The sequence below is a fragment of the Streptomyces sp. NPDC026522 genome (assembly GCF_055567555.1).
Genome location: NZ_JBVHQF010000001.1, coordinates 604,464 through 662,134 on the forward strand (window position 1 = coordinate 604,464; position 57,671 = coordinate 662,134).

Consider the following 57,671-nt stretch of genomic DNA (forward strand, 5'->3'; position numbering starts at 1 on the left):
TGTTCCACTCCCTCTTCGACGAGAGCGAACGCGACGTCTACGTGGCCCAGTTGCTGCTCGACCTCGCCGGACCCCTCGACGCCGGACGGTTGCGGGACGCCGCCGACGGCGTCCTCGCCCGGCACGCCAACCTCCGCGCCGGCTTCCTGCGCCGCGCCTCCGGCGAACCCGCCCAGGTGGTCCAGCGCGACGTCCGCGCCCCCTGGGGGGAGGAGGACCTCTCCGCCCTCGACGGCCCCGCCCTGGGCCGCGCCCTCGACACCCTCCTCGCCGAGGACCGCGCCCGCCGCTTCGACCTCGCCCGGCCCCCGCTGCTGCGCTTCACCCTCATCCGCACCGGTCCGCAGAGCCACCGGCTGCTGCTCACCTACCACCACATCCTGATGGACGGCTGGTCCTGGCCCGTCCTGGTCCGCGAACTCCTCGCAGCCCACGACGCCGGCCCCGACGCGCCCGCCCCCGCCCCCGTCACCCCCTACTCCGCCTTCCTGCGCTGGCTGGCCACCCGCGACACCACGGCCGCCCGGGACGCCTGGAGCCGCTCCCTGGCCGGTCTCGCCGGCGGCAGCCGGACGGCCCCGGCGTCCGTGCCCCCCGGCTCGGTCCTCCCCGACCGGGTGGAGACCGAGCTCACGCAGACCGTCACCGACCGGCTCACCGAACTGGCCCGCGCCCACCGGCTGACCCCCGGCACCGTGCTCCAGGGCGCGTGGGCCCTGCTCCTCGGCCAGCAGATCCGCTCCGAGGACGTGGTGTTCGGCGCCATCGTCAGCGGCCGCTCCCCGGAGCTGCCCGGCGTCGCCGACATCGTGGGGCTGTGCATCAACACCGTCCCGGTGCGGGTCCGCATCGACCGCGCCGAGCCCCTCGCCGAGTTCTTCGGACGGCTCCAGGAGGAGCAGGCCGCGCTGATCGAGCACCACCACCTCGGCCTCGTGGAGGTCCAGCGCCTCGCCGGGGCGGGGGAACTCTTCGACTCCTGCGTGGCCTTCCAGAACTACCCCGTCGACGCCGACGGACTGGCCGCCCTCTCCGGCGGCGACCTGCGCGTCGTCGGCGTCGACCCCCACGACGCCGCCCACTACCCGCTCACCCTGACCGCCGTCCCCGGCACCCGGCTGCGCCTCCAGATCGACTACCGCCCGGACGTCTTCGGCACGGCGCAGGCCCGCGCCATGCTCGACCGGCTGGTCCGCCTCCTGGAGGCCGTCGTAGAGGACCCGTACCTCCCCGTCGGCGCACTGGACCTGCTCTCCGCCGCCGAACGCCACCGGGTGCTGGTGGAGTGGAACGACACCGCCCGCGACGAGGACTACGCCGAAGTGGTCGAGCGGGTAAGGGCGCAGGCGGAACTGGACCCGACGGCGACGGCCGTCACCGACGACCACGGCCGGGAGATCGGCTACGGCGGGCTCGTCGCCCGCACCGACACGCTCAGCCTGCGGCTGCTCGACGCCGGCGTGGGCGCCGGCGACCTCGTCGCGGTCCTCAGCGAGCCCACCGCCGCCGTCCCCGTCGCCCTGCTCGGCATCCTGGGTGCGGGCGCCGCCTACGTACCGCTGGACCCCGAGGGCCCCGTCGCCCGCACCGCCGACCTGCTCGGCGCGGGCGGGATCGGCTGGCTGCTGGCCGCACCCGCCCAGCGGGAACGGGCCCGGGAGATCGCCGACGCGTGCGCGGGAGCCGTCCGCGTCCTGGTGCTGGCCGACCCGGACGACGCCCCGGCCCCGGCAGCGCGCGCCCCCCTCGCAGGCGGCCCCGACGCGCTCGCGTACGTCTGCTTCACCTCTGGCTCCACCGGCAAGCCCAAGGGCGCCATGGTGCACCGGCGGGGCATGAACAACCACCTCCTCAGCAAGCTGGACGACCTCGAACTGACGCCCGATGACCGGGTGGTGATGAACGCCCCGCTGACCTTCGACATCTCCGTCTGGCAGATGCTCGCCCCGCTGATCACCGGCGGCCGGGTGCACCTCGTCAGCCGGGACACGGCCCGCGACCCGGCCGTACTGTTCGCCGAGGCCGCCCGCCGGGACATCACCGTGCTGGAGACGGTGCCCTCCTTCGTCCGCGCCGCCGTCGACCTCTGGGACACCGGCGCGGTCCCGCCCGAACTCCCCGGCCTGCGCTGGTTCATCGTCAACGGCGAGGTGCTGCCGCCGGAACTGTGCGAACGCTGGTACGCCCGCCATCCGGACGCGGCGATCATCAACGCCTACGGCCTCACCGAGTGCTCCGACGACAACACCCACGCGTTCATCGGCCACGACGTGGGCGCGCTGCTCGAACACGGACGGCTGCCCGTCGGCCGGCCGCTGCGCAACAACCGGCTGTACATCCTCGACCCGGGACTCGCCCCGGTGCCGCCGGGGGTCCCCGGCGAACTGTTCATCGCGGGGACGGGCGTGGGCCCCGGCTACCTGGGCGACCCCCGTCGCACCAGCGAGCGCTACGTACCCGACCCGTTCGCGGCCGAGCCGGGCAGCCGGATGTACCGCACCGGCGACCTGGCCCGGCTCCGGGCGGACGGCCAGCTCGACTTCCTGGGCCGCCAGGACCACCAGGTCAAGATCCGCGGCAACCGCATCGAGCTGGGGGAGGTGGAGACGGCGCTGCGCAGCGTGCCGGGCGTCACCGAGGCGGTGGTCGCCGTCGACCGCGACCACGCCGGGCAGCAGCGGCTGATCGCCTACTACACCGGCTCGCCGACTCCCGAGGAGGTGCGTTCCGCCCTCGGGCTGGCCCTGCCGAACTACATGGTCCCCGCCATGTTCCTGGCCTTGGCCGCCTTCCCGCTCACCACCAACGGCAAGCTCGACCGCAAGGCCCTGCCGGACCCGGCCACCGTGGTGCGTCCGGCCGGCCGCGCCCCCGCGACCCCGGCCGAGCAGACGGTCTGCGCGATCTTCACCGAGGTGCTGGGCCTGCCCGGCGCCGGCCCGGACGACGACTTCTTCGCGCACGGCGGGCACTCCTTGCTCGCCACCCGGCTCATGGGCCGCATCCGCAGCGAGTGCGGCGCCGAGCTGACCATCCGGGACCTGTTCGAGACCCCCACCCCCGCCGGACTGGCCGTCCGGATCGCCGCCGCCGCGGCCGCCCCGGCCGGAACCGCCCGCCCCGCCCGTCCCGTACTGCGCCCGCGCGCCCGGGACCACGCCTGACCGGCCGCCCACCCCGCCCGACCACCCCAGCCGCCCGGCCGCGAGCCACCCGTACCGACCTGGAGACACCATGACCCCGACCGAGCTCCCCGTACCGCTGCGCATCGCGCGGCAGGCGGCCCTGACCCCCGACGCGATCGCGGCACACGGGCCGGAGGGCGAGCTGACGTACCGTCTGCTCGACCGCCGGGCCCGCGCCCTGGCCCGAGAGCTGCGGGCCGCCGGCGCGGGCCCGGAGGACACCGTGCTGCTCGGTGTGCGCCGCGGCCTGCACTGGGCGGTCGGCGTCCTCGGCATCTGGTACGCGGGCGCCGCACTGCTCCCGGTGGACCTGGGCGCCCCGGACGAGCGGCTCCGTACGCTGACCCGCGCCGCCGGCACCCGGTACGCGGTCGCCGCCGGCCACCTCGCGGCGGCCGTCCTGCAACGGCGCTGCGGACGCGAGTTGTTCTGGGCGGACACGAACGAAGGGGCGCTGGAGGAAGGAGAGCGGACGGCGCTGCCGGAGCCGGTGCGGTGCGATCCCGGCTCGCTCGCCTACGTGCTGTTCACCTCGGGCTCGACCGGGCAGCCCAAACCCGTGGCGGTGGCCCACGGGGGCCTCGCCGCCCAGAGTGCGGTCCTGGCGGAGCGTTACGCCCTGACCGCGGCGGACCGGGTGCTGCAGTTCGCGGCGCCCGCCTTCGACGTGGCACTGGAGGAGGCGCTGCCCACCTGGTGCACGGGAGGCACGGCCGTCTTCGTCGAGGACAACGTCCTCTCGCCCGCCGAACTGGAGCCGTTCCTGGCCGAGCGCGGGGTGAGCGTGGTGAACCTGCCCACCCCGTACTGGGCCCAGTGGGCGAAGGACGTGGAGCGCCGGCCCCGGCAACTGCCCGCGGCGCTGCGCCGGGTGGTCATCGGCAGCGACGCCGGACGCACCGCCGACCTCAAGCGCTGGGCGGCCGCGGGCGGCCCGCCCGTGGTCAGCTGCTACGGGCTGACCGAGTCCACGATCACCGCCACCTCCTTCGAGGCCGGCCCGGCGCGGCTGGCGGCCTGCACCGGCGACGAGGTCATCCCGCTCGGCACCCCCCTCCCCGGCGTACGGGCGTACGTCCTGGACGAGGCGCTGACCGAGGCCCCGGCCGGCGCGGCGGGCGAGCTGTACCTCGCGGGTGACTGCCTGGCCCGCGGCTACCACGGCAGGCCGGCGCTGACCTCGGAACGCTTCGTCGCCGACCCGTTCGGTGCGCGGCCGGGCGAGCGCATGTACCGGACCGGCGACCGGGTGCGGTGCACGGCCGACGGCACGCTGGAGTTCCTCGGCCGCGCGGACGATCAGGTCAAGATCCGCGGCGTCCGGGTGGAGCTCAAGGAGGTCGAGGCAGCCGTCGCCGCCCACCCCGACGTGCTCGACGTGGTCGCCCGCGCGGTGCGTGACCGGGGCGAACCCCAGCTCGCGGCCTATGTGACGGCCGTGCCGGGCAGCGCGTTGGACGCGCAGGGGCTGCGCGGCCACCTCGCCCGCCGGGTGCCGGGCCATCTGGTCCCGGCCCATGTGGTGCTCCTGGCGGAACTGCCCCGCACGCCCGGTGGCAAGCTCGATCCGCGGGCCCTGCCCGCGCTGCCCGCCCCGGCCGCCGCGTCGCGCTGACGCGGATCCCCGAACCCCTCCGGAAAAGGAACCCCCAGGTGACCGTCCCCGCCGCGGAACCAGCGTCCGCGTCCATATCCCCGTCCATGTCCCCGTCCGGCCCCACGGCCGGGCCGTCCGCCCTCGAACGCCGGCGGCGGCGCGACTTCCGGCTGTTCATGTCCTCGCACATCTGCAACGAGCTCGGCAACAGCATCACCTACGTCGCCCTGCCCCTGATGGCGGTCCTGACCCTGCACGCCTCGGCGATGGAGGTCGGCCTGCTGGCCGCGGCCGAACAGGCGGCCTTCCTGCTGCTCGGGCTGCCCGCGGGCGCGTGGGTCGACCGGATGCGCCGGCGCGGCGTGATGATCGCCGCCGACCTCGCCCGGACCGTGCTGCTGACCGCCCTGCCGCTCGCGTACGCACTGGACCTGCACTCCATGCCGCTGCTGTACGCGGTGGCCCTGCTACTGGGTTGCGCCCGGCTGTTCGGCGACGTGGCCGACCAGAGCTATCTGCCCTCCCTGGTCGGCGAGTCCACCCTGATCAGCGGCAACTCCAAGCTGGAGACGGTGCGTTCGGCCGCCGAGTTCAGCGGGCCCGGCGTCGCGGGCTTCCTCGTCCAGCTGTTCGGCCCGGTCGGCACCCTCGCCGGGCAGGCCGTCACCTCGCTGGCCTCCGCCGTCCTCCTGGGCCGGATCTCGGCGCGGGAGGAGCGACCCGCCCCGGCCGGGCGGGGCCACCTGCTGCGCGACATCCGCGAGGGCCTCGGCTACGTACTTGGGCACCGCGTCCTGCGGCTCATCGCCCTCAGCACGGCTTCGGTGAACCTCTTCCTGAGCGGGATCTTCGCGGTGGAGGTCCTCTTCCTGACCCGGACCGTGGGGCTGGGGCCCGCGGCGGTCGGCTGGGTGCTCACCACGGCCACGGTCGGCTCGCTGCTCGCCGCCCTCGCCACGGAGCGCCTGACGCGCGCCGTCGGAGCGGCCCGGCTGACCTGGCTGTCGCTGCTGGTCACGATGCCGTTCGGGCTCCTCCTGCCGCTGGCCGGGCACGACTGGCGCATCGCGCTGTTCGTGCTGGGATCGCTGGTCCTGTCGGCCGGAGTCACCGTGTACAACATCTGCCAGGTGGCCTACCGGCAGACCGTGTGCCCGCCGCACCTGCTCGGGCGCATGACGGCCACCATGCGCTTCCTGGTGTGGGGGGTCCTGCCGGTCAGCGGTGTGCTCGCCGGCGTCCTCGGCGAGTTGCTCGGTGTCCGTACCGCGCTGTGGCTGTTCGCCGCGGCGCTGTCGGCGGCCCCCCTCGTCCTGGTGTGCTCACCGCTGCGGCGGATGCGCGAGTTCGACGGGCAGCCCCCCGTACCGGCCGCGGCTCAGTAGCCGAAGCCGTAGCCGAGCTGGAACGCCAGGTGGGTGAGCTGGGTGCGGTTGACGGCCCCGGTCTTGCTGCGCAGCCGGCGCAGGTAGGTGTCGACGGTGTGCGGGCTGAGCCCCATCCGGCGGGCGATGATCCGGTACGTGTCCCCCTGCGCGAGGTAGGCGAGGACCTCCTGCTCGCGCGGGGTGAGGGCGACGGTGTTCACGGCGGTGTCGGGCACGGCGGTCTCCGGTGGTGTGGTGTGGTGTGGTGTGGTGTCGTGTGGGGTGGTGCGGGGCGGGCAGTGGGCACGGCGCGAGGCGGGCCCGCCGTCCGGCCGGGAAGCGCCGTACCGGTGGACCGGGGTGAATACCCGTCATCCGGCCGGCTGGTTGCCGACCTTGCCGGGACGGGGCCGGCGGGGCCGCCGCGTTCCGTAGGAACAGACTTTCGTCTTGTCTATCCTGGGGCCAGGGGACGGGCACCTCACCAACATGCCTGGCAGCAAAGCGACCCGGGGTAAAACGTGCAAAATGGTGCAAGTGTGGATTCCGACCTGGTGCCCGATCTGGAGGACGCCGACCTGGACGTCTACGGATGGGTACTCGAACACCGGAGCCTCGAAGTGGACGCCATCGCCTCCGCGACCGGCCGCGACCCGGAGGAGGTCCGCCGCAGTACGCAGCGGCTGCGCCGGGCCCACCTGCTCCACCTGGCGGCCGACGACACCTCGGTGGCCTTCGCCGTCGCGCCGGACACCGCCGCGTCGCAGCTCGTCGCGCCGCTGGAGGTGCAGATCCGCGAGCGCGAGCGGATGATCAGCGGGATCCGCGCGGAACTCGGCCGCTTCGAACCGCACTACCTCCGGCGGCGTTCGACGGGCGAGTCCCTTGAGGTCCTGGAGAACCTCCAGGACGTCCGCGGCGCCCTCAACCGGGCCTCGGACGCCTGTGTCAAGGAGATGCTGACCTCGCAGCCGGGTGGCGGCAGCCGGGTACCGGAAGCCATGCAGGAAGCGCTGCGTCGTGACGAAGCCATGCTCAAACGCGGCATATCCATCCGCAGCCTCTACCACCACACCGCGCGGTTCAACGGCCCCAGCCAGGCCTACGTCGCCGCGGCCTCGGCCCTGGGCGCGGAGTACCGCACCGCGCACGAGCTGTTCGGCCGCCTGATCGTCTTCGACCGGGAACTGGCCTTCATCCCGGCCCAGGACGGCAGTTGGGGGGCGGTGGTCATCCGCGAACCGTCCACCGTGGCCTACCTCTGCTCCATCTTCGAGCAGACCTGGGACCTTGCCACGCCGTTCTCCAACGCGGCGGGTCAGGGGCTGGAGGAAGTGGCCCGCGAGATCCACGAGACGATCATCAAGCTCCTCGGCGCGGGACTGAAGGACGAGGCCATCGCCAGGCGGCTCGGCATGTCCTTGCGTACGGCGCGCCGGCACATCGCCGACATCATGGAGGAACTGGGCGCCGGCAGCCGCTTCCAGGCGGGGGTCGCCGCGGCCATGCGCGGACTGCTCGGCGCCGACCCCGGCCTCGCCGCCGCCGAAGTGCCCGAGGAGTGAACCCCGGCCCGCGCTGGAGTTCCAGTCGCGTGAATCCGGGAACGTGCTTACGTGTCTGGTGCCCGCGCGGCCCCGTGCCGGATGCTTCCCCGATGAGAGCCGTGGGCTGACGGTCCGTCGCCCGCGCGCCGTGCCGGGCGGCGGCCCACGCCGAACGGCGGCCGATCGGCGCGAGTCAAGGGGACGGGTACATGGACATGCCGGACGACGGATCCACGGGGCGCTGGGCGGAGCCCCGCCCCGTGGACGAACCGGCGGCGCTGCACCTGCGCGAGCTCGGCCTCTTCCTGTCGGTCCACCTCGGACGCGCCCCCGGCATCCTGTGGCCCGAGTACGACCATCCCGCCCTCGTCGAAGGGCCCGGGGCCGGTGCGCCTGAGTCGATGACCGCCCAACTGGGCCTGCTGGCCGCCGGACTGGGCGGCCTGACCGGGCTGTCGGCCCGCACCGTCGCCGTGGACACCGGGGACGGTGGCCGGGGCGCCGCCCACGGGGGCCGGCCGGGCGCCGACGGCGGCGACCACCTGCTGGTCCACCAGATCGCGGGCGCCGCGACCTGGCGGCTGTCCCGCACCCGGACCACGGCGGCCACCGAGCCGGGCCCCACGTCGTTCGCGTGCCGCCTGCGCCCCGGTGAGGTGCTGTACGTACCGGCGTACTGGTCGCGCCGGGCCGAGTTCACCGGGGGCGCCCGCTACGCACTCACCCGGCTCCGCGAGCCGGCGGGCTGAGACGCCCCGTCGGCCGGCGCCCGATGGCGGCGCGCACAACGGACAAGGGAGGGGCCGCCTCGACGAGGCGGCCCCTCCCTTGTCCGTGCCCCCGCTGGTCAGGCGGGGTGCGGGTCAGCCGCCCCAGGAGCTGTCGGTGGGGTTCTTGCCCCGTTCCGTCCCCGGGTTGGCGGTGCCCCGCACGATCACGACGCGCGGTGCGGGGGCGTGCGTCTCCGCCGTGGCGGCCGGGGCGTCCTGGCCGGTGTCGGCCGAAGCCGCGCCGGCCGGCCCGAGCAGGGCGGCAGCCGTCACGGTGACGGCGAGAAGGTAGCGCTTCAGCATTGGGTTCCCCCCAGGAAGGTGGTCTGGTGGTGACGCGGTCCCCCTCGTGGGGGAACCGAGCCGGTCGTCGTCCTTGCGGAACCAACTCTGCCGTCCCGCAAGGCCGCTCAGGTTGCACTAGAGCGTTCATCAAGCTGCCTGGCGTTAAGGTGAGGGGCGGCAAAACACCTCGAAACGGTCTGAACCTCTCAGCGGTTCGATTCAATGGCTCGCTGCCGGTACGGGTACCGGAGCGGCGCTTTCGGCCGGCGCCCGTTCGGGCCCGGCCGGAACCGGTGGGTCCAGCTGGCGCCACACCCGGAGCACCAGCGGCGCCAGCGTGACGCCCAGGTAGACCGCCCCGGTCGCCACCAGCGACCAGGTCAGCCCCCAGCGGTCCAGCAGCACACCCGCACCGAGCATGCCGAGCGGGGTGGCCGCCAGGGCGCAGGCGACGAGCAGCCCGAACACCCGCCCGCGCACGTCCTGCGGAACCCGCTGGTACGCCACCGACATCATCAGCGGCCCGACCACCCCCGACCCGATCCCGGAGACGGCCAGCAGCGCCAGCAGCGCCGCGGGCGCCGGCTCGGCCGCCAGGGCGGCGCACCGCACCGCACCCACCAGCACGAAGGCGGCCACGAACAGGGCCCGGCGCGGGGCTCGGTGACCGATCCAGCCGAAGAGGGCCGCGCCGAGCAGGGCGCCCGCCCCGATCGCCGTCACCATCGCCCCGAACAGGGAGCTGCTGTGCAGCACGCGCGTGCCGTACGCCGGGTAGAGCACCCCGTTCAGCGCTCCGTCGAGCGCGTTGGTGACCAGCAGGACGGTCGTCATGGCCCGCAGCAGCCGGTCGCCGCGCAACTGGGTCCAGCCCGTGCGCAGGTCCCGGAGGTACGAGGCCGCCCCCGTGCCCCCGGTACCGGCCGCGGCCCCTGCCGGCACCAGCAGGGCCACGAGCAGGGCGCAGAGCAGCATCGCCGCCACGTCCGCGCACAGGGTCCGTACCGGTCCGGCCGTGGCGATGAGCAGCCCCGCCAGCGGGGCGCCGGTCATCATGCCGACCCGGCGGGCCCCCTCCACGGCGCTGGTGGCCCGCTCCGCCGTGACCCGGGCGCTCTCCATCGCCCCGGTCAGCAGGAGCTGCTTGCCGGTGTCGGCGGGGCCGCGCGCCGCGCCCACGACGAAGACCAGGCAGATCAGGGCGGGCAGCGGCAGCGCGTCCCGGGCGTGCAGCAGCGGCACCAGGGCCAGGGCCGCGGCCGTCAGCACGTCGGCGCCGGTGCTGACGGCCCGCGCGGGCAGCCGGTCCACGACGGGGCCGGCGAGCACGGCCGAGCACAGCAGCCCCAGCATCTCGGCCGCGGCCACCAGGCCGGTACGGGCGCCGCTGCCGGTGCTGTGCAGGACGAACCAGGGCACGGCGATCAGGGTCATCGCGATGCCGAGGGAGGAGATGCCGGAGACGGCCACCAGGGTGAGCAGGGGCAGCAGCCGCCGCGGCGGCTGCGCGGACCCGGCCGGGGGCAGGGATGGCGTGGGCGGATTCATGGCGGTTCTTCGGTCCTTCCTTCGCGCGCCGCGGCGCCCGGCCCCCCGGGTGGCGGGGAGCCGGGCGCCGCGGTGTCCGCCGGTCGGCGGATCAGTGGGACGACGGATCGGTGGATCGGTGGATCCGTAGATCGGTTCGGCGCCGGTCAGCCGGCGGAGGCCAGGCGCACGCTGCGCGGGCGCATGTCGGTCCACACCCGGTCGATGTGCGCCAGGCACTCGTCCTTGCTGCCCTGGAAGCCCTGGGCGTGCCAGCCGAGCGGGACGGGCCGGTCGGCGTCCCAGAGCGAGTACTGCTCCTCGTCGTTGGCCACCACGAGGAACTGCTGGGTCGTCGTCGAGTCGTTCATGGCTGTTTCTCCTTGTGTGCGGGATCGGTGTGCGGGATCGGTGTGCGGGGTCGGGTGTGGGGGATCAGGCGGGCAGGGCCGCTGCGATGGCCCGGGCCACCGAGGCGGCGTGCGGCGGGTCCATCACGGTGTGGTGGTTGCCCGGGACCACGGCGTGGCGCAGGGCTCCGCCGGTGCGCGGCCGCCAGGGCTCCGGGTCCACCAGCGGGGTGGCGAGTTCGCCGTGCACCTCGGCCACCGTCCACAGGTGGACGGCCGTGGTCAGGACGGCTTCGGTGCGGTACGCCGCCGACGCGGCGCCGTTGGCCTCCGCGACCCGCAGCAGGCGCCGCAGCGCCTCCGGGGCCGAGCCGCGCGGGAGGCTGCCGTCCTCGCGGCCGCGCCGGACCAGTGCGTCGAGGAGGGCGTCCTCGTCCAGCCCGCGCGCTTCGCCGGCGTCGAGCCCGGCGGCGATCCCGTACCGGAGCAGGTCCGGATCTCCCGCGGTGGCGTCCGCCCGGGGCACCGGCCCGGGAGCGGCCGTGTCGACGAGCCCGAGGAAGGCCACCGTCTCCCCGGCGGCTTCGAGCCGGGCCGCCATCTCGAAGGCGACCGTACCGCCGAAGGACCAGCCGGCCAGCAGGTACGGGCCGTGGGGCTGCTCTTCGCGTACGGCGGCGAGGTAGCGCTCGGCCATCTCCGCCACCCGCTCCAGCGGTGCGTCCGCGGTGTTGTAGCCGACGGACTCCAGCCCCAGGACCCGCCGGTCGCCGGCCGGGGCCGCGGCCAGGCCGCGCACCAGGTCCCGGTAGCAGACGACGTCACCGCCGCGCGGGTGCACCAGGATCAGCGGCGGCCGCGCCGGGTCCCCCTCGGCGAGCGGGACCAGCAGCCGGGCGGCCGCCGCACCCGCCTCCGGGAGCGCCTCGCAGAGCAGCTCCACGGTGCGCCGGCGGAACACCAGGTTCAGCGGCAGCTCCACCCCGAACTCCCGCTGTACGGCGCCCATCAGCTGGAACGCCTTGAGGGAGTGGCCGCCCAGGTCGAAGAAGTCGTCGCGGACGCCGACCGGCGCCACGCCCAGGACCTCCTCCCACAGCCGGGCCATCCGCAGTTCCGCCGCGTCGCGCGGGGCCACCCGCGGTGCCCGGCCGGCCAGGTCCGCGCCGGCCGACGGGGCGGGCAGGGCCCGCCGGTCGAGCTTGCCGTTGGGGGTGAGCGGCAGCCGCTCCAGCGTGCTCAGCACCCGCGGGACCATGTACTCGGGCAGGTCCTCGCGCAGGAAGTCGCCCAGCGCCCGCAGCTCGCCTTCGGCATCCCGCCAGGTCACGTATCCGGCGAGGACCGCGTCGACGCCGTCGCCGTGAACCGCCACGGCCGCCGCCAGTACCTGCGGGTGGCGGGCGAGCGCGGCCTCGATCTCGCCGAGCTCGATGCGGTGGCCGCGCACCTTGACCTGGCCGTCGGCCCGGCCCCGGTACTCCAGGGCGCCGTCCGGGAGCCGGCGCACCAAGTCCCCCGTGCGGTACAGCCGGCCGCCCGGCGTGTACGGGTCGGGGACGAAGCGGTCGGCGGTCAGCCCGGGCCGGCCGTGGTAGCCGCGGGCCACCCCGTCGCCCCCGATGAACAGTTCGCCGAACACGCCGACCGGCACCGGCCGCAGCCGCTCGTCCAGCACGTACAGCCGGGTGTTGGCGAGCGCCGAGCCGATCGGCACCGACCCTTCGGCCGCCGGGCCCGACAGCCGGTGGGCGGTGGACCAGACGGTCGTCTCGGTGGGCCCGTACACGTTCCACACGGTGCCCAGCGCCGCGCGCATCCGCTCGGCGAGGGCCGTCGGCAGCGCTTCGCCGCCGCACAGCGCCCGCACTCCGGGTGCGGTCCAGCCCGTCTCCATCAGCTGGTGCCAGGTGGCCGGGGTGGCCTGCACCACGGTGGGGGCGCACGCGTCCAGTTCCCTGGCGAGCAGGACTCCGTCCCGCGCCGTCTCCCGGTCCACGACCCGTACGGCGGCGCCGGCGGTGAGTGGCACCAGCAGCTCCAGGACGGCGATGTCGAAGGAGGCGGTGGTGACCGCGGCCACCGTGTCCGCCGGGGCGAGCGCCAGCCGGCGCGTCATGTCCCGGGTGAAGTTCGCCAGGGCGCGGTGCGGCACCATGACGCCCTTGGGGCGGCCGGTCGAACCCGAGGTGTAGATGGCGTAGGCGAGGTGCTCCGGCTGGAGCGCCACCGGCGCGGCAGGACCGGCCGGGCCGTCGGCCGCGAGCAGCGCTTCCAGGTCGACCACCCGCACCCCCTCGGGCGCCCGCAGCCGGGCGGCGGCGTCGCCGGAGACCACCAGCACCCGGGCACCGCTGTCGGACAGCATGTACTCGACCCGGTCGGCCGGGTACTCCGGGTCCACCGGCACGTACAGCCCGCCCGAGCGCAGTACGCCCAGCAGCGCCGCCGGCAGCAGCACCGAGCGCTCCACGCAGACCGCTACCGCGGTGTCCGGGCCCACCCCGAGCCGGGCCAGTTCCCCGGCCAGCCGCCCGGCGGTCCGCCACAGCCCGGCGTAGTCCAGGCTCCGCCGGCCGTCCTCGACCGCGACCGCGGCGGGCGTGCGCGCGGCCTGCTCGCCCACGCGTTCGTGCAGCGGCCGGTCCGCCCCCGCCTCGGCGGTGTCGTTCCAGCCGTGCAGGACCCGCTGCTCCTCGGCCGCGCCGAGCAGGGGCAGCGAGCCGACCGGTGCGTCCGGCGCGTCCGCCGCGGCGGCGAGCAGCTCCAGCAGGGCGGCCGTCATCCGGGCGACGGTCTCCCGGTCGTACAGGTCGGTGGCGAACACCGCCTCCCCGTGCAACTGCCCGTCCTCCTCGGAGAGGTACAGGGACAGGTCGAACTTCGAGGCGCCGCTCGCCAGGGCGACCGGCTCGGCCGCCAGGCCCGGCAGCGCCGGCGGCGCCGCGGCCTCCTCGTTCAGCACCAGCATCACCTGGAAGAGGGGGTTGCGGCTGAGATCGCGCTGCGGGTGGACCTCCTCCACCAGCCGCTCGAAGGGAACGTCCTGATGGGCGTACGCGCCCAGGCAGGTCTCCCGGGCCCGGCCGATCAGCGTCGCGAATCCGGGATCCCCGGACAGGTCGGTGCGCAGCACCAGGCTGTTCACGAAGAAGCCGACGAGCGGCTCCAGTTCGCTGCGGTCGCGGCCCGCGATGGGTGAGCCCACCGCCACGTCCTGGGCGCCCGACCAGCGGCCGAGCAGTGCCTGGAAGCCGGCCAGCAGCACCATGAAGAGGGTGGCGTCGTGCTGCCGGCCCAGCGCGCGCAGCCGCTCCAGCAGCGGCGCGGGCACGGTGAAGGGCAGCTGGTCGCCGCGGCCGGAGGGAGTGGCCGGCCGCACCCGGTCGGTGGGCAGGTCCAGCGGGGTCAGTCCGGCCAGCCGCCCGCGCCAGTAGCCGAGCTGCTGGGCCAGCAGGTCGCCGGTCAGCCGCTGCCGCTGCCAGGCGGCGAACGCGCCGTAGGACACGGCCAGTTCCGGGAGCGGTTCGGCGCCGTCCTCGGTGCGTGCCCGGTAGGCGGCGAAGAACTCCTGCCAGAACACCGCGACCGACCAGCCGTCGAAGGCGATGTGGTGGGCGACGATCACCAGCAGGTGCTCGCGCTCCGCGAGCCGGACGAGCCGGGCCCGCAGCAGCGGTGCGGTGGCCAGGTCGAAGGGCATGGCGGCGTCGGCCGCAGCCAGTTCGAGCGCGCGCTCCCCGGCCGTCGGCGCCGGGTCCGCCCCGGCCGCCGGGGCGGAATCCGCCGTGGTCAGGTCGGTGAACTCCGGGGAGAACACCTCCACCGGCTCCACGACGAGCCGGGCCTCCGCCACCCCGCCACCGCCGGCTTCGATCCGCGAGCGCAGCACCTCCTGGCGGGCGACGACGTCCCGCAGGGCGCCGAGGGCCGCGGCGGTGTCGAGCGTCCCGCTCAGCCGCATCGCCCCCGGCATGTTGTAGTCGGGCCGGCCGGGCTGCAGCCGGTCCAGGAGCCACAGCCGCTGCTGTCCGAACGAGAGCGGGCCGGGTCCGGCGGGCAGCGCCGCGATCGCGGGCTCGCCGCCGTCCCCGAGGCCGGCCAGGGCCCGCGCCAGGTCCCCGGCGACGGGGTGGCGGAACAGCAGCTGTACGGGGATCTCCAGACCCAGCAGGGTCCGCAGCCGCGAGATGACCCGGGTGGCCCGCAGCGAGTGCCCGCCGCGTTCGAAGAAGTGGTCGCGCAGGCCCACTGGGCCGTCGCCGAGCACCTCCTGCCACACCTCGGCGACCGTCCGCTCCAGCGCGGTGCGCGGGGCGAGGTAGGCCCGGGCCGGCCCGCCCGCGCCCGGCTCCGGCGCCGGCAGCGCCTTGCGGTCGACCTTCCCGTTGGGCGTGAGCGGAAGGGCGTCGAGCGCGACGAGCACCGAGGGCACCAGCGCGGCCGGCAGCACCCCGCGCACCGCGTCGAGCACGGCCGCCGGATCACCGGCCGTTCCCGGCTCGAACACCACGTACGCGACGAGCGCCTGGTCCGCGCCCTCGCCGTGGGCGGCGGCGACGGCGCGGGCCACGTCCGGGTGGCGCAGCAGGGCCGCCTCCACCTCGCCCAGCTCGATCCGGTGGCCCCGGATCTTGACCTGGTTGTCCCGGCGGCCGTGGAACTCCAGCACCCCGTCGGCGCGCAGCCGCGCCAGGTCGCCCGTCCGGTACATGCGGGCGCCGGGCGGACCGTAGGGGTCCGGCGGGTAGGCCTCGGCGGTGCGGCCCGGGTCGCCCAGGTAGCCGCGGGCGACCCCGCGGCCGGCGATGAACAGTTCGCCGACCGCACCGCGCGGCAGCGGTTCGAGGTGCTCGCCGAGGACCAGCACCCGGGCGCCGGGCAGCGGGCGGCCGATGGGGATGCGGCCGCTGTCGATGTCGGCGTCCGTCACCACGTGATAGGTGGTGGTGTTGGTGCATTCGGTCGGGCCGTACTGGTTGACCAGCCGCAGCCGTTCCGCCGGACCCAGCGCGCGGGCCGCGCGGGCCAGTTGGGGGGTGAGCGCCTCGCCCGTGGTCATCACCAGCCGCAGCTCGGGGCAGGGCTCCGGGACGGCCTCGACCAGCGGGGCCAGCATCGAGGGCACGATCGACAGCAGCGCCGAGACCCGCTCGGTGCGCAGCAGCCGGGCGAGGGCGTCCGGGTCCGCGGCCTCGTCCTGCGAGGCCAGTACGACGCGCCCGCCGGTGGTCAGCGGGGCGAAGAGGTCACGGACCGAGGGGTCGAAGGTGAGCGCGGTGCGGGCGAGCACGGTGTCCCCGGCGCCGATCCCGAAGGTGGCGGTCAGCGCCGCCAGGTAGCCGGTGATCGCGGCGTGCGGGACGGCGACGCCCTTGGGCCTGCCGGTGGATCCGGAGGTGTACAGCAGGTAGGCCAGGTGGTCCGGTCCGGCGACGGCGGGCAGGTCCGCGGCGTCCGGGTCGTCCGGGCCGGGGGCGCCGGCCTGCGTCGGCGGGACCTCGTCCAGCTCCAGTACGGGTACGGAGTCCGGCAGCGGGGGCGTCGCCCCGTCGGGCAGTCCGCCGGTCAGGACCAGGCGGGCCCCGCTGTCCTCCAGTACCGTACGGATCCGCTCGGCCGGGTGGCCCGGGTCGAGCGGGACGTAGGCGCCGCCCGCCTTGAGCACGGCCAGCACGGCGACGACCGTGCGGGTGTCGCGGCCGGTGAGCACCGCGACCGTGGTCTCCGGGCCGATGCCGAGGTCCCGCAGCCGGCGGGCCAGCCGGTTGGCCGCCGCGTTCAGCTCGGCGTAACCGGTGGAGCGTCCCGCGCAGGTCACGGCGGTCGCCAACGGCCGCAGCCGGGCCTGCTCCTCCACCAGGGAGTGCAGGGTCGCCGCCGGGGCGGTGGCCTGCGGGGCGGCGGCGGAGTCCTCGCCGAGCAGGGCCGCCCGCTCGCCCACCGACAGCACTTCGAGCCGGGACAGCGGCGCGTCCGGCCGGTCGGCGGCCGAGCGCAGCAGGCGCAGGTAGTGGGCGCCGAAGCGCTCGGCGGTGCCGCGGTCGAAGAGGTCGGTGGCGTAGCTCAGGGTGCCGGTCAGGCCGCCGGGGTGCTCGGTCATGGCCAAGCTGAGGTCGAACTTGGCGGTCCCGTTGCCGGTTTCGACGGTCTCCACCCGCACCCCCTCCAGCGGCAGCGCGTCCGGCTGCTCCGGGTGGAGCTGGAAGAGCACGTCGAACAGCGGGTTGCGGCTGAGGTCGCGCTCCGGCCGGAGCTCCTCCACCAGCCGGTCGAAGGGGACGTCCTGGTGCTCGTACGCCTGGAGCGCGGTCTCCCGGACCCGGCCCAGCAGCGTGCCGAAGGCGGGATCGCCGGACAGGTCGGTGCGCAGGACCAGGGTGTTGACGAAGAAGCCGATCAACGGCTCCAGTTCGGTGCGGTCGCGGCCCGCGATGGGTGAGCCCACCGCGATGTCGTACTGCCCGGTGTAGCGGGCCAGCAGCGACTGGAAGCCGGCCAGCAGCACCATGAACAGGGTGGCTCCGTGCTCCCGGGCCACGCCGCCCAGCCGGGCGGCGAGTTCGGCCGGCACCTCGAAGGTGACCGTGTCGCCGGCACCGGAGCGGGCGGCGGGGCGCGGCCGGTCGGTGGGCAGTTCCAGCGGCGCGAGCCCGGCCAGCCGACCGCGCCAGTGGGCGATCCCGCGGTCGGCCGCGCCGTCGGCGAGGCGCTGCTGCTGCCAGTGCGCGAAGTCCCCGTACTGGACGGCCAGAGCGGCCAGGGCGGGACGTCCGCCGCCGCGCAGTGCGGCGTAGCAGTGCGAGAGCTCCTGCCACAGGACCGGCATCGACCAGCCGTCGCCGACGGTGTGGTGCAGGACCAGCACGAGCAGGTGCTCGTCGGCGGCCGTCCGTACCAGCCGGGCCCGCAGCAGCGGTGCGGCCGTCAGGTCGAAGGGAGCGGCGGCGTCCGCGTGCGCCAGACCCAGCGCCCGCGAGCGGGCCTGCTCCAGGGGCAGTTCGGCGAGGTCGGTGAGCAGCGGGACGAATACCCCGGGCGGCTCGACGGCCTGCACGGGGCCCCGGGGCCCCTCGGTGATCCGCGAGCGCAGCACCTCGTGCCGGGTGACGACGGTGCGCAGGGCGTCCAGCAGGGCCGCGGCGTCGAGGCCGCCGTGCAGCCGGGTGACGACGGGGATGTTGTAGTCGGGCCGGCCCGGCTGCAACTGGTCGAGGAACCAGAGGCGCTGCTGGGCGAAGGACAGCGGCGCCGGGGCGCCCGCAGGGCGCGGTGCGATCACCTCGGCGGCGTCGTCCGCACCGGCCTGCGCGTGCTCGCCGCGCAGCAGGTCCAGGGCCGTGGCGAACCCTTCGAGCACCGGGTTCTCGAACAGCAGCCGCAGCGGGACGGGGCCGCCGAGCCGGCCGCCGAGCCGGGACACCACCCGGGTGGCCCGCAGTGAGTGGCCGCCCAGGTCGAAGAAGTCGTCCTGCCGTCCGATGCGGTCACGGCCGAGCACCTCGCCCCAGACCTCGGCGACGAGCTCCTCGGTGGCGGAGGCGGGAGCGGTGAAGCCGACCCGCCGCACGTCCGGTTCGGGCGGCGCCGGCAGGGCCCGGCGGTCCAGCTTCCCGTTCGGGGTCAGCGGCAGCGCCTCCAGCGGCACGATCGCGGCCGGGAGCATGTAGGCGGGCAGCCGGGCGGCCAGGGCGCGGTGCAGCTCCTCGGGATCGGCGCAGGCGCCGGGCGCGGCCACCACGTACGCGATGAGCTGCTGCTCGCCGGCGGCGTCGGCACGGACTACGACCGCGGCCCCGCCGATCTGCGGGCAGCGCAGCAACTCGGCCTCGACCTCACCGGGTTCGATGCGGAACCCGCGGATCTTCACCTGCTGGTCGGCGCGCCCCAGGTAGTCGACGGTGCCGTCGGGGCGGCGCCTGGCCAGGTCGCCGGTGCGGTACATGCGGGCGCCGGGCGGCCCGTACGGGTCGACGGCGAACTGGCGGGCGGTCAGCCCGGGCCGGCCCAGGTAGCCGCGGGCCAGGCCGGTGCCGCCGATGCACAGTTCACCGACCGCGCCCTCGGGCACCGGGCGGCCCTGCCCGTCGAGCACGTACAGCCGGGTGTCGTCGAGCGGCGTGCCGATCGGGACGCGCCCGTCGACTTCCCGGCCCGCCCGGGCGTCCAGGGTGTGCCTCGTGGCGAAGGTGGTGGTCTCGGTGGGGCCGTACGCGTTGGTCAGCAGGGTGCCGGGGGCCGCCGTCAGGGCCCGGCGGAACGCCTCGGGCGAGGCCGCCTCGCCACCGGTCCACACCTCCCGGACCTCGGTGAGCAGTTCCACGCACTCCTCGACCACCAGGTTGAACAGGGCGGCGGTCAGCCACAGGGTGGTGATCCCGTGCTCCCGGACGAGGTCCGCGAGCGCGGCCGTGTCGATCCGGCCGGGCGGTGCCATGACCACGGTGCCGCCCGCCAGCAGCGGCACCCACAGCTCGTACGTCGAGGCGTCGAAGGACAGCGGGGAGTGGGCGAGCACCCGGCGGTGCGCCGGACCGAAGGAGGCGTCCCGGGCGAGCGCCGCCACATTGGCGTGGGTGACGGCGATGCCCTTGGGCTCACCGGTCGAGCCCGAGGTGTACATGACGTAGGCCAGCTGGTCGGGGACGCAGGGCGGAGCCTGCACGGCGGCCGGTTCCGGCCGCGCCGCCGTCACGTCGAGCACCCGTACCCCGGCCGGCGCGGTGGCGGCGGCCTCGTGGCCGGCCGTGACCGGATCGGTGAGCAGCAGCCGGGCGCCGGTCCGCTCCAGCATCCAGTGCAGCCGCTCGACGGGGAAGTCCGCGTTCAGCGGGACGTACGCGCCGCCCGCCTTCAGGACGGCGAGGATGGCCACCGGCACGTGCAGAGAGCGCTCCAGGAGCAGCGCCACCGCCGATTCGCGGACCACTCCGGCCTCGCCCAGCCGGGCGGCCAACGCGTCGGAACGGGCGTCGAGTTCGGCATACGTGAGCCGCTCCGCGCCGCACACGACGGCCACGGCGCCCGGGGAGGTGCGCACCCGTTCGGCGAACAGCTCCGGCAGGGTCGCCGGGGCGAGGTCGGTGCGCACGGCGCCGTGTCCCGTGCCGACCAGCCGCTCGGCACTGGCGGCGGCGGGCAGCAGCTCGCCGAGGGGGCGGCCGGGTTCGGCGGCGGCCGCGGCCAGCAGTTCCAGGTAGTGGGCCAGGAGCAGCTCGGCCGTGGCCCGGTCGAACAGGTCGGTGTCGAAGACGAAGGAGCCGGTGCAGCCGTCGGCGCCCTCGGCCACGAACACGCTGATGTCGAAGAGGGAGCCGCCGAAGTCGGCGGTCACCGCCTCGGCGGACAGCCCCGGCAGGCGCAGCCCGGCCGTCTCGTCCTGGGCCGACGCGAACATCACCTGCACCAGCGGATTGCGGTCGCCGACCCGCTCGGGACTCAGCCGCTCCACCACCCGGTCGAACGGCACCTCCTGGTGGTCGTACGCGTCCAGGGTGACGCGGCGCACCCGGTCCAGCAGCCCGTCGAAGCCGATCTCGCCCGACAGGTCGGTGCGCAGCACCAGGGTGTTGACGAAGAAGCCGATCAGCGGCTCCAGCTCGACCCGGTCGCGCCCCGCGACCGGGGTGCCCACCGCGATGTCGGTGCTGCCGCCGTACCTGGACAGGACGGCCTGGAACCCGGCGAGCAGCGTCATGAACAGGGTCACGCCGCGGCCCTCGGCGAGCCGGCGCAGCCGCTGCGTCAACGACGGGTCGAGGGCGAACGGGAGGCTCTGCCCGTTGCCGCTGCGCCGGGTGGGGCGCGGCCGGTCAGTGGGCAGCTCCAACGTTTCGAGACCGGCGAGGGAGCGCTCCCAGAACTGCAACTGGCCGTCCATCAAGCCGTGTTCGAACCGCTCGCGCTGGAAGCGGGCGTACGCCTGGTAGTCCAGCGGCAGGGCGGCCGTGGGCAGCGGGGCGCCCTGGGCCAGGGCGGTGTACCCGTCGGCCAGCTCCTGCCACAGCAGCCCCATGGACCAGCCGTCGGTGGCGATGTGGTGGACCACCAGCACCAGCAGGTGGTCCTCGGCGCCCAGCCGGATCAGCAGCGCGCGCAGCAGCGGGCCGCGGGCCAGGTCGAAGGGCTTGCGGACCTCCTCGCGGGCCAGCCCCCGGGCCCGCAGTTCCAGCTCCTCCAGCGGACCCGCACCGAGGTCGAGGACCGGCAGCGGTACCGCGTCGGGCGTCGGCCGGACGACGGGGTGCGGCAGCCCGTCGCGCTCCTCGAAGACGGTGCGCAGCGTGGCGTGGCGTGCCACCACGGCCGTCAGGGCCTGCCGCAGCAGGTCCGGGCGCAGCGTGCCGCGCATCCGGACCACCTGCGGGATCGCGTACCCGGAGCGGCCGTCGGCCATCCGGTCCGCGAGCCACATCCGCTCCTGGGCGAACGAGGCGACGGGTTCCCGGGCCGGCGCACCGCTCCCGGCCGCTCCCGCGGCGGCGTCGCCGGCCGTGGGCCCCTGGGCGCCCGACGGATCCGCCAGCGCGGCCTGGACCCGGCGCCGCAGCAGCTCACGGGCTGCGGCGAGCCGGCTGTCGACTGCCGCCGGCACAGCCGCCGGCGAGCTCTCCTGGGTGGTCACGAGGTCTCTCCCTGGGATACGAGTGAAAGTGCTGCGTCGTCCGCCGTGGCGGCGATGTCGGCGAAGAGGGCCGTCTCGACCGCCGCGGCGAGGCCCGCGACGGTCCGGTGTTCGAAGAGGGTGTGCAGGGGCAGTTCCAGGCCGAGCGCCTGGCGCAGCCGGGCCGCGACCCGGGTCGCGCTCAGCGAATGGCCGCCGAGCGCGAAGAAGTCGTCATGGCGTCCGATGCCCGTGCGGTCCAGGACCGCCCCCCAGACGAGCGCGACGAACTCCTCGGTCTCCCCGGCGGGCGGTTCGTGCCCGGTCGCAGCGGCCTCGGCCGCGGGCGCCGGCAGCGCCTTGCGGTCGAGCTTGCCGTTGGGAGTGACCGGCAGCCCGTCGAGGACCACCAGCAGCGGCACCATGTACTCCGGCAGCGACCGCGCCAGTTCGGCGCGCATCCCCGCCGCGTCGAGCACCGCCCCGGCGGCCGGGACCACGTACCCGGCGAGCCTGCGCTCGCCCGGCACGTCCTCGCGGACCACCACGGCCGCGCTGCCCACCCCGGGCAGCCGGGCGAGCGAGGTCTCGATCTCGCCGAGCTCGATCCGGAAGCCGTGGATCTTCACCTGGTCGTCGGTGCGCCCCAGGTACTCCACCGCGCCGTCGCCGCGCCGCCGGACGATGTCGCCCGTGCGGTACATCCGCGAACCCGGCGGCCCGAAGGGGTCCAGCGGGAAGCGTTCCGCCGTCAGTTCCGGCCGCCGCAGGTAGCCGCGGGCCAGCCCGGCCCCGGCCAGGTACAGCTCGCCGGGCAGGCCCACCGGTACGGGGCGGCCCGCCGGGTCCAGGACGTACAGCGCGGTGTTCCAGATCGGCCTGCCGATCGGCACCGGCCCCCGGTCCGCCCGGCGGCAGTCCCAGTGGGTGACGTCGACCGCCGCCTCCGTGGGCCCGTACAGGTTGTGCAGCGGCACGTCCAGCACATCGAGGAACCGGTTCTTCAGCTCCTCCGGCAGCGCCTCGCCACTGCACACCACCCGGCGCAGGGACCGGCACCGGCCGGCCGCCGGCTCCTGCGCGAAGACCGCCAGCATCGACGGCACGAAGTGCACGGTGGTGACCGCCTCGCGCTGGATCAGCCCGGCCAGGTAGGCCGGGTCCTTGTGGCCGCCGGGCTCGGCGACCACCAGCACGGCGCCCGTCAGCAGCGGCCAGAAGAACTCCCACACCGACACGTCGAAGCCGAACGGGGTCTTCTGCAGCACCCGGTCGTCGGCGCCCAGTCCGTAGCGGTCCTGCATCCACAGCAGCCGGTTGACGATGGCCGCGTGCTCCACGACGACCGCCTTGGGCCGGCCCGTCGAACCGGAGGTGTAGATCACGTACGCCGGGTGCGAGGGCAGCGGCGGCTGCGCGGCGCACTCCCCGGCCCCGTCGGGGCCGTCGTCACCTGCGTCGGCATCGGGGCGCACCCGCACCGGCCCGGGGGCCGCCGGCAGCAGCGGCTCCACGTCCTCGGTGGTGATCAGCAGCACCGGCTGCGCGTCCGACAGCAGGTACGCCACCCGGTCCGCCGGCAGCGTCGGGTCGACCGGCAGGTACGCCGCGCCCGACTTCAGTACGGCCAGCAGCGCGACCACCAGCTCCGTCGAGCGGTGCAGCGCGACCGCCACGATCCGCTCCGGACCCGCCCCGCGGGCCCGCAGGGCGCCGGCGAGCCGTTCGGCGCGCGCGTCCAGTTCCGCGTACGACAGCCGCTCCCCGCGGAACACGGTCGCCGGGGCCCGCGGGGTGGCGGCCACTTGGCGCTCGAACAGCTCCACCAGCGTGGTGGCGGGCACCGGGACGGCCGTGCTGTTCCACTCCTCGATCAGCCGGTGCTGGTCGGCGGAGAGCAGGTCGATCTCCCCGACCGGGGTCCGCGGCTCGTCGGCCGCCGTGGCCAGCAGCCGCTCCAGCGCGTCCGCCACGCTGCGCGCGGCCCGAGCGTCCAGCACGTCGGGGCGGTGGTCCAGGTGCAGGCGCAGCCTTTCGCCGGGCAGGACGATGAGGTTGACGGTGTAGTGGGTGGCGTCCGAGCCGTCCACCCCCGTCAGCCGCAGCCCGCCGGCCGGCTCCCGCAGCGACTCCAGGTCGAGCGGATAGTTCTCGACGACCACGGTCGTGTCGAACAGGGTGCCCAGCCCGGTGGCCCGCTGGATCTCGGCCAGCCCGAGGTGCTGGTGGTCCATCAGCCGGGCCTGCTCGTCCTGGAACCGGGCGAGCGCGGCGATCAGCGGCTCCGCCCCGTCCACCCTCATCCGGACGGGCAGGGTGTTGATCAGCAGCCCGACCATCTCCTCGATGCCGTCGAGGTCGGCCGTGCGGCCCGAGACGGTACCGCCGAAGACCACGTCGTCGCGGCCGGTCAGCCGGGACAGCAGGACCGCCCAGGCGCCCTGCACGACACTGTTGAGGGTGATGCCCGCGGACCGGGCCCGCGCGGTGAGCCGCTCGGTCAGCCCGCGCGACAGCTCCAGCGAGATCCGCTCGGGCAGCGCGTCGAGCCGGTGCGGGTCGGCGGCCCCCAGCAGGGTGGGCTCGTCGAGGCCGGCCAGGGCGGAGCCCCAGGCGGCGGTGGCCGCGTCCCGGTCCTGGCGGGCCAGCCAGTCGAGGTAGTCCCGGTAAGGGACGCCCGCGACGGCGGCGGCCGGCTCCGCACCGGTGGCCGCACCGTAACCGGCGAGCAGCTCGCGCAGCAGGACCGCCGAGGACCAGCCGTCCCACAGGACGTGGTGGTTCGTCAGCACCAGGCGGTGGCTCTCGGCGCCCACCCGGACCAGGGTGAAGCGCACCAGCGGCGGCCGCTCCAGGTCGAAGCGCCGCCCCCGGTCGGTGGCCAGCAGCTCCTCCCACGCCCGCTCCCGCGCCGCCCCGTCCAGGCCGGACAGGTCGGCGCTCTCCCAGGGGGCGTCCACCGCATCGAGGACCACCTGCACGGGCCGGTCCAGGCCGCGGTCGGTGAAGGCGGCGCGCAGTGCGCTGTGGCGGGCCAGGAGCCCGCGGCAGGCCGCGGCCAGGGCCTGCGGGTCCAGGGCGCCCTCCAGGGTCAGTACGAGCTGCCCGGTGTAGGCGTCCACGCCCGCCGCGTCGTAGGAGGCGTGGAAGAACAGGCCCTCCTGGAGCGGGGAGAGGGGGATGACGTCCGTCAAGGCGGGGTAGCGCTCGGCGAGCGCGTCCACCTCCGACTGCGTCAGCCGCACCAGCGGGAAGTCACGGGGCGCGGGCCGCGCGGCCCCGCCCGACGGCGGCGCCCAGCGGGCCAGCAGCCGCAGGGACTCCTCCCACGCGCCGGCCAGCGCCTCGGCCTCCGCGCGTTCGACCAGGTCCTGCGGCCAGGTCAGGACGGCGCGGAAGGAGGGGCCCGCCGGGCCGTCCAGGGCGAGGGCGTCGATCTGCAGGCAGTGGTCGACGGGCATCCGCGGATCGCCGGCGGCGCGCAGCCCGCCCGCCTCGGCGGCCGGCCCCCAAGGGGCGTCGCCCGAGGCGTCGAACCGGCCCAGGTAGTTGAACAGGACCCGCGGCTGCGCCGCCGCGGCCAGCTCCCGCGCGGTCTCCGGGTTCAGCCGGGCGAGCAGACCGTAACCGGTGCCGTGGTCGGGCACGGCCGCCAGCGTGTCGTGGACCCGCCCGACCAGTTCGGCGAGCGCGTCCCCGCCGGAGCGCGCCGCGGCCGGGTCGAGGCCCCGCAGGTCGAGCCGGACCGGGTACTGGGTGGTGAACCAGCCCACGGTGCGGGACAGGTCGTGCCGGCCCGTGCGGTCGGCCCGGCCGTGGCCCTCCAGGTCGAGCAGCAGGCTGCCGGGCTCGTGGCCGCCGCGGACCAGGGGGTGCCGCGCCGCCAGGGCCAGGGCCGCGAGCAGGATCTCGGCCGGTCCGGTGCGCAGGGCCGCGGGCACCGCCGAGAGGAGCGGGGCGGCCACCTCCGCGGGCAGGTCCAGGGTGAGCGTACGGGTGGCGCCGACGGTATCGCGTACCGGATCGGGCACCCGCTCCCACAGCGCGGGCGCGCCGGGCCCGGACGCGTCGGCGTCCCGGTCCGGGGCCAGGACCCCCTGCCAGAAGGGGAGTTCGGCCAAGACCTCGGGGGAGTGGGCCTGCCGCTGGAGGTGCGCCGCCCAGTCGCGGAAGGAGGCGCCGCCCGGGGCGAGCCGTACCGGCCGGTCCTCGGACACCGCCGACCAGGCCTCGGCGAGGTCGCCCAGCAGGATCCGCCAGGACACCCCGTCCACCGCGAGGTGGTGCACGCACAGCAGCAGGCGCCCGGGTGCGCCGGCGCCGCCGAAGCGGACCGCCCGCAGCATCACGCCCGCGGCCGGGTCCAGTTCACCGGCCGCGACGTCCGCCGCCCGCTCCGTCGCGGCGGTGCGGGCCGCGTCGTCCAGTCCGGTGGTGTCCACGCTGCGGTAGAGCCCGGCCGCGTCCACCGTCCCCGGCGCGCCGACCGAGCAGAACGGGCCCTCGGGGCCGTCGGCCGTGCGCAGCCGCAGGGCCGCGTGGTGGTCGAGGACGGCCTGCAGGACCCGGACCAGGCGGGCGTCGTCCGCGTCCTCGGGCAGCGCGAGCACGACGGACTGGCTGAAGCGGCCGTAGGGGCCGGGACCGTCCAGCAGCCACCGCATGACGGGGGTCGCGGGCAGTTCGCCGTACTCCTCCTCACCGGCGGCCCCCTGGTCGGCGCCGTCCGGGCCGCCGTCCACGGGGGCACCGGCAGCGGCGGCGAGCGCGGCCGCGGTCTTGTGCTCGAAGACCTCGCGCAGGGTGAAGGAGAACCCGCGCGCCCGGGCTCGGCTGACCAGGCCGAGCGCGGCGATGCTGTCGCCGCCGAGCTCGAAGAAGTTGTCGTCGGGGCCCGCCGGGCAGCCGAGGACCTCAGCGATCAGTGCGCTCAGCGTCCGCTCGGCCGCGGTGTACGGGCGCTGCGGCCCGCCGACCGCCGCGGGCGCCGCCGCCGCGGCGGCCGGAACGACGAGTGCCTTGCGGTCCACCTTGCCGCCGGGGGTCAGCGGCAGCCGGTCCAGCACCACGAAGGTGTGCGGAACCATGTAGCGGGGCACGGCCTCGGCCAAATGGGCCGCCAGCTCCGCCGGTTCGGCCACGGCCGCGCCGGGGGCGGGTGCCACGAAGGCGACCAGGCGCCGCCCGCCGCCGGCCGCCTCGTGCACGGTGACCGAGGCCTGGCCCACCGAGGGGTGGCGGCCCAGCACGCTCTCGATCTCGCCCAGTTCGATCCGGTGGCCGTTGACCTTGACCTGCTGGTCGATGCGGCCGAGGAACTCCAGCTGCCCCTGCTCGGACCAGCGTACGAGGTCACCGGTCCGGTACATCCGGGCTCCGGGCAGCGCGCCGAACGGGTCCGGTACGAACCGCTCGGCGGTCATCCCGGGGCGCCCCGCGTAGCCGTGGGCCAGGCCCGCGCCCGCCACGCACAGCTCGCCGGCCGCGCCGGGCGGCAGCAGGCGCAGCTGCGGATCCAGCACGTACGCCCGGTGGTTGACCATCGGCCGGCCGATCGGGGGAACCTGCCCGTTCGAGGGGGACGCGCACCGGTGCATGGTGACGGACACCGCGGCCTCGGTCGGGCCGTAGGCGTTCCACACCTGGCGGCCGCCGCGCGCCCACCGGTCGACGGCGTCCCCGGAGGGGGCCTCGCCACCGGTGGACAGGAAGCGCAGGGCGGGCAGGGCGGCCGGGTCGAGCAGGGGCAGCAGGGCGGGCGGCAGGTCGGCGACGGTGACCCGCTCCCCGGCCAGCAGCGCCTGGAGGCGGTCGACGTCCGTACGCTCCTCGTCGGTGGCGAGCACCAGGGCCGAGCCGCTCAGCAGCGCGCCGAAGACGTCGAGGACCGAGACGTCGAAGGACAGCGAGGCGAAGCCGAGGAACCGCTCGCCGGAACCCCCCGCGGCGGTCGCCGGGGCGACGCCGCACAGCGCCAGGTGCCCGAGCACGAAGTCGGCCGCCGCGGCGTGCGGCACGAGGACGCCCTTCGGCTCGCCCGTACTGCCCGAGGTGTAGAGCAGGTACGCGGCGCTGCCGGGGGAGTGCTCCGCGCCAGGGCGCCGGTCCGCGCTGACCGGTCCGCGGGGCCGGTCGCCCGGCACCACCACGTCCGCCAGTTCCGCGGGCAGGCAACCGGCGGCGCCCGGGCCCGCCACGGCCGTACGGATGCCCGCGTCCCGGACGATGTACGCGATCCGCCGCTGCGGCAGGGCGGGGTCGAGCGGCACGTAGCAGCCGCCCGCCTTGAGGATGCCGAGGAGCGCCGCGACCATGGCGGGGGAGCGCTCCACACTGACGCCGACGGGCACCCCCGGGGCGGTCAGCGGACGCAGCCGGTCCGCGATCTGCTCGGCCCACGCGTCCAGTTCGGCGTAGCTGAGCCGCTCGCCGGCGCAGAGCACGGCGACGGCGTCCGGCGTGCGCGCCGCCTGCTCCTCGAACAGCTCGTGCAGGCACCGGTCCGGCGCGGCCGCGGTGCTGCCGCCGTCGCCGAGGACGGCCAGCCGCTCCTCGTCGGCGCCGGTCAGCAGCCCGAGCGAGTCGACGGGGGCCGACGGGTCGGCGGCGGCCAGCGCCACCAGGAACCGGACGAACCGCTCCTGGTGGGCCGCGAGCGCATCCGCCCCGCCCTCTGCCGCATCGCCCTCGACCTGCACGGTGAGCGGGCTGTCACCGCCGCGGTCGTAGACGTTGACCGAGACGTGGTCCACGGGGCCGACGGCCAGGTTGTGGGCGGTGGCACCCGCGCCGCCGAAGGAGAGCCCGTAGTCGAAGGACATCAGGTTGACCACGGCGTCCCAGGGCCGGGCCGCCGACCCGTCCGCGCCGCTGTACAGCTCCTCCACCCGGTAGCGCTGGTGCCGCAGCGCCTCCTTGATCCCCGCCGAGGTGCTGCGGACCAGCTCGCCCACGGTCATCGCCCCGGTGACCCGCAGGCGCAGCGGCAGCACCTTGGAGAACATCCCCGGCGTACGGCGCGCGGCGGGCGTGGTGCGCCCGGTGACGGGCAGCCCGAGGACCACGTCCTCGGTGGCACCGACGCGGTGCAGGTAGCCGGCGGCGGCCGCCATGACCAACGCCGACCAGCGGGTGCCGAGCCGCCGGGCGGCGTCCCGCAGGGCGGCGGCGTCCGCGGGGTCGAGGTCGCGGCTCACCCGCACGGCCGCCCCGGTCGGGCGGGCCGGGGTGTGGCCGGTGAAGCTCACGGGTTCGGGGGCGCCGGCGAGCTTCGCCCGCCAGAACTCCCGGTCGCGCGCGTGCTCTTCGGAGCGGCGGTAGGCGTGCTCCTCCGCGACGATCTGCTCCCAGGACGCCGCGTCGGAGGCGGGCACGGGGGCGCCGGCCGCGAGGGCGGAGTAGATCTCGGCGGTCCGGCGGGCGAGGAGGGAGCCGCTCACCCCGTCGGCCACGATGTGGTGGTACGCCTGGAGCCAGCGGTGGGTCCGCGGACCCGTCCGTACGAGGAGCTGGCGCGTCACGTCGCCGGTCGCGAGACCGATGGGCCGGGCGAGCTCCGCGCGCATCAGCGCCTCGGCCTCGGCGGCCGGGTCGGGGCGGGCGCCGACGTCGGCCACGGCCAGCCGGAAGGGCGGCCGGTCGGCGGGCACCTGCCGTACCTCGCCGTCCACTTCGGCGAACCGCATGCCGAGCGCCTCGGTCTCGGCCAGTGTCCGGCCCAGGGCCTGCTCGAAGAGCTCGACGTCCAGCGCCCCGTGGATCTCCAGGTACTCGCCGATGGTGTAGTCGCTGCGGGCGGGATCGAGCTGTTGCGCGAACCAGACGCCGGTCTGCGGCGAGGTCAGGGGCAGGAACCCGTGGTCGTGAGTGGCCATGCGGTGGTCAGTCTCCTCAGTCGGATCGGTCGATCAACGACGACGTGACGCCACTGTCCGTGACCGGTGCCCGGCCCTGAAAGTCCCACGTATACGCCCCTTGACAGCGCCCCCGGGCCCCCTGCCCGAACCCGGTCCCGCACGTCCGTGACCCGGCCCGGACGGGCGCGGCGTGCCTGCGGGGGCGAACCGGGTTCGATGCCGACAATGCCCGTGAACATGTGGTTCAGGAGAAAAGTCCGGGCAGAGTTCAGACACAGGAGTGCGCGCCGATGGATCTCGAGCTCACCGACCAAGTCGCCGTCGTCACCGGCGCCAGCAAGGGCATCGGCCTCGCCGTCGCCGAGGCGTTCGTGCGTGAGGGTGCGCGCGTGGTCGCCGGCAGCCGATCCGAGACCCCTGAGCTGGCGGCGTTGCGCGAGCGGTACGAGGTGGCCTTCGTCGCCGTCGATCTGGCCACCGCCGAAGGCCCGGACGCCCTGATCCGGGCGGCGGCGGAACGCCACGGCAGGATCGACGTCCTGGTCAACAACGTCGGAGCCACCGAGCCGCGCACCGATTTCCTCGCCATCGACGACGCACAGTGGCAGCGGGGCTTCAACCTGAACTTCTTCAGCGCCGTCCGCGCCGTCCGCGCCGCGCTGCCGCACCTGCTCGCGGACGGCGGCGGCGCCGTCGTCAACATCAGTTCCGTCAACGCCCGGCTGCCCTTCCCCTCGGTGGTGGACTACTCGGCGGCCAAGGCGGCGCTGACCAGCCTCACCAAGGCGCTGTCGGAGGAGTTCGCCGCGCGCGGCGTACGGGTGAACGCGATCGCTCCCGGACCGGTCCGCACTCCGTTCTGGACCGCCCCCGGTGGCTTCGCCGAGGCCGTGGCGGCCGACGCGGGTACCACGGCCCAGGAGGCCATGGATGCGGTGGTGCCCCGGCAGATGGGCATCAGCACGGGACGTTTCACCGAACCCCAGGAGGTAGCCGACCTCGTGCTCTTCCTGGCCTCGCCGCGCGCCGCGAACATCACGGGCGCCGAATTCCTCATCGACGGCGGCCAGATCAAGACGACCTGAGCGCCGCGCGACGCCGCCGCGGGCAGCGGGGGCGGACGGGGTCAGGGCCTTCGGTCGTACAGCCCTTCGAGGAGCGCGGTCAGGTACCGGCGGCCGGTCTCGACGCGGGTGCCGGGGGCGCCGTGCACGGTCGCGGCGTACGCGATGCCGCACATCAGCGGGACGAGGTCGCCGTCGGCCAGGTCGGGGCGCACGACTCCGGCCGCGCGGGCCCGTGCCAGCAGTTGTGCACCGGCCGACCGGAGGGCCTGCTTGAGTTCGGTGGTGCGCGGCAGGGCGTCCGTGGCCGCGGCGGTGACCGCGGTCAGGGAGGCGTCGGTGACCTGGGCTTCGATGGTGCGGGTCAGGAAGGCGGCGAGGGCCCGTCCGGGGTCGTCGTCGGCCAGTGCCCGCTCGCCGTGGTCGGCGAGCGCCTCCAGGGACGGAGCGGCGACGGTTTCGAGGAGCGCCTCGGCGGTGGGGAAGTGGCGGTAGACGGTGCCCACGCCGAGCCCGGCACGCCGGGCCACGTCGTTCAGCTGGAGCGGAGTTCCCTCGTCCACCAGACCGCGGGCCACGGCGACGATCCGCTCCCAGTTGCGGGCGGCGTCCTTGCGCAGCGGAGCGGTCGTCATGGGAGCAGTCTAAGGGGATGAGTCATCCGGCTGACCGTCGGCGCCACGGCAGCGGGAGCTTCGCGGCCCCGGCCTGATCTGCCGACCGCGGCTACGTCAAATGGCGGAAGCGGCGGAAACGCCCCAGTACGTAGCGTTCTCCCTCAGGGCCCACCCGGTCCGGGCGGCCCTACGAGCACGGGAGGAACAGATGAGCGACACCGCACAGCGCGGCGACGTCGTACTCGTTCACGGAGGCTTCGTGGACGGCTCCGGCTGGCAGGGCGTCTACGACGCCCTCAAGGCCGACGGCCACAACGTGGCCGTCGTACAGCACCCCACGCTCTCGCTGGAGGGCGACGTGGCCGCCACCCAGCAGGTCATCGACCGGATGCGGGGACCGGTGACCCTGGTCGGCCACTCCTACGGAGGGGCCGTGATCACCGAGGCGGGCAACCACCCGAAGGTGACCGCCCTCGTGTACATCGCCGCGTTCGCGCCCGACAAGGGCGAGTCGGTGAACACCCTGATCGCCGACCCGCCCCCGGGAGCCCCGGTCCCGCCCATCCTCCCGCCCGACCAGGGGTTCCTGTTCCTGGACCGCGACAAGTTCGCCGACTCCTTCGCCGGCGACCTGCCGCGCGCCCAGGCCGAGTTCATGGCCGACTCGCAGGTCCCCTGGGGCGTGGCGGCACTGGGCGGTACGGTGTCCCGGCCGGCCTGGCGTACCAAGCCCACCTGGTACCTGATCAGCACCGAGGACCGCATGATCCCGCCGCCGGCCCAGTACGCGATGTCCGAGCGGATCGGGGCCCAGACCGTCGAAGTGGCCGCCAGCCACTCGGTCTACGTCTCCCAGCCCGCCGCCGTCGCCGACCTGATCAGGCAGGCGGCCCGCGCCTGAACGCCGTCAGGAGCCGTGCTCCGGGGGCCCGTCGGAGGGCAGCAGATCCCTGGCCCTGCGCTCCATCAGGACGGGCAGGTAGGTCCGTACCCGGGCGTACCTGAGTTCTTCGTACGCCGTCTGCACCGAACTCCGCACCAGGTCGGCGTCCAGATGGGGATGAGCCTTCATCAGCCGCTCGGCGACGTGGCGGATGACAAGGGCATCATCGGATTCCGCCACCACGCACCTCAGCCTTCTCCGGGGACCGCTCAGCTCAGTCTGGCGGAGCGGTCCCCGCTCTGGAAGCCGATCTTCCGCCGCGTGCACCTCAGGTCGTGCGTCTACGCTCGTGCGGCTACGGTTCGCTCCGGGCGCGCCATCGGCGATCAGCGACCCGCTGCCCCCGAGGTGACGGCCTTGAGCTCCTCCAGCGATTCCCTCACCAGGCGCGGGAGTCGCTGCTCGTCCGGCTCGGTGATGCCGCGGACCTGTTCCACCTCGCGCTGGAGCAGGCCCCCGCGGGCTCGACGCTGCACGGCGTCGCCGACGAGGGGGTGTCCCTCCGCGACATCGCCGAGGTCATCGGCCACCACCTGGACCTGCCCGTCGTGCCCGTCGCCCCCGAGGACGCGGGCGCACACTACGGCTGGCTGGCCGCCGTCCTCTCCGCCGACCAGCCGGCCTCCAGCGCGCTGACCCGTGGGCTGCTGGGCTGGCGGCCGACGCGGCCCGGGCTGATCGAAGACCTGGACAAGGGCCGCTACTTCGACTGAGCGCCCGGCGCCCGCCTCCGCCCGGGCTGCGCCGCCCGGCTGCCGGCCGTGGCATCCGGGCGGCGCCCGCATCCCCCGGCCCCCGGGCGGGGTCGCCCGGGGGCCGGCATCGCCCGAACGGGCGTTCACTCCGGGTTCACCGGGCCCGGTGACACTCGGACCCATGGCCCTCAGTAGACGAGCACTACTGGCACAGGCAACCGCGGCGGCCACCTCCGCCGCACCCCGCTCCGCCCCGGCGGCCGCCGCGGAACCGGAGCCGCCGACCACCACCACGGCGCTGCACGGCACGATCCCGCCGGGCGCCCCCGACTTCGTGTACGTACCGCTGGACGTCCCGCCGGGCGTGCGGGAGTTGCGCCTCGCCTACCACTACGACAAGCCGGCCACCCCACCCGGCACCCCGGGCAACGCCCTCGACATCGGCCTGTTCGACCAGCGCGGCACCGCACTCGGCGGGCGCGGCTTCCGCGGCTGGTCGGGCGGCGCCCGCAGCGAGTTCTTCGTGCGCGCCGACGCGGCCACCCCCGGCTACCTGCCCGGCCCGCTGGAGCCCGGCCGCTGGTACATCGCGCTCGGCCCCTACACGGTGGCCCCGCAGGGGCTCGCGTACGAGATCACCGTGAGCCTCACGTCCGGCGAACCGGCCCCCACCGTCCCGGCGGTCCACCCGCCCCAGCGCGTACCCGGCCGCGGCCGCGCCTGGTACCGGGGGGACTGCCACATCCACTCCGAGCACTCCGACGGCCGCCGCACCCCGGCCGAGATAGCCGGACTCGCCCGGGCCGCCGGACTGGACTTCATCAACACCTCCGAGCACAACACCCACAGCTCCCACACGGCCTGGTCGGTCCCGAGCGCCGCCGGCCTGCTCGTCCTGACGGGGGAGGAGATCACCACCCGCACCGGGCACGTCCTGGCCGTGGGCACCGACCCGGGGACGTTCGTCGACTGGCGCTACCGCTCCCGCGACGGCCGGTTCGAGCGCTTCGCCCGCGCCGTCCGCCAGGCCGGCGGACTCGTCGTCCCCGCCCACCCGCACGCCACCTGCATCGGCTGCGCCTGGAAGTTCGGCTTCGCCGAGGCCGATGCCGTGGAGGTGTGGAACGGCCCCTGGACCCCCGACGACGAGGTGTCCCTGGCCTCCTGGGACGCCACCCTGCGCGCCGCCCACGGCGACCGCTGGCTGCCGGCGCTGGCCCACAGCGACTACCACCGCGACCCCGACCGCGTCGGCGGGCCGCAGACCGTCGTCCTGGCCGACGACCTCTCGCGCGGGGCGATCCTCGCGGGCCTGCGCGCGGGCCGCGCCTACGCGGCGGAATCCTCCGCCGTCTCGGTCGACTTCACCGCCGTCACCCCGCGCGGAGCCCATGCGGGCATCGGGGAGCGGTTGCGGCCCGAGGACCCGGGCACGGAGGTCCTCGTACGGCTGTCGGTGACCGGCGCCGAGGGGTGCGAACTGCGGCTGGTCACGGACCAGGGGACGGTTCGCACCGAGCCTGCGGCGGCCGCCCTGGAGTGGCGCACCACGCCCGCCCGTTCCGCGTACGTCCGCGCGGAGGTCCGCCACCCGTCCCAGGCGCCACCGCTGCCCGGTCCGCCGGCCGCGTTCACCAACCCCATCTGGCTGGGTTCCTGAGTCCCGGCGTTCCATGAGCGGTCGCGCGGACGGTCGCGTCGACGGTCGTTCCGCGGTTGCGAAACGGACTGTCGGTCCGTATGGTCGATATTGCGGACCGACAGTCCGTTTGCGTTCCGGCTTCCCGCCGCGCAGAACCCGCCCGACCTGAACGGAAGTCCTGATCGTGAGCATCCCCATGACGCCCGCGGAGCTGTACCGCCACGGCCTTCGACTGCTGCTGGAGAAGGACATCGCCGGTTGGGTGGAGCTGTGGCACGAGGACGGGGTCATGGAGTTCCCCTTCGCGCCCCAGGGCTGGCCCGAGCGGCTGGCGGGCAAGTCCGCGGTCGGCGCGTACATGCGCAGTTACCCCGACCACGTCGACCTCCACGACTTCCCCGACGTGACGGTCCACCGGACCACCGACCCGGAGACGATCGTCGTGGAGATGCGCGGCGTCGGCCGCCTGGTGGGGACCGGCAGCCCCTTCGACATGACCTACATCGCCGTGGTCACCGTCAAGGACGGGCTCATCACCTCGTACCGCGACTACTGGAACCCCCTCGCCGTCGCGCAGCCCGGCGCCGGCTTCGCCGGAGCGGCCCGATGAACGGCACCGACGTCACTCTCGTCACCGGGGCCACCGGCACCACCGGCCGCCGGGTCACCGCCGGGCTCCGCGCGGCCGGGCGCCGGGTGAAGGCCGCCGGCCGGAACGCCACCCCGGTCGAGGACGCCCTCGGCGTCCGCTTCGACTGGAACGAGCCCGCGACCTGGGACGAGGCGCTCGGCGGCGTCGACCGCGTCTACCTCGTCCCGCCCATCGGCTCCTCCGACCCGGCCGCGGTCATGCTGCCCTTCCTCCGCCGGGCCCGTACGGCGGGCGTGCGCCGCGCCGTGCTGCTCAGTTCGTCGGCGATCCCGGCCGGCGGCCCGGCGGTGGGGCGGGTCCACGAGGCCCTGCCCGGCCTGTTCGAGGAGTGGGCGGTGCTGCGGCCCTCCTGGTTCATGCAGAACTTCACCGGCCACACCCCGCACGCCCGCAGCATCCGCGCGGACGGCGCGATCCGGACGGCCGCGGGCGGGGGCCGCGTCGGGTTCATCGACGCGCAGGACATCGCCGCCGTCGCCGTCCGCGCCCTGACCGACGAGCGGGCCCCCGACACGGATCTGATCCTGACCGGGCCGCAGGCGCTGAGCTACGACGACGTCGCCGCGATCATCGGCGAGGTCACCGGCCGGTCCGTGGTGCACCGCCGGCTGACCTTCGAGCAGCTGCGCGACCGCTGGGCGGCCCAAATCCCGCTGGAGTTCGCCACGATGCTGGCGGGGATGGACCGGGACATCGCGGCCGGCGCCGAAGACCGCACCTCGGACACCGTCGAGCGGCTCACCGGCCGCCCCCCGGGCACGTTCCGGGCCTTCGCCGAACGCGAGATGTCGTAGCGCGGCGGCGTCCCGGCCCGCCACACCCGCGGGCACCCGGGCGCCGTCCGCCGCACCGCAGCGCGTATCTTCGACTGGTCCCACCGCACCGGCCGGCCCGCTCCGAGCGGGGCGGGGCGGAGCACCGGGCGGCACGGAGCGGCACGGGCCCCGGACCAGCCGAAGACCACGAGGAGGATCCGTGAGCCGACGTCCGGAGCGGGCCGACGCCCTGCGCAACCGAGAGGCCGTCCTGGCCGCCGCCGACGCCCTCTTCGCCGCCGGCGCCAGCCCCCACGACGTCTCGATGGACGACATCGCCGCGGCGGCGGGGGTGGGCAAGGGCACCCTCTTCCGCCGCTTCGGCGACCGCGCGGGCCTGATCGGCGCCGTGCTCGCCGCACGCCTCGAACCCCTGCGGCACGCCGTGCGGGAAGCCCAGGAGTCGGCCGCTTCGGCACCGCGGCAGCGGGTGCTGGACCTCCTCGACGCCTCGCTCCGCTTCAAGATCGAGAACCGCAACCTGATGGCGGCGGCGGAGGACGCCGGGCTCAGCAGCCCCTACCAGGCCGAGCACTACGGCTGGTGGCACGAAACCCTGCGCGCGGAACTGGACCAGGTGCCCGGCGCCCATGACGCGGACTTCACCGCCCACGCGCTGCTGGCCTGCATCCGCGCCGATCTCGTGGTGCACCTGATCGACGAGCGGAAGATGACGCCCGAGGCCCTGCGCTCCTCCCTCGCGGCCCACATCGACAACGTCCTCGGCGCCGGCTCCGGTTCGCCGGCCGCCGTCGAGAACCGGGACCCGGACGGTTCCTGATCACGCGGGGCCGGCCGGCTCACGGCTGCGGCGCCGTCTCGAACACGGGCGGCTGAGGCCGGCGATCCGCTCCGGTCTGCCGTGGGCCAGTTCGTCGAGGGAACGGGGCACCCCGGCCGCCAGGCGGGTGGCGGACGTCAGCCAGGTCAGCAGGACCCGCCCGGCCGCGGCGGCCGCGGCGCACCGGTTCGGACCGTGCACTGCGTGCGCTGCGCGCTGTCTCCGGGCTCAAGTCGCCCTCGCCAGGTCGGGCGTGTCAGGTCATCAGCGTCACTCTGGAGGTCTCCGCATGGCCGGTCCGGCTCGTCACCAGCTGTTCTCGTACGGCACCCTGCGGTTGCCCGAGGTCCAGCTCGCGCGCTTCGGCAGGCTGCTGGACGGGACTCCCGACGCGCTGCCCGGGCACCGGATGACGCACGTGGAGATCACCGATCCCGAGGTGATCGCCGCCAGTGGAACAGACCGTCATCCCCTGGTGATCGCCTCCTCCGACGAGACCGACGCCGTCGACGGCACCGTCTTCTCGATCACCGACGAGGAACTGGCCGCAGCGGATGACTACGAGGTCGACGACCACGCCAGGATCCAGGTCGTCCTGCGCTCGGGCGGCAAGGCCTGGGCCTACCTCGCCGCCCCGACCCGGACCGCCTGAGACGCGGGGGCGACCGGGGTCAGGCCGCGGCGGCCCGCTCCTGCCGCGGTCCCGACCCGGGTGGCCGATACTGGGAGGAAGCGGCGCTTCTGCGGGCATCCCCGCCCGCCGGGTACGGGAGGCGGTGGCCGCATGCAGCCCACGGACGGCCCCGGCGAGTACGGCAGGGCGGTGTTCCCGCCCGGCCGGGCCGGTGAGGGCGAGCGCATCGACCTGGGCGCTCTGGCGTACGACGACCTCACCATCGCCCGGCTGCGGGAGCTGGGCGCCGGCCCCGGCTGGAGCTGCCTCGACGTCGGGGCGGGCACCGGCAGCGTGGCCCGGCGGCTGCTGGGCGAGCTCCGCGTCATGCGGGTGCTGGCCGTGGACCGCGACACCCGCTTCCTCGCCGCCCACCCGCAACCCGGTCTCGACGTCCTGGAGGCGGACCTCACCGCCCCCGGCTTCGATCCCGGGCGGTTCCACCTGGTGCACGCGCGCTTCGTCCTGATGCACCTGGCCACCCGGCGCCAACTCATGGCGCGCCTGGCCGAGTTGCTCCTGCCCGGCGGAGTGCTGGTGCTCAGCGACGCCATCGATCCGGCCTCCGACACCGCGCCCCCCGGCCCGTACACCATGGCCGTGCAGGCCATGTGGCAGGGCCTGCACGACACCATCGGCACCGACGTCTCCTGGACCCCGCGCTACCCGCAGCTGCTGCACGACCTCGGCCTGGCGGCCGTGGCAGCGGAGGTCCACGTCCCGCCGCTCGTCCCCGGCTCACCCATCAGCCGGTTCTGGGCGGACACGTGGGACCGCGCGCGGGCGGCCATGGCCGCGACCGGGCTGGTGGACGACGCGGACATCGACGCGGCGATCCGCTACCTCGACTCACCCGACTGCGCCGCCCTGTCCCCCGGCATGATCACGGCCTGGGGCCACCGCCCCGGCGCAGGTGCACCGACCAGGCCAGTGCCGCCGCCAGGGTGACCGAAACGACCGCCGTCGACATTCCGGCGCGGATGCCGAAGCGCACGGTCACCAGCCCGGCCACCAGCGCCCCGAGCGGAACCCCGAGCCCCGACGAGAGCATCCGCCGGGTGGTGTTCACCCGGCCCTGGAGCTCCGCCGGGGTGACCTCCTGCGCGTACGTCATCGTGTTGACGAGGACCACGAGATACGCCGACCCCCACGCGGCGAGCGCCACCACGGCCACCCGCCAGTCACGGACGAGCACCACGGCCAGACCCAGCAGCGCACCCGCCGGCAGCGCCACGAGGAGGATCCCGGACGCGTCGAGCCGGCGCCGGATCCTCGGCAGCAGCAGCGAGCCGCCGATGCCGCCGGCGCTCCACGCCGCGTAGAGGAACCCGACCCGGGGGTCCGTGCCGTGGACGTCCAGCCCGCGGTCGGCGTAGAGGACCAGCTGGCCGACGATCGCACCGCCGGCGAAGGACTGGAGCGCGCCGACCACGGTCATCGTGCGCAGCACCGGATGCCCCCGGAGGAACCGCAGCCCCTCGCCGACGGACTCCTTGAATCCGGGGCGCCGCGCCCCCGGGACGCCGCCGGACGGCGTGCGGGCGACGGCCCGGACGAGCAGGGCGGAGACGATGAAGGACACCGCGTCGACCACCACGGAATCCGCCGGGCCGAGCACGGCCATCAGGCCGCCGGCGACCGCGGTACCGGTGATCCGGACCACGGAATCCGCGCCGTGGAGCAGGCCGTTGGCCCGGGCGAGGTTCTCCCTGCCCACCGCCTCCGGTACGAACCCGTACACCCCGGCGTCGAAGAAGAGGGCGAGAGCGGACGACAGCAGCGCCACCAGGACCAGCTGAACGCCCGTCAGCGCCCCGAAGGCGGCGGCCACCGGGACGGTGGCCAGGCAGACGGCGTTCAGGGCGTCGGCGGACACCATCAGGCGGCGGCGGTCGACCCGGTCCGCCACCACCCCGGCCACCAGCCCGAACAGCAGGTACGGCAGGGTTCCCGCCGCGGCGACCAGGGACACCGCGAGCGGCGATCGCGTCTGCTGGTAGGTCAGGACCGGCAGCACCACCGTGCTGACGGCCGAGCCCAGTCCGGAGACCGTCCTGGACAGGAAGAAAAAGAAGAAGCCCCTCGGTTTCCTGAGGGGCGTCGGGTTCGGATCCACCGGATCACCGGTGCTCTGCTGCTCTGTGCGCGAAGACATGGTGGTTCATAGGCAGACTTCGCGAGACAGGTCAACCGTCCGCGACCCCGCGCCCCGGCCGGAAGTTCCGGCCGGGGCGCGGGGTCGCTTCAGCGGGTGGTGGCGTCGACCGCCTCGTGGATGAGGTCGGCGACGCGGTGCGGGTGGGCGAGCATCACGAGGTGCGAGGAGTCGGCCTCGACGGTGGTCATGCCGGCCCGTTCGTAGCCGAAGCGCTGCACGTCGGGGTTGATGGTGCGGTCCGCCGAACGGACCAGCCCCCACGCGGGCCTGGTGCGCCACGCCGCGGCCGGGGCGGCCTCCCCGAACTCCTGCGCCGCCAGCGGGCACTGGGACACGGCGAGGACGGCGGCGAGGCCCGGGTCGACGTCGGCGGCGAAGAGCGCGGGGAACGCGTCGGCCCGGACCGGCACGTCCGTACCCGGAGCGGACGGGTCCACGGTCGGGAACGGCGCGTACACCAGCGCTTTCGCGAGGTCGGAGTCCGGGAAGCGGCCCTGCAGGACGCCCAGGCCCTCGCCCTCCTCCAGGGCGTAACCGGCCAGGTGGACCAGCCCCACGACGTTGTCCTCGGTCCCGGCGACGGTGATGACGGCGCCCCCGTAGGAGTGCCCCACCAGGACGACCGGGCCCGGGATCCGGCGGACGACCGAGGCGACGTACGCGGAGTCGCCGGGGAGACCGCGGTTGGGCACGGCGGGGGGCTACGACGTCCAGGCCGCGGGCGAGCAGCTCGGGGACGACAGCCGGCCCCCCGGCCGGCCCGGCGTGGGCGCCCGTACCCACCGGTCCGAGCACGAGGAAGCCGCGTATGCCGTACATCACCGCGGGCCGGGAGAACTCCACCACCACCGACCGCTACTACGAGGACCACGGCGCCGGACAGCCCGTCGTCCTCATCCACGGACTCCCGCACGACGGGCAGTCCTGGGAGCGGCAGAGCGCCGCGCTGCCCGACGCGGGCTACCGCGTCATCACCTACGGCCGCCGTGGGTTCGGGCGGTCCGACCGCCGCTCCCGCCGCACCGGGGCGCCCCCGCCCGGTGCGTCGCGGACGGCAGGCCCCATACTCGGTGATCGTCACGCAGGCGTGGCCGCGACGGCGGGCGCGCCCCGTGCTCCGTGCCGGAAGGGTTGATGGGGGACATGAAGGAAACGAACGAACTGGCCGTACCGGAAGTGGTGGACAGTCCCGCCCTGCGGCCACAGCCGAGCGGAAGCCTGGCGCAGTGGCTGCTGCGGCACCGGGTGCAGCCGGTGGGGCCGGCGGCCGGTGAGGGGCACGGCGAGCCGCACGCCTGGTGGAAGGTGATGTGCCTGACCGGCGTCGACTACTTCTCCAGCCTGGCCTACGTACCGGCGATCGCCGCGCTCGCGGCCGGTGCGGTCTCGCCGCTGGCCACGCTGGTGCTCGTCGCGCTCACCCTGCTCGGCATGCTGCCGATGTACCGCAGGGTGACGCAGGAGAGCCCGCACGGCGCCGGCTCGGTGGCGATGCTGGAGGACCTGCTGCCCTTCTGGCGGGGCAAGCTGTTCGTGCTCGTCCTGCTGGGTTTCGTCGCCACCTCGTGGGTCATCACGATCACCCTGTCGGCGGCGGACGCTTCCGTGCACGTCGTGGAGAACCCGTTCTTCCCCCAAGCCCTGCACGGCCACGAAGTGGCGATCACGGTGGCGATGCTGCTGCTGCTCGGCGGCGTGTTCCTGCTCGGCTTCAGCGAAGCGGTCAGCGTGGCCATCCCGTTGGTCGCCGTCTTCCTGCTCCTCAACGCCGTGACCATCGGCGTCGGGGTGGCCGACGTGTTCACCACCCCGGGCGCCTGGTCGGCGTGGACGGACGCCCTCGCCGCGGGCGGCGGCGGTCTCGGCGACCTGGTGGGACCGGCGCTGCTGGCGTTCCCCCTGCTCGTGCTCGGCCTGTCGGGGTTCGAGACCGGGGTCAGCATGATGCCGCTCGTGGCCGCCGAGGGCGCCGATCCCGAGGAGCGGCTGCGGTCCCGGATCCGCAACACCCGCAAGCTCCTGACCACCGCAGCGCTCGTGATGAGCGTCTACCTGCTGGCGGCGAGTTTCGTCACCACGGTCCTCGTCCCGCACAAGGAGTTCGAACCCGGCGGCGCGGCGAACGGGCGCGCGCTGGCCTGGCTCGCCCACGAACACGTCGGGGAGGCCTTCGGCACCGCCTACGACATCAGCACCATCCTGATCCTCTGGTTCGCGGGCGCGTCGGCCATGGCGGGCCTGATCAACATCGTGCCCCGCTACCTGCCCGATTACGGGATGGCTCCCGAGTGGGGACGCGCGGTGCGACCCGTGGTGCTGGTCTACACCGTCCTGTGCGTCGGCATCACCATCGCCTTCGACGCCGACGTCAACGCCCAGGCCGGCGCCTACGCCACCGGCATCCTCGCCATGATGGTCTCCGGCGCCTTCGCCGTCACCGTCTCGGCCCTGCGCCGCCGCCGGCGGGCCGCCACCGCGGGTTTCGCGGCCCTGACCGCGGTCCTGCTCTACGCGCTCGTCGCCAACATCGTCGACAAGCCCGACGGCATCACCATCTCGGGGATGTTCATCGCCGGCATCATCCTGGTGTCCCTGATCTCCCGCGTCTCGCGCACCACCGAACTGCGTGCCGACCGGATCGTCTTCGACGACGTGGCGCGCGGGTTCGTCACCGACACCCTCTCCTACGACAACGCCATCAACATCATCGCCAACCGCCGCGAGACGGGGGACCGGGCCGAGTACGCCGGCAAGGAGCGCGAACAGCGCGGCAGCAACCCGGTCCCCGGCCCGGCCGACGTGCTGTTCCTGGAGATCGACGTCGTCGACCCCTCCGACTTCAGCGAAACCCTCACCGTTCGCGGCGTGGAGGTCGACGGGTACCGGATCCTGCGCGCCGAGGCACCGGCCGCGCCGAACGCCATCGCCGCGGTCCTGCTCGCCCTGCGCGACACGACGGGAGTCAGGCCGCACTGCTACTTCGCCTGGGCGGAAGGCAGCCCGCTGCGGCACATGTTCCGCTACTTCCTGCTCGGCCGGGGCGACACCGCGCCCGTCACCCGCGAGATCATCCGCAAGCACGAGCCGTGCCCCGAGCGGCGCCCGGGCATCCACGTGGGCGACTGAGGAAACCGGCGGGACCGGCCCGCCCGCGGCCCTACCGGCCCGGAACCGGGGCCCGCGGGCCTGCCCGGCCGGCCCGGGCCGCGGCCGCAGCGGCGCGAGCTCCGTGCGCATGCGCTGCCTGTCGCCCGGCGGGACGCCGTGCGCCACCCGGAACGCCCGGCCGAAGTGGGCCGGGTGGCCAAGCCGCAGCGCTGCCACCGTGGCCACCTTCGGCGGGCCGCCGCCGGCGGCCACGCCGCGGAGCTGGCGCCGGGCCTCCTGGAGCCGGCGCCGGCGGATCCACCGTCCGACGGTGGTGCCCTCGTCCGCGAACAGCTCGTGCAGCGGGCGCGCCGAGATGAAATGGGCGGCCGCGATCGCCTGCGGGCACAGCGCCGGATCGCCGAGGCGCGGGTTGACGGACCAGCGGATCTCGCGCATGAACTCCCGGTCCCCGGCGCCGGAGACGCCCTGCGACAGCTCGTCCACCAGCGCCCCCAGCAGGTCCGCAAGGTGGCCGCCGAGGCGCCCCGCGACCGCTTCCGGGTACGTGCCGGGCTGCCCGCCGACGGCCCGGACGAGCGGGCCCAGCAGGGCGCCGACGCCCCGGCCCGCATCCGCGACCCGGCCGCAGGCCGCGCGCAGGTCCGCGTCCGGCGCGGCCAGCAGCCCGCGCGGTACCCGCAGGACCGCCAGTACGCAGCCCTCGGGTCCGGGGACGACGGCGGCCGGGCCCGCCGAGTCCGTCACCTCAGCCGACACCCCGGCGGCCCCTCATGCCCCGACCCGCGGGGACTCTGCACGCTCGCGGCCCGTCGCCCCCACACCCTCCGGCGGGTCGGCTCCAGGCGTAACGGACGTATCCGGTCCTTCCGGGGCGAGGCCGGGCCGCGCCCGGGGCTTGCGGACGCCGCGGCAGGGGCATGTCCCCTACGTCCGGCGGCGGAGGCCGCTCCACGGACGGGATGTGAGAGGAAGGGCACCTGTGACCGACACCAGTTCCCTGGAACCCGTGGCGACGTTCTGCGGCAAGTGCGACTGCGGCTGCCCGCAGTTGTTCGTCGACGACGCCGCCCCCGCCGAGCGGCGCATCGTCATCACCGACGACTTCGGGCAGCGCGTGGAGATGAGCGCCGACCAGCTGGGCTCCCTGATCGAGGAGGCGAAGGCGGGCAAACTCGACGCCGCCGCCCTGGCCTGACGGCTGTCGGGGGCGCCCCCCGCGTGGTGTGCGAGCCGGGTCCGGTCCTGCTCGGGGGCCGTCCGCCCGGCTCGTCCGCCGGTTCGTCCGCCCGGCCCCGGAGGCCGGGCGCCCTGGAAGCCGGGCCCGGTCGGGTGACCGCCGGACGGCGGCAGGCGGGTGCCCGGCGCCCGCCGGGTGGCATAGATCCGGGCGGCGGGCGGCCGGGCCGTCCGCCGTGCTGCCCCGACCCCGGGAGGAACCCGTCATGTACGCATTCGCCGTCGAAGCCTTCGGTGAGCCGCCCGCCCTGCGGGAACTGCCCGTGCCGGAGCCGGGGCCGGGCGAGGTGCTGATCAAGGTGCGGGCCGCTTCGGTCAACCCCGTCGACTGGAAGACCGCCTCGGGTCAGCTCGCCCGCCCCGGTGTCACCTTCACCTTCCCGCTGGTCCTCGGGTTCGACGTGGCCGGCCAGGTCACCGCCGCCGGGGCCGGGGCCCCGTTCGAGGTCGGCGCGGAGGTCTTCGGCATGCGCCGTCCGGCGACCGTCGCCGGGCACCCGTACGGCTCGTACGCCTGGTACATGACCGCCTCCGCCGAGACCGCCGCGCTGGCCGAGCGCCCGGCGGACCTGGACGTCCTCTCGGCGGCGGCGCTCCCCATGGCCGGCGGGACCGCGCTCGCCCTCACCCGTTGGCTGGACCCCCGGGAGGGCGAGACCCTGCTGGTGGTCGGGGCGGCCGGGGGCGTCGGCTCCTTCGCGGTGCAGCTGGCCGCGGCCCGCGGGGCCCGGGTCGTCGCGGTCGCCGCCGCAGGGGACCACGCCTACCTCCGCGACCTCGGCGCCGCCGAGACCGTCGACTACCACACCGTCGATGTCGTACGCGCCGTCCGCGCGGCCCACCCCGGCGGCGTCGACGCCGCGCTCGACCTGGTGGACGGCCGGGACGACGTGGCCGGCCGGATCGGCCCGCTGGTGCGCGACGGCGGCCGACTGGCCAGCACGATCTTCGCCGCCGACCCGGACGCCCTGGCGGCCCGGGGGGTGCGTGCCGTCAACTTCAACTACGACCCGTCCGCAGGGGACATGGCCGAACTGGCCCGGCTGGTCACCTCGGGCCGGCTCCGGGTCGCCGAGACGACCACGTACCCGTTCTCCGCCATGGGCGAGGTCTACGCCGCCGCCACGGCCGGCCACGTACGGGGGAAGCTCACCGTGAGCACCGAGGAGTAGGACTTCCCCAGGCCCGGCCGGTGCGGCGGGCCGGCCTCACACGCGGCGCCAGCGCGGGCGGCCGTCCGCCGGCAGCGGGTCGGGCGCCGGCTCGGCGCCGCGCAGGTGCAGGTCCCGGACCGTGGCCGCGGTCTCGCGCTGGAAGTGCTCCCAGGAGATCAGCCGCAGCCAGGTCGGATCGGGCCGGTTGGGCACCGTGGCGCCACGCGCCGCCCACTCCCGGGCGAGTTCGTCGAACAGCGGGGCGGACCCGGCGGCGTGCGACGGCTGGCGGGGCACGAACAGGCTGCGGACGCCGTCGTCCGCAGCCCGGTGCCGCGCCGTGGTGGTGGGCGTGGATCGCGTCGTCGTCATGCCTGCGAAAACGATTCACCCGGCCGCCGGACACGCCCGCCCCCCGGGGCGGCCGGTGCTCAGCGGCAGAGGGCCTCGATGTCCTGCGGGTACGTCGGGAACTCGGCCCGTGCGCCGAGCACGATCGCGCCGGCCGGCCGGCGCGGCGTGGTCGCGTACCGCTCGGCGAGCGAGGCCATGGCCGGATCCGGACGGCCCGAGTAGTCCTCGTACTCCACCGCCTCCAGCGGCCCGACACCGTCCGCCAGGATCCAGAGGAAGTCGGACAGGCTCCCGGCCACGACGCCGCAGGCCCCCTCCGAACCCAGGAACACCACGGGCTGCTCCATGAGGGGCCGTCCGGCCCGGACGCACCACAGGGCGGCGTGCCCGCCCGAGCCGTCCTGGCCGAAGACCCGGTACGCGGCACCGTCCGCGGCGGGGTTGCCCGTCCAGCTCCGCAGCCAGGCGGTGGTCTCCTCGGCGGAGTCGAAGGCGCCGTAGGGCTCGAAGTCGATCCCGTTGCCCTCGTCGTAGTCGAACTCCGCCTTCGCCACCTCGGCCAGGGCGGGCGGGAAGCCCCGGTCGTCGTCAGTCGTCTCGATCACCGGTGCAGGGTAACCGCCCGCTCCGACAGGGCCGGTTCCGGTCACGGGTCCCGCAGGGCCACCGCCGCGCAGTGGCCCTCCGGGACCAGGGCGTCGGTCAGGGACCACCCCGGGAGGCGGGCCGGGACGGGGCCGGTACCGACGTAGTCCGCCGCCGGATTCTCCGACAGGCCCACCCCGAGCCCCTTGAGGTACGCCTCCTTGCGGGTCCACACCCGGGTGAAGGCCAGCGAGCGGTCCCCCGCCGGGAGGGCGGCGAGTTCCGCCGCCTCCCTCGGGTGCAGGACGTCGGCCGTCTCCGCGATCGACTGCGGCAGGACCAGCTCCTCCACGTCCACCCCGACCGGGGCGGTGGCGAAGGCCAGCAGGCTGATCCCCGTGCAGTGCGAGAGGGAGAAGTGCAGGGCCCCGCCCGGCAGCACCGGCCGCCCGTGCGGCTCGTCGCAGTGCGTGCAGGGCGCCCGCTCCACGACCACCTCGCGCGCCGGCATGCCGAGGTAGGCGCCGAGCAGCCGGCGCAGCGCCACGTGGGCGCAGACGTAGCTGTCGCGGTCCGCCGCCCGGACGAACTCGGCCGCGCGGGCCAGCTCCTGGGCGTCCAGGGTGCCGGGCGCGTGCCGGGCGGCGTGCACCCGGTAGGCGGTGGTGTCCACGAGCCACAGCTGCGGACTCGCCGCCACCAGTACGGCCCCGGCCGGTCCCGGTCCCGGGACGGACAGCGGTGTCGGTACGAGCAGTTGAGCAGTGCCCGGTGTCATGGCAGGAGCCTCCTCATACGGCCGCGGGGACGGGGAGCCGCACCGGCGCGGGCTCCGCTGCCTTCGCGGGGTGCCGCAGCGCCAGGACGGCCGCGAGCGGCGAGACGAACGCGATGGCCCCGCACAGCAGCCAGGTGGTCTGCACGCCGAGGGCCAGGGACAGCGAACTGAACACGGCGATGGAGATCGGAGCGGTGCCGATCCCGGCGAGGGAGAGCGTCGACATCGCGGCGCCCATCCGCTCCTCGGGGGCGGACTGCTGGTACAGCGTGACGATGGCCGGCCCGTTCAGGCCCGACAGCAGGCCGACCCCGGCGGCGACCGCGGTGAGCGAGACCACGGACGGCATGAGGGCCATCACCAGGATCCCGGCGGCCAGTCCCGCACCGGTGACCACCAGCCGGACGAACATCGGGATCCGGTGCGCCATGGCCGCGCCCACCGCGCTGGAACCGAGGGCGCCCACGCTGAACGCCGCCAGGACCACCCCGACCGCGCTGACGCCCCACCCGCGCTCGGAGACCAGCAGGGGCAGCGCCACCTCGGCCGGCCAGCTGAACGCCATGTCCAGGCACAGGGCGGCCACGAACATCCAGCGCAGCCGGGGGTGGCGGGCCAGCAGCCGGAACCCGTCCCCGGAGCGCTTGACCAGCGAGACGCCGGGCTCGGGCGCGGGCCGCACGAAGCCGTGCGTGACGTGCAGCAGGCAGCCGAGCCAGATGGCGCCGGTGACCGCTCCGACGAGCATCGCCAGCCACAGCTCCCCGACGGTGATCAGGAACGCGCCGGCCGGGGCGCCGAGGATCGGCGCGACCCGCAGCACCATGGAGTAGAGGGAGTTGGCCCGGGCGAGCTGCTCACCGCGGGCGAACATCGGCAGCAGTACCCCGGAGGCGGGCCCGGCGAGGCCCAGCAGGATCCCCTCGACGAGGGCGATCACCACCAGGGGCCACAGCTGGTGGGTCGTCGCGGTGACGACCGCCCCGGCGCCGAGCACCGCGACGCGGGCGGAAGTGGTCCGCAGCAGGACGAAGCGCGGGCCGAGGGTGTCGGCGACCGCGCCGCCGAAGATCAGCATCAGGGCCCGGGGGACGGTGGCGGCCAGCGTCAGCAGGGTGACCGCGCCGGTGCCGCCGAGCTGGACCGCGGTCCAGTTCATGGCGATGAGCAGGGCGAAGCTGCCGAGCTGCACGGCGGCCTGGCCGCCGACCAGGGAGCTCACACGGCCCCACTGGACCGTGGGGGCCGCGGCGGGCGTCTGTACGGGGGTTTCCATGGTGAACCTGTTCTCGGTGAGGGGCGGGTGTGCGGTACGGGACTACGTGGGCGGGGGGCCCGGGTCAGTGGGCGCGGCGCAGGGCGGCGGCGACGGCGCGCTCCGCCGCCCGGGCCAGATCGGCGGCGCGGGGCGACCCGCCGGGGCTGCGCAGGGCGAGGTGGCCGCCGAGGTGGCCGAGCCCCGCCCGGGCCAGCGCGCGCGAGGCGGCGGCGCCGGCCGCGGTCGCGCCGGAAACGGGGGCGACCGTGACCCCGGGGAGCTCCGAGAGCCGGAACCGGGCCCGTACGGGGCGGGGTCCGCGGCCGCCCGGCCGGCCGCCGCGGGGCCGCGCGCAGGGCCGCAGCCGTGCCCGGTCTCCGGGCCGGCGCGCCGTCACGACCGCCCCCCGGCCGGGGCCGCGGGCGCGGCGGCCGTAGGGATGGCGACTGGAGGAGCGGCGGCTCCGACGGCGGCGGCTTCCCCACCCGGCGCCCCAACCGGCGGCAGCCACAGTGTAGTTGCCGGCGTTGCGGACGTCGGGATCCCGGGCGTCGGCGCATCGAGCGCCGTGGTCCCAAGTACCGGGGTTCCGGGCGTCGGTGTCTCGAACGCCGGGGTCCCGGGCGCCGGCATTGCGGGCGTCGGCGCTTCGGGTTCCGGGGCCCCCGGCGTCCGTGCTTCAAGTGCCGGGGTACCAAGTGCCGTGGCGCCGGGCGTCGGCGTTGCGAGCGCCGGGGCCCCGGGCGTCCGTGCTCCGGGTACCCGGGCGACGGGCATCGGCGCTTCGCAATCCGGGGTCCCGGGCGTCCGTGCTCCGGGTGCGCAGGTCCCGGGCGCCGGGGTACCAAGTGCCGTTGCGCCGGGCGTCGGTGTTGCGTGTGCCTGGGTCCCGGGCGTCCGTGCTCCGGGTGCCCAAGCCCCGGGCGTCGGTGTTGCGGGTGCCGGTGCTTCGGGTTCCGGGGTTCCGGGCGACCAGAGGTCCTCCGGGCCCAGGTCCGCGGCCCGGTACTTGCCGACCGCGCTCACCAGCAGTCGGGTCTCCAGGGCCAGCGCCCGCGCCAGCCGTACCAGGCCCTCCCGCGGATCCTCGTCCACCGCGAGCAGCGCCGCCCGGCCCAGGCCCACGGCCGTCGCCCCGAGCGCCAGCGCCCGCACGGCCCGGCCGCCCTCCCAGATCCGGCCCGTGGCGAGCAGGTCCCCGGCCGGGGCGCCGATCCGCCGCAGGCACTCCCCGAGCGGCAGGCCGACCTGGTCGAGGAAGACCCGGGGGGCCCAGCCGGTGCCGCCCTCGGCGCCGTCCACCGTCACCGCGTCCGCGCCCGCCGCCCAGGCGGTGGCCGCGGCCCGCGCGATGTCCCGACCGGGGTGGAACTTCACCCAGGTGCGGGCCAGCGGGAAGTTGTTCCGCATGAACCGCAGCTGCTGGCGGACGATCTCCTCCGTGAAGGTCCCCGGGGTCGCGCACCGCAGCAGCCGCCCGTCGTCACCCAGCAGGTTCCGCACGGTGAACTGCCCGGCCAGCCGCTCGCCCTCCCCGGCGCCGACCACCGTCATCCCGCCCAGACCCGGCTTCGCGCCCTGGCCGACCTTCAGTTCGAAGCCGAGCCGGCCGGAGTCCCGCAGCGCCCGCGTCCCCGGGTCGCTGTACAGGAGGTTCCACACCTCCGAGTCCGCGTCCTCGGTGGACTGCTGCACCACCACGCCCCCGACCCCGTCCGGGAGGCCGTCCGCGTACGCCGCGATCCGCTCCAGCAGCGCCGAGCGCACCCCGTCGCCGCCGCGCGCGTAGCCGTGCACCGGCACCATGTTCTCGCCGATCACCATCGGGATGCCGAGCCGCGCGGCCTGCCGGGCCGCCGCCACCCCGAGGTCCCCGCTGCCCGCCCGGGTGGACCCGAACGCGGAGAGGTAGAGGGGGAGTTCGGCCGCGAAACCACCGACGGTGGTGCGCAGGTCCACGTCCTCGTACGAGGGCTCGCGGCCCAGCTCGATCAGCTTCTCCAGTCGCCGCGGCATGAACACCGGCGGCACCAGCCGCAGTTCGTCCAGCGGGTCGTGGGCCCCCGCCGCCGTGGCCCCGTAGAGCTGCGCCCCGTAGGAGTCCGCGGCCGGGAACACCTCGGCCGTGCCCGCCCGGGCCCGGGCCCGTACCGCCTGCTCGGGGAAGCCCGCCGCGCCCAGTGCCCCGCTCACGGCGCGATCACCCCCGGGAGCTTCGGGTAGGCGCTGACCTGCCACAGGGCGTCGAGTCCGGTGAGGAAGCGGACCAGCCGCTGGAGGCCCATGCCGAAGCCGGCGCTGGCCTCGATGCCCTCGCGGGCGAGCTCCAGGTACCAGGCGTACTTCGCCGGGTTCTCGCCGCTCTCCCGCATCCGGGTGACGATCGTCGCGTAGTCGGATTCCCGCTCGCTGCCGCTGACCAGCTCCCCGTAGCCGCCGTGGGCGATCAGGTCGAAGTTGCGCAGCACGCCGCGGCGTTCGGGGTCCTCGCGGTCGTAGAAGCCGCGCGAGCCCTTGGGGTAGTCGTTGATGAAGAACGGGCGGTCCGCCTCCAGCGAGAGCACCTTCTCGCCCGCCCAGTCGATCTCCGCGTCCGGGCTCTGCGGGTGGCCCCGGCCGAGCAGGCGGGCCACCGCCTCCTCGTGGCTGCAGGAATCGAACTTGCCCTGCCGGAGCTCGGCGAAGTCCAGCTCGTCACGGCCCAGTTCCGCCAGGACCTCGGGCACCGCCCGCCACACGTGGTCGACCACGTGCGTCAGCAGCCCCGCCGCGATCTCCTGTACGTCGTGGCGCGTGGCGCCGGCCATCTCCACGTCGATCTGGTGGAACTCCACCAGGTGGCGGCCGGTGGCCGCGGTCTCCGGCGGCTCCACGCGGACGTTCGGGGCGACGTAGAACAGGCGCGGGAAGCCCCCCAGTGAGGCCTGCTTGTAGAGGATGGCGCTGGTCATCAGCTTGTACGGCTCGCCGTAGTAGTCGACGTCCAGGGCCTTGGCGCCCCGGCCGCCCGGGTCCGTGACCGGGCCGACCAGCGGCGGCAGCAGTTCCACGAAGCCCCGGCCGCGCAGGAACGCGCGCGCCGCGTACAGGGCTTCCTGCTGCACCAGCATCGCCGAGCGCAGCTGCGGCGAGCGCAGGTGCTCACCGAGCGGGGGAGGGGTCTGAAGCTCCATGTCGACTCCTGTCGATATCGGTGTGCGTCTGGGTGTCGAAGGGCGGGAGGGGCCGGTCACGCGGCGGCCCCGTCCTCGTCGTAGCGGCGGGCCAGCCCGTGGACGGCCGCGAGCAGTCCGTCCGAGGTCATCGGTGAGCGGCCGCCGGGCCGGCCGTCGGGTGCGACCGGCATCGAACCGACCGCGGACCACCGCAGCCGCCCGTCCGGGTCGACGAAGCTGCGCGAGCGGCCCGCGTTGTCCGGGTGCAGGCAGTACGGGACGTCCAGTACGCCGCGCGCGAAGGCGGTGCGCAGCGAGCGCCCGAGGTCGGCGCCGAACTCCAGCACGGCTTCCACGAAGGCGCGCGCCTCCCGGTAGACCTCGCTGTCCGCCGGGTCCCCGGTGCGGGCCGGCCGTTCGGTCAGCGCGGCGGTCGCCGCGGCCGTCTCCAGCGCCCGTACGTTCTCCTGCACGGTCGGGATCCGGTGCGCCTCCGCGGCGGTCTTCACGATCAGGCGCTGCGCCCCGGCGCGGACGGCCAGCCGCGCCGAAGCCTCCAGCAGCCGGGTGGCTCCGCGGGCGGTGTGCGGGAACACCCCCATGTAGGTGTAGAGGACGACGTGCCGGTCCACGCCGGGCGGCAGGAACTCCTCGGCCAGCCGGCCCAGGGCGCGTACCGCCTCGGTGTCCTGGCCGGGATCGGTCTGCTGCGCGTAGCTGAGGGAGACGGACCGGATGCCGTGCTGGGTGAAGAACATGCCCTCCAGCAGGCTCAGCGCCACCAGCAGCCCGGGTGGGCAGAGCTGGCCCAGCATGCAGCCGCCGAAACTCTCCAGGTGCGGTGTCCGCGGGGGCGGTGCCAGGGCCGCGAGCAGTTCGCAGCAGCGGGCCCAGTTGTCCACGGACTCGGCGAGCGGGGTCCGCCCGTAGGGCAGGCAGTAGGAGACCGGGCCGCCCTCGGTGGCGTCGAGCCCGGCGGCGGCGAGCGCGCGGACGATGGCTTCGGGACGCGAGGAGCCGTGCCGCACCTGGACGGGGAAGCCGGCGTCCAGGACCCCGTCGAGGAGGGCGCGGGTCTGCTCGGTGCGGTGGGTGGCGATCGGGTAGCCGTTGAGCGCGGTGCCCTCGGCCAGGGCGGCACGGGCGGCGGCGTGGGCGCCGACCCGGGTGTAGCTGTCGATGGTGAGGGTGCCGACGGTGGTGGCGACGGCGGCCTTGGTCCGCTCCAGCCCGTCCCGCATCCGGCGGGGCTCGCCGAAACCCATCCGGGGCTGTACGACGAGCTGCCCGGCGGCGGCGCAGGCGCCGACGAAGGCGCCGAACGAGGCGGTGCCGGCATCGGGGACGGTGCGCAAGAGCGGGGCCACGTTCGGTGCGGCGAGCGTGGCGGCGGTCATGCGACGGCCTGCCCACCGGCGCCGGAGCCGGCGCCCACCCCTACCGCGGCCGCACCATCGGCCACGGCGTCGGCCAGGGAGTCCAGGTAGCCGCGCAGCCGCCGGGTGTCGCCGTCGTCGAAGACGGCGTCGGCACCCGCGTCGAGCAGCCGGGCCCGCCGGCCCGGGTCGGCCCCGCCCGCGACGCCGAGTTTGCCGCCGATGACGAAGGGCACGCCCAGTCCGGCGCCGCGCAGGGCCCGGACGGCGCCGAGGCCGTCCCGGTAGCCGTGCCCGTTGACGCTGCTGACCACGACGAGGTCCGGCTCGCGCTCCGCGCAGACGCCGGCCAGCAGCTCGTCCGGCACGCAGGGGCCGAGGTTGTGGACCCGGTGTCCGAGCTCCTCCAGGAAGAGCTGGAGGTAGACGAGATTCCAGGTGTGGGAATCGGATGCCGTACCCGTCAGCAGGATGTTCATATTCCGTCGTCGCATACGAGAAATATAGAAATCACCGGGGCGGCCGAGGGGAAGTTCGTGCGGCAGTATGGCGGAATTCCGGCGGCCAGGCCGGAGCCGGGGCACGCGGAGAAGCCGTGCCCCGGCGGGACACGGCTTCTCGATCACGCAATTACCTCAGGAATTCACGTGTACTGGGCGACCAGGCTCTTGGGGCGGATGTCCGTCCAGTTCTGCTCCACGTACCCGAGCGCGTCCGCCCGTGTACCTTCGCCCCACACCACGTCCCAGCCTGCGGGAACGTCGGCGAAGGCGGGCCACAGCGCGTGTTGGCCCTCGGCGTTGACCACGACGCGGAAGGTGCCCTCGGTGTCGTCGAACGGGTTGGTCATGACAGACTCCTCAATTTCTCGGAAAGGATACGGCCGATCAAAGCGAGCGGTTCCGGTTCACCCATTCTGGTGTGCGGAACCCCGATGACGTGATTCTCCACGCGGCCCTCGATATAGGGAATCCAGTGCTGCGCGAGGGTGTTTTCCGTTTCCCCGTCCTCTATGGCCGCCAGGAACAGCAGGTCGGTGGCGACCGGGCGCGGGGCGTACAGGTTCATGATTTCGGCGTGGTTGACGGAGGCGCCGATCACCGAGCGGATCTCCGCGTCGGAGAAGGCCCCGAGCACCGGGTCCTTCAGCCGGACCAGGCCGATCAGCGCGTCGACGTCGAAGGGTGCGTCGGCCGGCTCGTCCGAGGCGTCCCCGACGAGCATGTCCCGCTTCTGCGCGGGCGTCATCCGGCGCCGCACCGGTTCCGTCGGCAGCAGGTGGACGTCCATCATGGCCAACAGGTCGGTGCGTTCGCCGAGCTCCGCCAGCCGGACGGCGAGCGCGTGCGCGACCGTCCCGCCGAAGGACCAGCCCAGGAAGCGGTACGGGCCGTGCGGCTGGACCTCCCGGATCAGCGGCAGGTAGTCCTCGACCATCTCCTCCACCGACTCGGGGGAGTGGCCCAGCTCGCTCAGCGCCCGGGCCTGGATCGCGTACAGCGGCTGGTCCGGGCCGAGGTGCCGGGTGAGGCCGGCGTAGGGCCAGCCCACGCCGGTACCGGGGTGGATGCAGAACAGCGGGGCGCGCGAACCACGGGAGTTGAGGGGCAACAGCACCCCCATCGGGTCGAACCCGGTCGGCTCGTCGCCCAGCAGCCCGGCCACGGTCGGCGTCCGGAACAGGTCGCGGACCCCGCGTTCCAGGCCCAGTACGGTCCGCATCCGGCTGACCAGGCGCACCGCGAGCAGCGAATGGCCGCCCAGGCCGAAGAAGTTGTCGTCGATGCCGACCCCCTCGACGCCCAGGACCTCGGCGAACAGTCCGCACAGGACCTCCTCGCGCGGGGTGCGCGCGGGCCGTCCCGAGGGCCGTGCGGCGGGCGCGGGCGCCGGGAGGGCCCTGCGGTCGGGCTTGCCGTTGACGGTCAGCGGGATGGCGTCGAGCAGGACGGCCGCCGACGGCACCATGTGCTCCGGGAGTTCGTCCGCCGCCCAGCGCAGCAGCCCGGCCTCGGTCAGGGTGTGACCGGCGCGCGGGACCGCGTACGCGACGAGCCGCTTGCCGCCGGGGCCGTCCTCGAACACCACCACGGCGACCTGCCCGACCCCCGGGTGCCGGGCCAGGGTCTCCTCGATCTCGCCCGGTTCGATCCGGAAGCCGCGCAGCTTGATCTGGCCGTCGGCCCGCCCGATGAACCGCAGTTCACCGTCCGCGGTCCAGTGCACCAGGTCTCCCGTGCGGTACATCCGGCCGCCGTCGCCGCCGAACGGGTCGGCGACGAACCGCTCCGCCGTCAGCCCGGGCCGGCCGATGTAGCCGCGGGCCACCTGGGTCCCCGCGATGTACATCTCCCCGGCGACCCCGGGCGGCACCGGCCGCAGCCGCTCGTCCAGGACGTGGATCCGCGTGTTGTCGAGGGCCGCACCGAGGTACACCCCGTGCAGGGTGCGCTGCGCCGTCGGGAAGCGCTGCTGGTGCGAGGCGAAGGTCGTCTCCGTCGGACCGTACGAGTGGACCAGCACGGTCTCGGGGCAGTGGGTCAGGACCCGCTGGAGGGCGCTGGGCGATGCCACGTCGCCGCCCGTCCACACCTCGCGGAGGAGCTTGAGGGTGTCCAGGCCCTCGTCGGCCATGATGTGGAACAGGCCCATCGTGAAGTAGGCGGCGGTCACGTCGTGGGTGCGGATGGTGTGGTCGAGTTCGGCGACGTCGGTCCCGTCGCCCGGGGCGATGACGAGCTGTCCGCCGTTCAGCAGCGGCACCCACAGCTCGTAGGTGGAGGCGTCGAACCCGATCGCCGAATGGACCAGCATCCGGCGGTGGTTGGCCAGGTTCCAGCACCGGTCGGTGACCAGCTCGACCACGTTGCGGTGGGTGACGCCGACGCCCTTGGGCCGGCCGGTGGAGCCGGACGTGAACATCACGTACATCAGGGCGTCCTCGCCGACCTCGATGCCCGGATCGGAGGAGTCCGGCTCCCGGTCGGGGGCGTCGACGGCCAGGACCCTTACCCCCGCGGCGCGTTCCTGCTCCACCGCCCGGTGGCCGAGGTGCGCCTCCTGGGTCAGCAGGACCGTCGCCGCCACGTCCTGCGTGATCATCCGGACCCGGGCCTCGGGCAGCCGCGGGTCCAGCGGCACGTACGCGGCGCCGCACTTGAGCACCGCCAGCGCCGCCACCAGCAGGTGCGGGGTGCGGTCCAGCAGGACGGCGACCGCCCCGTCACGGGCCACGCCCGCCTCGATCAGGCGGTGGGCCAGCGCGTTGGCGCGGGAGTCCAGTTCGGCGTAGCCGATGGTCTCCTCCTCGTACGAGAGCGCGATCCGGTCGGGGGTGCGCCGGGCCTGCGCCGCGAACCGCTCGTGCACGAGCCCGCACCCGGCCCGCGGGGTCGCCGTGTCGTTGTACTCGGTGACCAGCCGGAACTCCTCCTCGGCGGTCAGCAGCCGGACGTCACCGATCCGCTGCTCCGGGTCCTCGGCCACCGCCCGCAGGGTGCGGGCCAGCTGCGCCGCCAGCAGCGCCGCCGTCCCCTCGTCGTAGAGGTCCGTCGCGTACTCCAGTACGCCGGTCAGCCCGCCGGGCGCCCCGTCCGCGCCCCGCAGCTCCCGCAGGGACACCGTGAGGTCGAACTTGGTGAACCCGGAGGCGGTGCCCAGCGGGGTCCCGGCCAGCGCGGTCCCGGTCGGCGCCTCCGGTTCGGCCGGCTGGACCTGGACGATCGCCTGTACGAGCGGGTGGTGCGCGGTGGAGCGCACCGGGTTCAGCCGCTCCACCACCAGGTCGAAGGGCACGTCCTGGTGTGCGTAGGCCGCCAGGTCGGTGTCCCGGACCCGGCGCAGCAGCTCGGAGAAGCGCGGGTCGCCGGAGGTGTCGCAGCGCAGTACGAGGGTGTTGACGAAGAAGCCGACCAGGTCGCTCAGGGCCTCGTCGTCCCGGCCCGCGGTCACCGTGCCCAGCGGCAGGTCGGTGCCCGCCCCGTGCCGGGTCAGCAGCGCCGCGAAGGCCGCCTGCACCACCGTGAACAGCGTGGTCCCGTGCGCCAGGGCGAGCCGCTCCAGCCGGGCGTGGGCCGCGGCGTCCAGGTCCAGGGGGGTGGCCGCGCCGCGGTGCGAGGCGTCGGCCGGCCGGGTCCGGGAGGAGGTCAGCTCCAACACCGGCGGCGCGTCGCCGAGGGTCTGCTCCCAGTACGCGAGGTGACCGGCGGCGGCCTCCCCGGCCAGGGCGGCGCGCTCCCACAGGGTGTAGTCGGCGTACTGCACCGGCAGCGGCTGCCAGGCGGGGGCAGCCCCGGCCAGCCGGGCCTCGTAGGCGGCGGCCAGGTCGGCCAGCAGCGGGCCCGTGGACCAGCCGTCGGCCGCGATGTGGTGGACGAGCAGCACCAGGACCTGGGCGGAGCCGGCGCTGATCAGCGAGGCCCGGAAGGGGAGTTCGGCCGCGAGGTCGAAGACGTGCCCGGCGGCCGCGGCCACGGCGGGGTCGAGCCCGCCGGGTCCGGCGGCGACCAGGTCCAGCACCGGCCGGGCCGCGTCCACGACCCGCTGGTACGGCTGCCCGTCCACGGCCGGGTACACGGTGCGCAGCACCTCGTGCCGCCCGGCGACATCGGCGAGCGCCTCGGCCAGCACCGCCGGATCGAGCGGCCGCTCCAGTCGCAGCGCGAAGGGGATGGTGTAGGAGCGGCTCGGCCCCTCCAACTGGTCCACGAACCACAGCCGGCGCTGCGCGTACGACAGCGGCACCAGGTCGGGCCGCTCCTGCGGCGGTACGGGGACCAGCGCCGGCCGCCCGGCGGGCGCGGCCTCCCGCAGCAGGCGCACCGCCAGCTCGGCGGGGGTCGGGGCGAGGAACAGGTCCCGGATGCGGGCCTCGACGCCGAGCGTGGCCCGGATCCGGTTGACCAGCCGCACCCCCATCATCGAGTGCCCGCCCAGCGAGAAGAAGTTCTCGTCGGGGGCCACCCGGCCGAGCCCGATCACCTCGGCGAACAGCGTGCACAGCAGCTCCGTGGCGGCCCGGTCCCCGGCCGGGGCGGCCGGGGCCGGCTCCAGGGCGCGGGCCCGCGCGAGCCGCTCCCGGCGCTCGGCCAGGCCCCGGCCCTCCTCCTCGGTGAGCAGCGCGGGCGCGGCGTCGCCGGTCGGGCCGCCGGGGTCCTGCGCCCCCCGGGACAGGGCCCGCAGGAACACGTCCAGCAGCAGTTGGGCGGTCGGGGCGTCGAAGAGGTCCGCCGCGTACTGCCACCAGACCTCCAGCCCGCCGTCCGCGAGCTCCACGCACGAGGCGCTGAGGTCGAACTTGGCCGCCTCCAGGCCGGGTTCGACGAACCGCCCGGTCAGGCCGCCGCCGAGGGCCAGGTCCGGGGCGCCCTCCTCCTGCACGGTCAGCATCACCTGGAAGAACGGGTTCACGGCCAGGCCGCGTTCCGGGTTGAGGTGCTCCACCAGCAGGTCGAAGGGGAGCTCCTGGTGGGCGTAGGCCGCGAGGTCCGCGTCGCGCGCCCGGTCCACGAGCTCCGCGTACGGGGCGCCACCGCCGA

The 57,671-nt window shown here is 75.2% G+C and carries 35 protein-coding genes and 5 pseudogenes (2 of these 40 cut by a window edge); 18 read left to right on the forward strand and 22 right to left on the reverse strand.

Annotation, left to right across the window (positions count from 1 at the left end):
• The 3 genes from ACZ4M3_RS02690 to ACZ4M3_RS02700 form a co-directional block, all read left to right on the forward strand.
• On the forward strand, window positions 1–3,164 hold the 3' portion of the coding sequence (locus ACZ4M3_RS02690; protein WP_467729479.1) for a non-ribosomal peptide synthetase. It extends 91 nt beyond the left edge of the window; the window shows 3,164 of its 3,255 coding nt (coding positions 92–3,255); its start codon lies beyond the left edge, outside the window; the stop codon is at window positions 3,162–3,164.
• Window positions 3,165–3,234: 70 nt separating this feature from the next.
• Complete coding sequence (locus ACZ4M3_RS02695) at window positions 3,235–4,800, forward strand: amino acid adenylation domain-containing protein (RefSeq protein WP_467729481.1); 1,566 nt, start codon at window positions 3,235–3,237, stop codon at window positions 4,798–4,800.
• A gap of 38 nt (window positions 4,801–4,838) precedes the next feature.
• A complete protein-coding gene (locus ACZ4M3_RS02700; protein WP_467729482.1) occupies window positions 4,839–6,167 on the forward strand; it encodes an MFS transporter in 1,329 nt (442 codons plus the stop codon).
• Here the strand turns inward: ACZ4M3_RS02700 and ACZ4M3_RS02705 are convergent.
• Window positions 6,161–6,385 carry a response regulator transcription factor gene (locus ACZ4M3_RS02705; protein WP_467729484.1) on the reverse strand — a complete coding sequence of 75 codons (225 nt, stop codon included), beginning with the start codon at window positions 6,383–6,385 and terminating at the stop codon, window positions 6,161–6,163. The genes ACZ4M3_RS02700 and ACZ4M3_RS02705 overlap by 7 nt on opposite strands.
• A gap of 303 nt (window positions 6,386–6,688) precedes the next feature.
• Here ACZ4M3_RS02705 and ACZ4M3_RS02710 point away from each other — a divergent pair, with 303 nt between their 5' ends.
• Both ACZ4M3_RS02710 and ACZ4M3_RS02715 read left to right on the forward strand, forming a co-directional pair.
• Window positions 6,689–7,714 carry a LuxR C-terminal-related transcriptional regulator gene (locus tag ACZ4M3_RS02710; protein WP_467729486.1) on the forward strand — a complete coding sequence of 342 codons (1,026 nt, stop codon included), beginning with the start codon at window positions 6,689–6,691 and terminating at the stop codon, window positions 7,712–7,714.
• 191 nt (window positions 7,715–7,905) lie between these two features.
• Window positions 7,906–8,445 (forward strand): hypothetical protein, encoded by a 540-nt coding sequence (locus tag ACZ4M3_RS02715; RefSeq protein WP_467729488.1) that lies wholly within the window; start codon window positions 7,906–7,908, stop codon window positions 8,443–8,445.
• A gap of 114 nt (window positions 8,446–8,559) precedes the next feature.
• Here ACZ4M3_RS02715 and ACZ4M3_RS02720 read toward each other — a convergent pair whose 3' ends face one another.
• From ACZ4M3_RS02720 to ACZ4M3_RS02740, 5 genes are all read right to left on the reverse strand, one after another.
• The gene (locus ACZ4M3_RS02720) at window positions 8,560–8,769 is read right to left on the reverse strand and encodes a hypothetical protein (RefSeq protein WP_467729490.1); all 210 of its coding nucleotides are present in this window, start codon (window positions 8,767–8,769) and stop codon (window positions 8,560–8,562) included.
• Between the two features lie 201 nt (window positions 8,770–8,970).
• A complete protein-coding gene (locus tag ACZ4M3_RS02725) occupies window positions 8,971–10,299 on the reverse strand; it encodes an MFS transporter (protein WP_467729492.1) in 1,329 nt (442 codons plus the stop codon).
• 146 nt (window positions 10,300–10,445) lie between these two features.
• The gene (locus ACZ4M3_RS02730) at window positions 10,446–10,649 is read right to left on the reverse strand and encodes an MbtH family protein (RefSeq protein WP_467729494.1); all 204 of its coding nucleotides are present in this window, start codon (window positions 10,647–10,649) and stop codon (window positions 10,446–10,448) included.
• Between the two features lie 64 nt (window positions 10,650–10,713).
• The gene (locus tag ACZ4M3_RS02735) at window positions 10,714–21,252 is read right to left on the reverse strand and encodes a non-ribosomal peptide synthetase (protein ID WP_467729496.1); all 10,539 of its coding nucleotides are present in this window, start codon (window positions 21,250–21,252) and stop codon (window positions 10,714–10,716) included.
• Complete coding sequence (locus ACZ4M3_RS02740) at window positions 21,249–29,105, reverse strand: amino acid adenylation domain-containing protein (RefSeq protein ID WP_467729497.1); 7,857 nt, start codon at window positions 29,103–29,105, stop codon at window positions 21,249–21,251. The genes ACZ4M3_RS02735 and ACZ4M3_RS02740 overlap by 4 nt, the downstream gene beginning before the upstream one ends.
• 272 nt (window positions 29,106–29,377) lie before the next feature.
• On the opposite strand from ACZ4M3_RS02740, the gene ACZ4M3_RS02745 reads away from it, so the two are divergent.
• Window positions 29,378–30,172, forward strand: coding sequence for an oxidoreductase (locus ACZ4M3_RS02745; RefSeq protein WP_467729498.1), 795 nt, complete (start codon window positions 29,378–29,380; stop codon window positions 30,170–30,172).
• A 41-nt stretch (window positions 30,173–30,213) separates the two neighbouring features.
• On the opposite strand, the gene ACZ4M3_RS02750 is transcribed toward ACZ4M3_RS02745, so the two are convergent.
• Complete coding sequence (locus tag ACZ4M3_RS02750; RefSeq protein WP_467729499.1) at window positions 30,214–30,786, reverse strand: TetR/AcrR family transcriptional regulator; 573 nt, start codon at window positions 30,784–30,786, stop codon at window positions 30,214–30,216.
• A gap of 190 nt (window positions 30,787–30,976) precedes the next feature.
• Here ACZ4M3_RS02750 and ACZ4M3_RS02755 point away from each other — a divergent pair, with 190 nt between their 5' ends.
• Entirely contained in the window at window positions 30,977–31,669 is a 693-nt protein-coding gene (locus tag ACZ4M3_RS02755; RefSeq protein ID WP_467729501.1) for an alpha/beta fold hydrolase, read from the forward strand.
• A gap of 6 nt (window positions 31,670–31,675) precedes the next feature.
• Here ACZ4M3_RS02755 and ACZ4M3_RS02760 read toward each other — a convergent pair whose 3' ends face one another.
• Window positions 31,676–31,891: a three-helix bundle dimerization domain-containing protein gene (locus ACZ4M3_RS02760; RefSeq protein WP_467729502.1), complete on the reverse strand. Its 216-nt coding sequence runs from the start codon at window positions 31,889–31,891 to the stop codon at window positions 31,676–31,678.
• Window positions 31,892–32,127: 236 nt separating this feature from the next.
• On the opposite strand from ACZ4M3_RS02760, the pseudogene ACZ4M3_RS02765 reads away from it, so the two are divergent.
• The 7 genes and pseudogenes from ACZ4M3_RS02765 to ACZ4M3_RS02795 form a co-directional block, all read left to right on the forward strand.
• Window positions 32,128–32,424: pseudogene (locus ACZ4M3_RS02765) on the forward strand (3-beta hydroxysteroid dehydrogenase); the annotation flags it as partial.
• Window positions 32,425–32,587: 163 nt separating this feature from the next.
• Window positions 32,588–34,066 (forward strand): CehA/McbA family metallohydrolase, encoded by a 1,479-nt coding sequence (locus ACZ4M3_RS02770; protein WP_467729504.1) that lies wholly within the window; start codon window positions 32,588–32,590, stop codon window positions 34,064–34,066.
• 166 nt (window positions 34,067–34,232) lie between these two features.
• Window positions 34,233–34,658 (forward strand): nuclear transport factor 2 family protein, encoded by a 426-nt coding sequence (locus ACZ4M3_RS02775; RefSeq protein ID WP_467729506.1) that lies wholly within the window; start codon window positions 34,233–34,235, stop codon window positions 34,656–34,658.
• Window positions 34,655–35,494, forward strand: a complete 840-nt coding sequence (locus ACZ4M3_RS02780) for an NmrA family NAD(P)-binding protein (RefSeq protein WP_467729508.1) — start codon at window positions 34,655–34,657, stop codon at window positions 35,492–35,494. The genes ACZ4M3_RS02775 and ACZ4M3_RS02780 overlap by 4 nt, the downstream gene beginning before the upstream one ends.
• Window positions 35,495–35,675: 181 nt before the next feature.
• Window positions 35,676–36,296, forward strand: a complete 621-nt coding sequence (locus tag ACZ4M3_RS02785; RefSeq protein WP_467729510.1) for a TetR/AcrR family transcriptional regulator — start codon at window positions 35,676–35,678, stop codon at window positions 36,294–36,296.
• 289 nt (window positions 36,297–36,585) lie between these two features.
• Window positions 36,586–36,948 carry a gamma-glutamylcyclotransferase family protein gene (locus tag ACZ4M3_RS02790; protein ID WP_467729512.1) on the forward strand — a complete coding sequence of 121 codons (363 nt, stop codon included), beginning with the start codon at window positions 36,586–36,588 and terminating at the stop codon, window positions 36,946–36,948.
• A gap of 132 nt (window positions 36,949–37,080) precedes the next feature.
• The gene (locus tag ACZ4M3_RS02795; protein ID WP_467729514.1) at window positions 37,081–37,917 is read left to right on the forward strand and encodes a class I SAM-dependent methyltransferase; all 837 of its coding nucleotides are present in this window, start codon (window positions 37,081–37,083) and stop codon (window positions 37,915–37,917) included.
• Here the strand turns inward: ACZ4M3_RS02795 and ACZ4M3_RS02800 are convergent.
• The gene (locus ACZ4M3_RS02800; RefSeq protein ID WP_467729516.1) at window positions 37,853–39,124 is read right to left on the reverse strand and encodes an MFS transporter; all 1,272 of its coding nucleotides are present in this window, start codon (window positions 39,122–39,124) and stop codon (window positions 37,853–37,855) included. The two genes, ACZ4M3_RS02795 and ACZ4M3_RS02800, sit on opposite strands and share 65 nt — an antisense overlap.
• An 89-nt stretch (window positions 39,125–39,213) precedes the next feature.
• Window positions 39,214–39,946, reverse strand: a pseudogene (locus ACZ4M3_RS02805) (alpha/beta hydrolase).
• Here ACZ4M3_RS02805 and ACZ4M3_RS02810 point away from each other — a divergent pair.
• Together ACZ4M3_RS02810 and ACZ4M3_RS02815 are read left to right on the forward strand one after the other, a co-directional pair.
• Window positions 39,936–40,136 (forward strand): annotated as a pseudogene (locus ACZ4M3_RS02810) (alpha/beta fold hydrolase); the annotation flags it as partial. The pseudogenes ACZ4M3_RS02805 and ACZ4M3_RS02810 sit on opposite strands and share 11 nt — an antisense overlap.
• A 134-nt stretch (window positions 40,137–40,270) precedes the next feature.
• Window positions 40,271–42,253, forward strand: coding sequence for an APC family permease (locus tag ACZ4M3_RS02815; protein WP_467729518.1), 1,983 nt, complete (start codon window positions 40,271–40,273; stop codon window positions 42,251–42,253).
• 132 nt (window positions 42,254–42,385) lie between these two features.
• On the opposite strand, the pseudogene ACZ4M3_RS02820 reads toward ACZ4M3_RS02815, so the two are convergent.
• A pseudogene (locus ACZ4M3_RS02820) lies at window positions 42,386–42,673 on the reverse strand (helix-turn-helix domain-containing protein); the annotation flags it as partial.
• 544 nt (window positions 42,674–43,217) lie between these two features.
• On the opposite strand from ACZ4M3_RS02820, the gene ACZ4M3_RS02825 reads away from it, so the two are divergent.
• Window positions 43,218–43,433, forward strand: a complete 216-nt coding sequence (locus ACZ4M3_RS02825) for a hypothetical protein (protein ID WP_467729520.1) — start codon at window positions 43,218–43,220, stop codon at window positions 43,431–43,433.
• Window positions 43,434–43,680: 247 nt separating this feature from the next.
• A complete protein-coding gene (locus ACZ4M3_RS02830; protein WP_467729522.1) occupies window positions 43,681–44,646 on the forward strand; it encodes an NADP-dependent oxidoreductase in 966 nt (321 codons plus the stop codon).
• A 36-nt stretch (window positions 44,647–44,682) separates the two neighbouring features.
• On the opposite strand, the gene ACZ4M3_RS02835 is transcribed toward ACZ4M3_RS02830, so the two are convergent.
• From ACZ4M3_RS02835 to ACZ4M3_RS02885, 11 genes and pseudogenes are all read right to left on the reverse strand, one after another.
• Window positions 44,683–45,000, reverse strand: a complete 318-nt coding sequence (locus tag ACZ4M3_RS02835) for a hypothetical protein (RefSeq protein WP_467729523.1) — start codon at window positions 44,998–45,000, stop codon at window positions 44,683–44,685.
• A gap of 59 nt (window positions 45,001–45,059) precedes the next feature.
• Window positions 45,060–45,587, reverse strand: a complete 528-nt coding sequence (locus ACZ4M3_RS02840; RefSeq protein WP_467729525.1) for an SMI1/KNR4 family protein — start codon at window positions 45,585–45,587, stop codon at window positions 45,060–45,062.
• Window positions 45,588–45,628: 41 nt separating this feature from the next.
• On the reverse strand, window positions 45,629–46,345 hold the full coding sequence (locus ACZ4M3_RS02845; protein WP_467729527.1) for a 4'-phosphopantetheinyl transferase family protein: 717 nt from the start codon (window positions 46,343–46,345) through the stop codon (window positions 45,629–45,631).
• A 13-nt stretch (window positions 46,346–46,358) separates the two neighbouring features.
• Window positions 46,359–47,621 carry an MFS transporter gene (locus ACZ4M3_RS02850; protein WP_467729529.1) on the reverse strand — a complete coding sequence of 421 codons (1,263 nt, stop codon included), beginning with the start codon at window positions 47,619–47,621 and terminating at the stop codon, window positions 46,359–46,361.
• Window positions 47,622–47,685: 64 nt separating this feature from the next.
• Entirely contained in the window at window positions 47,686–48,000 is a 315-nt protein-coding gene (locus tag ACZ4M3_RS02855; RefSeq protein ID WP_467729531.1) for a hypothetical protein, read from the reverse strand.
• A gap of 536 nt (window positions 48,001–48,536) precedes the next feature.
• Window positions 48,537–49,796 (reverse strand): annotated as a pseudogene (locus tag ACZ4M3_RS02860) (glutamate synthase-related protein); the annotation flags it as partial.
• The gene (locus ACZ4M3_RS02865; RefSeq protein WP_467729533.1) at window positions 49,793–50,776 is read right to left on the reverse strand and encodes an asparagine synthetase A; all 984 of its coding nucleotides are present in this window, start codon (window positions 50,774–50,776) and stop codon (window positions 49,793–49,795) included. The gene ACZ4M3_RS02865 and the pseudogene ACZ4M3_RS02860, both read right to left, overlap by 4 nt.
• 56 nt (window positions 50,777–50,832) lie before the next feature.
• Window positions 50,833–52,155: a methylaspartate mutase gene (locus ACZ4M3_RS02870; RefSeq protein WP_467729534.1), complete on the reverse strand. Its 1,323-nt coding sequence runs from the start codon at window positions 52,153–52,155 to the stop codon at window positions 50,833–50,835.
• The gene (locus tag ACZ4M3_RS02875; protein WP_467729536.1) at window positions 52,152–52,628 is read right to left on the reverse strand and encodes a cobalamin B12-binding domain-containing protein; all 477 of its coding nucleotides are present in this window, start codon (window positions 52,626–52,628) and stop codon (window positions 52,152–52,154) included. Before ACZ4M3_RS02875 ends, ACZ4M3_RS02870 begins: the two co-directional genes overlap by 4 nt.
• Before the next feature lie 149 nt (window positions 52,629–52,777).
• A complete protein-coding gene (locus ACZ4M3_RS02880) occupies window positions 52,778–52,984 on the reverse strand; it encodes an MbtH family protein (protein ID WP_467729538.1) in 207 nt (68 codons plus the stop codon).
• Window positions 52,981–57,671, reverse strand: the 3' portion of a protein-coding gene (locus tag ACZ4M3_RS02885) for an amino acid adenylation domain-containing protein (protein ID WP_467729540.1). 2,359 nt of this gene lie beyond the right edge of the window; only the last 4,691 of its 7,050 coding nucleotides appear in the window; the start codon falls outside the window, past its right edge; its stop codon occupies window positions 52,981–52,983. The genes ACZ4M3_RS02880 and ACZ4M3_RS02885 overlap by 4 nt, the downstream gene beginning before the upstream one ends.

Excerpts from the sequence above, each read along its gene's own strand:
- ACZ4M3_RS02695 (WP_467729481.1), top strand. The coding sequence starts at position 3,235 with ATGACCCCGACCGAGCTCCCCGTACCGCTGCGCATCGCGCGGCAGGCG.
- ACZ4M3_RS02715 (WP_467729488.1), top strand. The coding sequence starts at position 7,906 with ATGGACATGCCGGACGACGGATCCACGGGGCGCTGGGCGGAGCCCCGC.
- ACZ4M3_RS02720 (WP_467729490.1), bottom strand. The coding sequence starts at position 8,769 with ATGCTGAAGCGCTACCTTCTCGCCGTCACCGTGACGGCTGCCGCCCTG.
- ACZ4M3_RS02725 (WP_467729492.1), bottom strand. The coding sequence starts at position 10,299 with ATGAATCCGCCCACGCCATCCCTGCCCCCGGCCGGGTCCGCGCAGCCG.
- ACZ4M3_RS02730 (WP_467729494.1), bottom strand. The coding sequence starts at position 10,649 with ATGAACGACTCGACGACGACCCAGCAGTTCCTCGTGGTGGCCAACGAC.
- ACZ4M3_RS02740 (WP_467729497.1), bottom strand. The coding sequence starts at position 29,105 with ATGGCCACTCACGACCACGGGTTCCTGCCCCTGACCTCGCCGCAGACC.
- ACZ4M3_RS02745 (WP_467729498.1), top strand. The coding sequence starts at position 29,378 with ATGGATCTCGAGCTCACCGACCAAGTCGCCGTCGTCACCGGCGCCAGC.
- ACZ4M3_RS02750 (WP_467729499.1), bottom strand. The coding sequence starts at position 30,786 with ATGACGACCGCTCCGCTGCGCAAGGACGCCGCCCGCAACTGGGAGCGG.
- ACZ4M3_RS02755 (WP_467729501.1), top strand. The coding sequence starts at position 30,977 with ATGAGCGACACCGCACAGCGCGGCGACGTCGTACTCGTTCACGGAGGC.
- ACZ4M3_RS02770 (WP_467729504.1), top strand. The coding sequence starts at position 32,588 with ATGGCCCTCAGTAGACGAGCACTACTGGCACAGGCAACCGCGGCGGCC.
- ACZ4M3_RS02780 (WP_467729508.1), top strand. The coding sequence starts at position 34,655 with ATGAACGGCACCGACGTCACTCTCGTCACCGGGGCCACCGGCACCACC.
- ACZ4M3_RS02790 (WP_467729512.1), top strand. The coding sequence starts at position 36,586 with ATGGCCGGTCCGGCTCGTCACCAGCTGTTCTCGTACGGCACCCTGCGG.
- ACZ4M3_RS02795 (WP_467729514.1), top strand. The coding sequence starts at position 37,081 with ATGCAGCCCACGGACGGCCCCGGCGAGTACGGCAGGGCGGTGTTCCCG.
- ACZ4M3_RS02800 (WP_467729516.1), bottom strand. The coding sequence starts at position 39,124 with ATGTCTTCGCGCACAGAGCAGCAGAGCACCGGTGATCCGGTGGATCCG.
- ACZ4M3_RS02815 (WP_467729518.1), top strand. The coding sequence starts at position 40,271 with ATGAAGGAAACGAACGAACTGGCCGTACCGGAAGTGGTGGACAGTCCC.
- ACZ4M3_RS02830 (WP_467729522.1), top strand. The coding sequence starts at position 43,681 with ATGTACGCATTCGCCGTCGAAGCCTTCGGTGAGCCGCCCGCCCTGCGG.
- ACZ4M3_RS02835 (WP_467729523.1), bottom strand. The coding sequence starts at position 45,000 with ATGACGACGACGCGATCCACGCCCACCACCACGGCGCGGCACCGGGCT.
- ACZ4M3_RS02845 (WP_467729527.1), bottom strand. The coding sequence starts at position 46,345 with ATGACACCGGGCACTGCTCAACTGCTCGTACCGACACCGCTGTCCGTC.
- ACZ4M3_RS02850 (WP_467729529.1), bottom strand. The coding sequence starts at position 47,621 with ATGGAAACCCCCGTACAGACGCCCGCCGCGGCCCCCACGGTCCAGTGG.
- ACZ4M3_RS02865 (WP_467729533.1), bottom strand. The coding sequence starts at position 50,776 with ATGGAGCTTCAGACCCCTCCCCCGCTCGGTGAGCACCTGCGCTCGCCG.
- ACZ4M3_RS02870 (WP_467729534.1), bottom strand. The coding sequence starts at position 52,155 with ATGACCGCCGCCACGCTCGCCGCACCGAACGTGGCCCCGCTCTTGCGC.
- ACZ4M3_RS02875 (WP_467729536.1), bottom strand. The coding sequence starts at position 52,628 with ATGCGACGACGGAATATGAACATCCTGCTGACGGGTACGGCATCCGAT.
- ACZ4M3_RS02880 (WP_467729538.1), bottom strand. The coding sequence starts at position 52,984 with ATGACCAACCCGTTCGACGACACCGAGGGCACCTTCCGCGTCGTGGTC.